General features: G+C 72.5%; 51 protein-coding genes and 2 pseudogenes (2 of these 53 only partly in view). 21 read left to right on the top strand and 32 right to left on the bottom strand.

The window, feature by feature from the left end:
* Positions 1-15, bottom strand: partial view of a transcriptional regulator gene (locus OHT52_RS17550; protein WP_328721157.1) — the 5' end (the start) only. Its footprint begins 1,368 nt before the window's first position; the window shows 15 of its 1,383 coding nt (coding positions 1-15); it begins with the start codon at positions 13-15; its stop codon lies beyond the left edge, outside the window.
* A 329-nt stretch (positions 16-344) separates the two neighbouring features.
* Between OHT52_RS17550 and OHT52_RS17545 the strand changes: the two genes are divergently transcribed.
* From OHT52_RS17545 to OHT52_RS17535, 3 genes are read left to right on the top strand one after another with little or no spacing between them, the layout of a single operon-like run.
* Complete coding sequence (locus tag OHT52_RS17545; protein WP_328721156.1) at positions 345-1,031, top strand: bifunctional DNA primase/polymerase; 687 nt, start codon at positions 345-347, stop codon at positions 1,029-1,031.
* A gap of 38 nt (positions 1,032-1,069) precedes the next feature.
* A complete protein-coding gene (locus tag OHT52_RS17540) occupies positions 1,070-1,897 on the top strand; it encodes an ABC transporter ATP-binding protein (RefSeq protein WP_328721155.1) in 828 nt (275 codons plus the stop codon).
* Positions 1,894-3,546, top strand: coding sequence for a transporter (locus OHT52_RS17535; RefSeq protein ID WP_328721154.1), 1,653 nt, complete (start codon positions 1,894-1,896; stop codon positions 3,544-3,546). The genes OHT52_RS17540 and OHT52_RS17535 overlap by 4 nt, the downstream gene beginning before the upstream one ends.
* A 159-nt stretch (positions 3,547-3,705) precedes the next feature.
* Here OHT52_RS17535 and OHT52_RS17530 read toward each other — a convergent pair whose 3' ends face one another.
* Together OHT52_RS17530 and OHT52_RS17525 are read right to left on the bottom strand one after the other, a co-directional pair.
* A complete protein-coding gene (locus OHT52_RS17530) occupies positions 3,706-4,590 on the bottom strand; it encodes an alpha/beta fold hydrolase (protein ID WP_328723784.1) in 885 nt (294 codons plus the stop codon).
* Between the two features lie 882 nt (positions 4,591-5,472).
* Positions 5,473-6,165 (bottom strand): metal-dependent transcriptional regulator, encoded by a 693-nt coding sequence (locus tag OHT52_RS17525; RefSeq protein WP_328721153.1) that lies wholly within the window; start codon positions 6,163-6,165, stop codon positions 5,473-5,475.
* A gap of 214 nt (positions 6,166-6,379) precedes the next feature.
* On the opposite strand from OHT52_RS17525, the gene OHT52_RS17520 reads away from it, so the two are divergent.
* The gene (locus OHT52_RS17520) at positions 6,380-7,135 is read left to right on the top strand and encodes a sugar isomerase domain-containing protein (RefSeq protein ID WP_328721152.1); all 756 of its coding nucleotides are present in this window, start codon (positions 6,380-6,382) and stop codon (positions 7,133-7,135) included.
* Between the two features lie 34 nt (positions 7,136-7,169).
* Here the strand turns inward: OHT52_RS17520 and OHT52_RS17515 are convergent, their stop codons facing one another.
* Both OHT52_RS17515 and pdxH read right to left on the bottom strand, forming a co-directional pair.
* Positions 7,170-8,555, bottom strand: coding sequence for a PAS domain S-box protein (locus tag OHT52_RS17515; protein ID WP_443046602.1), 1,386 nt, complete (start codon positions 8,553-8,555; stop codon positions 7,170-7,172).
* Positions 8,556-9,000: 445 nt separating this feature from the next.
* Complete coding sequence (gene pdxH / locus OHT52_RS17510; protein WP_328723783.1) at positions 9,001-9,642, bottom strand: pyridoxamine 5'-phosphate oxidase; 642 nt, start codon at positions 9,640-9,642, stop codon at positions 9,001-9,003.
* A 383-nt stretch (positions 9,643-10,025) separates the two neighbouring features.
* On the opposite strand from pdxH, the gene OHT52_RS17505 reads away from it, so the two are divergent.
* Complete coding sequence (locus OHT52_RS17505) at positions 10,026-11,135, top strand: citrate synthase 2 (protein WP_328721150.1); 1,110 nt, start codon at positions 10,026-10,028, stop codon at positions 11,133-11,135.
* Positions 11,136-11,169: 34 nt separating this feature from the next.
* Here the strand turns inward: OHT52_RS17505 and OHT52_RS17500 are convergent, their stop codons facing one another.
* From OHT52_RS17500 to OHT52_RS17430, 15 genes are all read right to left on the bottom strand, one after another.
* Positions 11,170-11,913 (bottom strand): ATP-binding cassette domain-containing protein, encoded by a 744-nt coding sequence (locus OHT52_RS17500; protein WP_328721149.1) that lies wholly within the window; start codon positions 11,911-11,913, stop codon positions 11,170-11,172.
* Positions 11,910-12,488, bottom strand: a complete 579-nt coding sequence (locus OHT52_RS17495; RefSeq protein ID WP_328721148.1) for a hypothetical protein — start codon at positions 12,486-12,488, stop codon at positions 11,910-11,912. Before OHT52_RS17495 ends, OHT52_RS17500 begins: the two co-directional genes overlap by 4 nt.
* Positions 12,485-13,612 carry a hypothetical protein gene (locus OHT52_RS17490; RefSeq protein WP_328721147.1) on the bottom strand — a complete coding sequence of 376 codons (1,128 nt, stop codon included), beginning with the start codon at positions 13,610-13,612 and terminating at the stop codon, positions 12,485-12,487. The genes OHT52_RS17495 and OHT52_RS17490 overlap by 4 nt, the downstream gene beginning before the upstream one ends.
* 215 nt (positions 13,613-13,827) lie before the next feature.
* The gene (locus tag OHT52_RS17485; protein WP_328721146.1) at positions 13,828-14,070 is read right to left on the bottom strand and encodes a hypothetical protein; all 243 of its coding nucleotides are present in this window, start codon (positions 14,068-14,070) and stop codon (positions 13,828-13,830) included.
* A gap of 435 nt (positions 14,071-14,505) precedes the next feature.
* On the bottom strand, positions 14,506-15,117 hold the full coding sequence (locus OHT52_RS17480; RefSeq protein ID WP_328721145.1) for a TetR/AcrR family transcriptional regulator: 612 nt from the start codon (positions 15,115-15,117) through the stop codon (positions 14,506-14,508).
* Positions 15,105-15,881, bottom strand: coding sequence for an enoyl-CoA hydratase family protein (locus tag OHT52_RS17475; protein ID WP_328721144.1), 777 nt, complete (start codon positions 15,879-15,881; stop codon positions 15,105-15,107). Before OHT52_RS17475 ends, OHT52_RS17480 begins: the two co-directional genes overlap by 13 nt.
* Positions 15,878-17,506, bottom strand: coding sequence for an AMP-binding protein (locus OHT52_RS17470; RefSeq protein ID WP_328721143.1), 1,629 nt, complete (start codon positions 17,504-17,506; stop codon positions 15,878-15,880). Before OHT52_RS17470 ends, OHT52_RS17475 begins: the two co-directional genes overlap by 4 nt.
* Before the next feature lie 126 nt (positions 17,507-17,632).
* On the bottom strand, positions 17,633-18,793 hold the full coding sequence (locus OHT52_RS17465) for an acyl-CoA dehydrogenase family protein (protein ID WP_328721142.1): 1,161 nt from the start codon (positions 18,791-18,793) through the stop codon (positions 17,633-17,635).
* Positions 18,790-20,808, bottom strand: coding sequence for an ATP-binding protein (locus OHT52_RS17460; RefSeq protein WP_328723782.1), 2,019 nt, complete (start codon positions 20,806-20,808; stop codon positions 18,790-18,792). The genes OHT52_RS17465 and OHT52_RS17460 overlap by 4 nt, the downstream gene beginning before the upstream one ends.
* A 117-nt stretch (positions 20,809-20,925) precedes the next feature.
* The gene (locus tag OHT52_RS17455) at positions 20,926-22,524 is read right to left on the bottom strand and encodes an acyl-CoA carboxylase subunit beta (RefSeq protein WP_328721141.1); all 1,599 of its coding nucleotides are present in this window, start codon (positions 22,522-22,524) and stop codon (positions 20,926-20,928) included.
* A gap of 36 nt (positions 22,525-22,560) precedes the next feature.
* Positions 22,561-24,252 (bottom strand): acyclic terpene utilization AtuA family protein, encoded by a 1,692-nt coding sequence (locus OHT52_RS17450; protein ID WP_328723781.1) that lies wholly within the window; start codon positions 24,250-24,252, stop codon positions 22,561-22,563.
* A gap of 221 nt (positions 24,253-24,473) precedes the next feature.
* Positions 24,474-25,352 (bottom strand): TIGR03084 family metal-binding protein, encoded by an 879-nt coding sequence (locus OHT52_RS17445; protein WP_328721140.1) that lies wholly within the window; start codon positions 25,350-25,352, stop codon positions 24,474-24,476.
* 205 nt (positions 25,353-25,557) lie between these two features.
* Complete coding sequence (locus tag OHT52_RS17440; RefSeq protein WP_328721139.1) at positions 25,558-26,388, bottom strand: tetratricopeptide repeat protein; 831 nt, start codon at positions 26,386-26,388, stop codon at positions 25,558-25,560.
* Between the two features lie 64 nt (positions 26,389-26,452).
* Positions 26,453-26,626 (bottom strand): DUF6924 domain-containing protein, encoded by a 174-nt coding sequence (locus tag OHT52_RS17435; protein WP_328721138.1) that lies wholly within the window; start codon positions 26,624-26,626, stop codon positions 26,453-26,455.
* Positions 26,627-26,855: 229 nt separating this feature from the next.
* Positions 26,856-27,857: an EamA family transporter gene (locus tag OHT52_RS17430; RefSeq protein WP_328721137.1), complete on the bottom strand. Its 1,002-nt coding sequence runs from the start codon at positions 27,855-27,857 to the stop codon at positions 26,856-26,858.
* Between the two features lie 227 nt (positions 27,858-28,084).
* Here OHT52_RS17430 and OHT52_RS17425 point away from each other — a divergent pair, with 227 nt between their 5' ends.
* Both OHT52_RS17425 and OHT52_RS17420 read left to right on the top strand, forming a co-directional pair.
* Complete coding sequence (locus tag OHT52_RS17425; protein ID WP_443046601.1) at positions 28,085-29,044, top strand: LysR family transcriptional regulator; 960 nt, start codon at positions 28,085-28,087, stop codon at positions 29,042-29,044.
* Between the two features lie 94 nt (positions 29,045-29,138).
* A complete protein-coding gene (locus OHT52_RS17420; protein ID WP_328721136.1) occupies positions 29,139-30,281 on the top strand; it encodes a serine hydrolase domain-containing protein in 1,143 nt (380 codons plus the stop codon).
* A gap of 39 nt (positions 30,282-30,320) precedes the next feature.
* Here OHT52_RS17420 and OHT52_RS17415 read toward each other — a convergent pair whose 3' ends face one another.
* The 3 genes from OHT52_RS17415 to OHT52_RS17405 all read right to left on the bottom strand — a co-directional run bounded on the left by OHT52_RS17415 (position 30,321) and on the right by OHT52_RS17405 (position 35,875).
* Entirely contained in the window at positions 30,321-31,124 is an 804-nt protein-coding gene (locus tag OHT52_RS17415) for a phosphatidate cytidylyltransferase (protein WP_328721135.1), read from the bottom strand.
* Complete coding sequence (locus OHT52_RS17410; protein ID WP_328721134.1) at positions 31,121-32,893, bottom strand: histidinol-phosphate aminotransferase family protein; 1,773 nt, start codon at positions 32,891-32,893, stop codon at positions 31,121-31,123. The genes OHT52_RS17415 and OHT52_RS17410 overlap by 4 nt, the downstream gene beginning before the upstream one ends.
* A gap of 117 nt (positions 32,894-33,010) precedes the next feature.
* Positions 33,011-35,875 carry an FAD-binding and (Fe-S)-binding domain-containing protein gene (locus OHT52_RS17405; protein ID WP_328723779.1) on the bottom strand — a complete coding sequence of 955 codons (2,865 nt, stop codon included), beginning with the start codon at positions 35,873-35,875 and terminating at the stop codon, positions 33,011-33,013.
* Positions 35,876-36,210: 335 nt separating this feature from the next.
* Between OHT52_RS17405 and OHT52_RS17400 the strand changes: the two genes are divergently transcribed.
* The 7 genes from OHT52_RS17400 to serC all read left to right on the top strand — a co-directional run bounded on the left by OHT52_RS17400 (position 36,211) and on the right by serC (position 43,040).
* A complete protein-coding gene (locus OHT52_RS17400) occupies positions 36,211-37,863 on the top strand; it encodes a sensor histidine kinase (protein WP_328721133.1) in 1,653 nt (550 codons plus the stop codon).
* Complete coding sequence (locus OHT52_RS17395) at positions 37,860-38,306, top strand: roadblock/LC7 domain-containing protein (protein WP_328721132.1); 447 nt, start codon at positions 37,860-37,862, stop codon at positions 38,304-38,306. The genes OHT52_RS17400 and OHT52_RS17395 overlap by 4 nt, the downstream gene beginning before the upstream one ends.
* Positions 38,306-38,677 carry a DUF742 domain-containing protein gene (locus OHT52_RS17390; RefSeq protein ID WP_328721131.1) on the top strand — a complete coding sequence of 124 codons (372 nt, stop codon included), beginning with the start codon at positions 38,306-38,308 and terminating at the stop codon, positions 38,675-38,677. Before OHT52_RS17395 ends, OHT52_RS17390 begins: the two co-directional genes overlap by 1 nt.
* Positions 38,658-39,314 carry a GTP-binding protein gene (locus OHT52_RS17385; RefSeq protein WP_328721130.1) on the top strand — a complete coding sequence of 219 codons (657 nt, stop codon included), beginning with the start codon at positions 38,658-38,660 and terminating at the stop codon, positions 39,312-39,314. The genes OHT52_RS17390 and OHT52_RS17385 overlap by 20 nt, the downstream gene beginning before the upstream one ends.
* Complete coding sequence (locus OHT52_RS17380) at positions 39,311-40,570, top strand: cytochrome P450 (RefSeq protein ID WP_328721129.1); 1,260 nt, start codon at positions 39,311-39,313, stop codon at positions 40,568-40,570. The genes OHT52_RS17385 and OHT52_RS17380 overlap by 4 nt, the downstream gene beginning before the upstream one ends.
* A gap of 56 nt (positions 40,571-40,626) precedes the next feature.
* Positions 40,627-41,814 (top strand): cytochrome P450 family protein, encoded by a 1,188-nt coding sequence (locus OHT52_RS17375; RefSeq protein WP_328723778.1) that lies wholly within the window; start codon positions 40,627-40,629, stop codon positions 41,812-41,814.
* Positions 41,815-41,921: 107 nt separating this feature from the next.
* Entirely contained in the window at positions 41,922-43,040 is a 1,119-nt protein-coding gene (gene serC / locus OHT52_RS17370; protein WP_328721128.1) for a phosphoserine transaminase, read from the top strand.
* Between the two features lie 76 nt (positions 43,041-43,116).
* Here the strand turns inward: serC and OHT52_RS17365 are convergent, their stop codons facing one another.
* The 3 genes and pseudogenes from OHT52_RS17365 to OHT52_RS17355 form a co-directional block, all read right to left on the bottom strand.
* Positions 43,117-43,905, bottom strand: coding sequence for a class I SAM-dependent methyltransferase (locus OHT52_RS17365; protein ID WP_328723777.1), 789 nt, complete (start codon positions 43,903-43,905; stop codon positions 43,117-43,119).
* A gap of 117 nt (positions 43,906-44,022) precedes the next feature.
* Positions 44,023-44,436, bottom strand: a pseudogene (locus OHT52_RS17360) (cysteine hydrolase family protein); the annotation flags it as partial.
* A gap of 99 nt (positions 44,437-44,535) precedes the next feature.
* Positions 44,536-45,960, bottom strand: a complete 1,425-nt coding sequence (locus OHT52_RS17355) for an MFS transporter (protein WP_328721127.1) — start codon at positions 45,958-45,960, stop codon at positions 44,536-44,538.
* A 163-nt stretch (positions 45,961-46,123) separates the two neighbouring features.
* Here OHT52_RS17355 and OHT52_RS17350 point away from each other — a divergent pair, with 163 nt between their 5' ends.
* The gene (locus OHT52_RS17350; protein ID WP_328721126.1) at positions 46,124-46,462 is read left to right on the top strand and encodes an ArsR/SmtB family transcription factor; all 339 of its coding nucleotides are present in this window, start codon (positions 46,124-46,126) and stop codon (positions 46,460-46,462) included.
* Positions 46,463-46,691: 229 nt separating this feature from the next.
* Here OHT52_RS17350 and OHT52_RS17345 read toward each other — a convergent pair whose 3' ends face one another.
* Complete coding sequence (locus OHT52_RS17345) at positions 46,692-47,582, bottom strand: septum formation family protein (protein WP_328721125.1); 891 nt, start codon at positions 47,580-47,582, stop codon at positions 46,692-46,694.
* A gap of 124 nt (positions 47,583-47,706) precedes the next feature.
* Positions 47,707-48,738 (bottom strand): WD40 repeat domain-containing protein, encoded by a 1,032-nt coding sequence (locus OHT52_RS17340; protein ID WP_328721124.1) that lies wholly within the window; start codon positions 48,736-48,738, stop codon positions 47,707-47,709.
* A 108-nt stretch (positions 48,739-48,846) separates the two neighbouring features.
* On the opposite strand from OHT52_RS17340, the gene OHT52_RS17335 reads away from it, so the two are divergent.
* Together OHT52_RS17335 and OHT52_RS17330 are read left to right on the top strand one after the other, a co-directional pair.
* Positions 48,847-49,575, top strand: a complete 729-nt coding sequence (locus OHT52_RS17335; protein WP_328721123.1) for a GDSL-type esterase/lipase family protein — start codon at positions 48,847-48,849, stop codon at positions 49,573-49,575.
* Between the two features lie 153 nt (positions 49,576-49,728).
* A complete protein-coding gene (locus OHT52_RS17330) occupies positions 49,729-50,535 on the top strand; it encodes a hypothetical protein (protein WP_328721122.1) in 807 nt (268 codons plus the stop codon).
* 108 nt (positions 50,536-50,643) lie between these two features.
* Here the strand turns inward: OHT52_RS17330 and OHT52_RS17325 are convergent, their stop codons facing one another.
* The 3 genes from OHT52_RS17325 to OHT52_RS17315 all read right to left on the bottom strand — a co-directional run bounded on the left by OHT52_RS17325 (position 50,644) and on the right by OHT52_RS17315 (position 53,831).
* Entirely contained in the window at positions 50,644-51,285 is a 642-nt protein-coding gene (locus OHT52_RS17325; RefSeq protein WP_328721121.1) for a TetR/AcrR family transcriptional regulator, read from the bottom strand.
* A 393-nt stretch (positions 51,286-51,678) separates the two neighbouring features.
* On the bottom strand, positions 51,679-52,347 hold the full coding sequence (locus OHT52_RS17320; protein ID WP_328721120.1) for a hypothetical protein: 669 nt from the start codon (positions 52,345-52,347) through the stop codon (positions 51,679-51,681).
* 1,229 nt (positions 52,348-53,576) lie between these two features.
* On the bottom strand, positions 53,577-53,831 hold the full coding sequence (locus tag OHT52_RS17315; RefSeq protein WP_328721119.1) for a hypothetical protein: 255 nt from the start codon (positions 53,829-53,831) through the stop codon (positions 53,577-53,579).
* 268 nt (positions 53,832-54,099) lie between these two features.
* On the opposite strand from OHT52_RS17315, the gene OHT52_RS17310 reads away from it, so the two are divergent.
* Together OHT52_RS17310 and OHT52_RS17305 are read left to right on the top strand one after the other, a co-directional pair.
* Positions 54,100-54,426, top strand: coding sequence for an immunity 53 family protein (locus tag OHT52_RS17310; RefSeq protein WP_328721118.1), 327 nt, complete (start codon positions 54,100-54,102; stop codon positions 54,424-54,426).
* Positions 54,427-54,487: 61 nt separating this feature from the next.
* A complete protein-coding gene (locus OHT52_RS17305; protein ID WP_328721117.1) occupies positions 54,488-55,168 on the top strand; it encodes a class I SAM-dependent methyltransferase in 681 nt (226 codons plus the stop codon).
* A 70-nt stretch (positions 55,169-55,238) separates the two neighbouring features.
* On the opposite strand, the gene OHT52_RS17300 is transcribed toward OHT52_RS17305, so the two are convergent.
* Positions 55,239-55,976, bottom strand: coding sequence for a hypothetical protein (locus OHT52_RS17300; RefSeq protein ID WP_328721116.1), 738 nt, complete (start codon positions 55,974-55,976; stop codon positions 55,239-55,241).
* A gap of 87 nt (positions 55,977-56,063) precedes the next feature.
* Between OHT52_RS17300 and OHT52_RS17295 the strand changes: the two are divergent.
* Both OHT52_RS17295 and OHT52_RS17290 read left to right on the top strand, forming a co-directional pair.
* Positions 56,064-56,273: pseudogene (locus tag OHT52_RS17295) on the top strand (SAM-dependent methyltransferase); the annotation flags it as partial.
* Positions 56,274-56,313: 40 nt separating this feature from the next.
* A protein-coding gene (locus OHT52_RS17290; protein ID WP_328721115.1) for an IS4 family transposase crosses the window boundary here: on the top strand, positions 56,314-56,785 show its start. The gene runs 767 nt beyond the window's last position; 472 of the gene's 1,239 nt are visible here — the first part of the coding sequence; its start codon is at positions 56,314-56,316; the stop codon falls past the right edge of the window.

Raw genomic sequence — 56,785 nt, 5'->3', positions numbered from 1 at the left:
TGGTCTGGCTGCCATGTACGTCCCCCTGGAGAGCGCGGTGGTAGGTGGTGGCATCACTGCCCGTCGTCGGCGCAAGCAATGCGCCCATTCCTCTGTATTCGGCACGACCAGCACGAGAGCTGCTGTTTTTCGGCCACTTCACGCAAAAGACCCGTGCGTCCCGCTCCGCCGCCCCGGAACAGCCCGGAGACCGGGCCGACGCACGGCCCTGGCGTTCCCTACCCGCACATGGGCACCCGGCCCCGCACGCGCCCCCGCCCGTGCACCCGTGCGCCCCACATGCGGTGCCTGTGCACCGGCACGGCTGCGGGGCGCGGCCGTAACCACCGGTGGCGCGGGGAGTTGTGCTGGACGTGGAAAAGCCGATCACAGTCACGGGAAGCGTCCCGCTCCCCCCGCAGCGCGGCGAGCAACTGCTCGACGCCGCAGTCCGCTACACGGAGGAACGCCACTGGGACGTCTTCCCGGGCAGCTGGCTGGAGGCGGTGGACGGGCGCGAGCAGTGCTGCTGCGGGGACGCGCACTGCGCGCTGCCCGGCGCGCACGCCCTGCGGCCCGACTGGGCGGGAGCGGCGACCGGCAGCGGGGCGGCGGCCCGCCGGATGTGGTCCAAGCACCCGTCCTCCGCCATCCTGTTGCCGACCGGCCGGAGCTTCGACGTGATCGACGTACCGGAGTCGGCGGGCTTCCTGGCGCTCGCGCGGATGGAGCGGATGGAGCTGACGCTCGGCCCGGCCACCTGCACCCCCGACCGCCGCATGCTCTTCTTCGTCTCCCCCGGTGCCGCCGCCAAGGTCCCCGACCTCGTCATGCACCTCGGCTGGAACGCCGCGTCGATCGACCTCGTCGCCCGGGGCGAGGGCCACTACATCGCGGCCCCGCCGACCCGGATCGGCGGCCGGGGCGCGGTCCAGTGGGCCCGTCGCCCCACCGCCGCGAACCGCTGGCTGCCCGAAGCCGAGGAACTCGTCAGCCCGTTGTCGTACGCCTGTGCGCGCGAAGCGGCGGACGCGCGGACGCGCCTTTCGTAAAGTGGTCCCCACCTGTGGGGATATTGAAAGGTCGTGCCATGCCTGACCGGACCGAAGCCGAGAACGCCCCGTCCCCCGGGGCAGCCGATCAGGTGGGACCCGTGCCCGCCGTGCGGGTGCGGGGACTGTGGAAGAGGTTCGGCCCGCAGACGGCCGTCTCCGGGATCGATCTGGACCTGCCGGCGGGCCGGTTCATCGGGCTGGTCGGGCCGAACGGCGCGGGCAAGACGACCACGCTCTCCATGGTGACGGGGCTGCTCCGGCCCGACATGGGCAAGGTCGAGATCGGCGGCCACGACGTGTGGACCGATCCGGTCGCGGTGAAGTCGCGGATCGGGGTGCTGCCCGAGGGGCTGCGGCTCTTCGAGCGGCTCTCCGGTCAGGAACTCCTCGCCTACAACGGCAGGTTGCGCGGGATCTCCGGCGCCGAGACCGACAAGCGGGCCTCCCAGCTGCTGGACGTGCTCGATCTGGGCGACGCGCGGCACAAGCTGGTGGTCGACTACTCGACCGGCATGCGGAAGAAGATCGGCCTGGCGGCGGCCCTGCTGCACAATCCCGAAGTGCTGTTCCTGGACGAGCCGTTCGAAGGGGTCGACCCGGTCTCCGCGCAGGTCATCCGAGGGGTGCTGGAGCGCTACACGCGGTCCGGGGCGACCGTCGTCTTCTCCAGCCATGTGATGGAGCTGGTCGAATCGCTCTGCGACTGGGTGGCGGTGATGGCGGGGGGCCGGATCAAGGCGCAGGGCCGGCTCGCCGAGGTGCGGGGCGAAGCCCCCTCGCTCCAGCAGGCGTTCCTCGACCTGGTGGGCGCGCGTGCGGTGGACGGCGCGGACGGCCTCGACTGGCTGGGCGGCGGCCGATGAGTGTCCTCGACGTCTCCTCCGGCCCCGCCCCGGTCGCCCCGGTCGCCGGGAGCGAGGGGCTGGTCGCCCTCTTCGTACGGCTCAAGCTGGCGCTGCTCCGCAACGGGCTGCGGCAGTCGGCCGGGCGGCAGGCCGCGTTCGTGGTGTCCCTGGTCGTGGTGGTCCTGATCGCGGTCGGGCAGTTGCTCGGGCTGGTGCTGCTGCGCGGCGAGGGGCGGGACGCGGCCACCGTGACGGTGCTGGCCACCGGGGTGCTCGCCCTGGGGTGGGCGGTGCTGCCGCTGTTCTTCCCGAGCGGGGACGAGACGCTCGACCCGAGCCGGCTGGTGATGCTGCCGCTCCGGCCGCGTCCGCTGGTGCGGGCCCTGCTGGTCGCCTCACTCGTCGGCATCGGGCCGCTGTTCGCGCTCTGCCTGCTGGTGGGCTCGGTGCTCGCGGTGGCGCACGGGTCGGGGGCGGCGGTCGTCGGGGTGGTCGCCGTACCGCTGGCGCTGCTGATCTGCGTGGCGCTGGCCCGGTCCGTCGCAACGGCGAACATCAGGCTGCTGACCTCGCGCAAGGGCCGCGATCTCGCGGTGCTGAGCGGGCTGGTGATCGCGGTGGGCATGCAGTTCGTGAACTTCGGCGCCCAGCGCATCGGCGCGGCGGGCGGGCTCTCCGCCCTGGAACCGGCCGCCGGTGTGGTGCGGTGGCTGCCCGCCGCCTCGGCGATCGGCGCGGTGGACTCCGCGTCCGGCGGGGCGTACGGCGAGGCGGTGGCGCAGCTTCTCGTCTCGGCGGTGGCCCTGGCCGCTCTGCTGTGGTGGTGGCGGCGCGGGCTGGTGACGCTGATGACGGCCCCGGACGGCTCGACGATCGCCGCCGCCGGACCGTCGCGCGCGAAGGACCCCGCCGCCCGGCGTCCGAGGCCGGGCCGTCTGCTGCCCGAGGGCCGCACCCGTACGGTGATGGGCCGGAGCCTGCGGTACGTCCTGCGGGACCCGAAGACGAAGGCGGCCTGGATCACCTCGCTCGCGGTCGGGCTGATCGTGCCCCTCTTCAACGCCCTGCAGGGCGCGGGCACGGTCTGGTTCGCCTGCTTCGCGCCGATGCTCCTCGGGATGCAGATGTTCAACCAGTTCGGCCAGGACACCTCCGCCTTCTGGATGGTGGCGCAGACCATCTCGACGCCCCGGGACGCGTACGAGGAGCTCCGGGCGCGCGCCCTGGCACTGGCGGCCATCGCCGTGCCGTACACGGTGCTGGTCGCCGTGGCGCTCTCCGTCATGCTTGACGCCTGGGGGTCGCTGGCCGGGGTGGTCGGAGTCCTGCTCGCCCTGCTCGGCGCGATGCTCGGTCTGGGCGCGCCCGCGTCGGCGTTCCTCCCGTACTCGGTCCCGCAGGAGGGCGGCTTCAAGAACGCGGTGCCGGGTCAGGGCGGACTGGCCGTGCTGTCCTCCCTGGTGGGCCTGTTCGGCTCCGTGGTGGTGGCCGCGCCGGTGATCGCCGTGACGGTGGCGCTGACCGTGACGGATTCCCGGTCGGTGTGGCTGATGGCGCCCGCGGGCGCGGTGTACGGCGTGCTCGTCGCCTGGGCGGGTCTGCGGCTCGCGGCGGCGCGCACGGCGGCCCGGCTGCCGGAGATCCTGGCGGCGGTCAGCAAGGGGTGAGCCGGGCGCGGGCGGCCGGGCGCGGGCCTGCGGGCCGCGCGTCGAGCCGGGCGCGGGGGTGGCACGGCCCCCGCCCGGAGACCGGCCGCCCCCGCCCGGAGACCGGCCGCCCCCGTCGGGGCCGGCCGGTCGTCGCGGGCATCGTCGGGAGAGGGATCGTCAGGAGACCACCGGCTCCGGGGCGGGCCCGGCCGGCTGGTCCAGGAAGGGTTCGACGGCCGCGCGCCAGGCGTCCGGGCGGTCGTAGTGGGCGAGGTGGCCGGCGTCGGGGATTTCGGCGTACTGTCCGAGCGGCAGCACCCGGACCATCTCCTGGGCCTCGGCGCGGCCCAGTTGGCCGTCTATCCCGCGCAGGACCAGCGTCGGGCAGCGGACTTGCGCCAGCTCCTCCCAGTGCGCGTCCAGCACCCAGGTCGCCCGGGACTCCAGCATCTGGCGGCGGGAGAAGACCGGCCGCCAGCCGTCGTCGCCCTCCGCCATCACCTCGGCGAAGAACTCGCCGCGCGCGGGGTTGGGGCGCTCCACCCACGGGTCGTCCTCGCCGAACCACTTCCGTACGTCGGCGAGGGTTGCGAAGGGCAGCGGCCAGGAGTCGAACCAGCCGCTCCACTCGCGCTGGGTGGCGGCGCCGGGCGCGGAGGCCCGCATGTCGCAGACGACCAGGGCGCGCACCAGGTCGGGGCGCTTGGCGGCGAACTGCCAGGCGGTGAGGGCCCCCATGGCGTGCCCGACGAGGGTCACCGGGCCCAGGCCGAGCTGTTCGACCGCGCTCTCGACGTCGTCCACGTACGCGTCGCGGGTGTACGGGCCGTCCGCGGGCTTCTCACTGCGGCCGTGGCCGCGCTGGTCGAGCCCGACCACGCGGTACCGCTCCGAGAGCCAGCGGGCCTGGGCGGCCCAGTGGGTGGCGCGGCCCATCAGTCCGTGCAGCAGTAAGACCCCCGGCGCACTCGCTTCGTCCGCGCGCCCCTTGGGCGGATCGGTGAACTCCCAGGCCGCGAGCCGGACTCCGTCCGAGCCCGTCACATCGATGCGCCGCACCATATGTCCTGGCATCCCCTTCTGGTTCTCGATCACGGGTGGCCTCGCCGCTCACACTATCGAACCTTTATTCGAAAACAGCAGGACTGGCGTTCAACACCGCTCGTTCGGGTGACTACGTTCCATGATTGGCCGCCGCCGACCTGGGGAGATGTTCAGCGGGGAGCGGGCCGCTCGGGGATGACGGTCCGCAGGAACGACCCTGGGAGCTCGGGGCTCCGGGTCGGCACCGGGGAGGACGGACCCCGGCGCCCGTGGGCGCCGGGGTCTTCGGTCTTCCTCGCGCCGCCGCCACCGCGACCGCGGCGGGGGGCAGGGGCGCACGCGTCGGCGCAGGCCCCCGGAGCGGGACCGGCTCGCGGGGCGGCCGGGTGCCGGCGGCCGGACGCCTCCGGGAGCCCGGCGTGCGAGCCGCCGCCCGGACCGCGGCCGGCACAGGCGTACGTGGGCGCACAGGGGGCGCGTACCGCTGCACACGCTGGTACGACGGGCGCATTCCCTGCTCCCTCCCCTGCCGCGCGGCCCACTCGGCCGGCGACCTCAGGTCATATGCCTGGCTTCAGCCTGGCACGCGCGGCGCCCGGCCGCTGCGATTCCGTACGGAAAAGAGAAAGCGGACGTCACGGTTCGGTAGCCGTGACGCCCGCCTGTCGGGTCCCCTGCGACGGGTCGCGGGGTGTGGGGCGTGTTGCGCTCCTGGTCAGGGCCCGCCCGGTGCCGCGAGGCACCTCCCCGGCGCCCGCTCTCCGCCGTCCCGGCGCGTCCCCGGTGCCCGGAGTGCGGGACCGTCGCGCGTGCCCCCGCGTGCCCCCGCCGTGCGCGGGGCCGCTCCGGCGGATGCCCCCGCGTTCGAAAACGGGGCGCCGGGGCGCGCGGGGCGGTGGCTCAGCGCTTGGCGACGAAGACGTGCGAGGCGACCTCGCTGTCCAGCTCCGCGGCCTCCCCGCCCGAGCCGACCAGGACGCCGCCGGCCGCCGCCGTCACGCTGACGACGGCTCCCGGCTGGACCCCGGCGCGCCGGAGCGTGTACATCAGCTGGGCGTCGGTCTGGATGGGCTCGCCGATCCGGCGCACCACGACGGTCTTGCCGTCGCTGCCCGGGTCCAGCTCGGCCAGGCTGACCATGCCCTGTTCCAGGAACGGATCGGCCTCGGCGTGCTCGCCCAGCTCCTCCAGGCCCGGGATCGGGTTGCCGTACGGGGACTCCGTGGGGTGGCGCAGCAGCTCCAGCACCCGCCGCTCCACGGCCTCGCTCATCACGTGCTCCCAGCGGCAGGCCTCGGCGTGCACCTGCTCCCACTCCAGGCCGATGACGTCGACGAGCAGGCACTCGGCGAGGCGGTGCTTGCGCATGACCCGGGTCGCCAGGCGGCGTCCCTCCTCGGTCAGCTCAAGGTGGCGGTCACCGGCGACCTGGACCAGCCCGTCGCGTTCCATCCGGGCCACCGTCTGACTGACCGTGGGACCGGACTGGTCCAGCCGCTCAGCGATACGGGCGCGCATCGGGACCACGCCTTCCTCTTCGAGTTCGAGGATGGTGCGGAGGTACATCTCCGTGGTGTCGATCAGTCCGGACATTCGTGCCCCTCATAACTGTGACGGTGAAACGTCATGCTGCCGTGTTGCCGCCGTGCTGTGGCCCTCGTCCAATTCTGACGCATCGCGCGGACAACCGTGCCGGGCCGTCCCGGCCCCGGCCCGAGGCCGGGCGCCGCACGGCCGGGCCGCTATTGACAGTGCGGTGGTCCGGACCGCACCGTGATCGCGGTATCCCCGACGGAAGGGCTCCCCGATGAGCGAGAGCAAGCTGGCCGGCCAGTTCTTCGACGCGGCCATCGGGCTGCTGGCCCGGGTCCGCGACGAGGAGGCCGCCTCCGTCGCGGCGGCCGGCGCGGCCGTGGCCGACACCGTCGCCGCGGGCGGCCGGCTCTTCGCCTTCGGCGCCGGACACTCCTCGCTCGCCGCCCAGGACGTGGTGTACCGGGCGGGCGGCCCCGCCCTGATGAACCTGCTCGCCGTGCCGGGCACGGTCGGGGTCGACGTGATGCCCGCGACCCTCGGCTCGGCGCTGGAGCGGGTGGAGGGGCTCGCCACCACGGTGCTCGCGGCCAGCCCGGCCACCGCGGGTGACCTGCTGGTGATCATCTCGCTCTCCGGCCGCAACACACTGCCCGTGGAGATGGCCCGCGAAGCCCGGGCGCGCGGCCTCACCGTGATCGGGGTGACCTCGGTGGCGTACGCCGCCGCCACCTCGTCCCGGGCCGCTTCGGGCGGCTTCCTGCTCGACCACTGCGACATCGTCCTCGACAGCAAGATCGCGGTGGGCGACGCGGAGCTGACCACCGACGGGGTCGGAGCCCCCTTCGCCCCGGCCTCGACCGTCGTGACCAGCGCGCTGATGCAGGCGACGATGGCCGCGGCCGCCGAGGAACTGGCCGCACGCGGCATCGAGCCGCCGCTGTTGCGCTCGGGGAACGTCGACGGCGGCCACGAGTGGAACCGGCGCGTGTTCGAGGACAACCGGGACCGGATCTTCTACCAGCACTGACGCGCCCGGCGCCCGCGCGCGTCCGTCGCCCTGATCAGCCGCCCGTACGGCCGTCGAGCAGCAGGGCCAGGTCCACCGCGGAGGCCACCCGGACCGCCGCGCTCTCCGCGTGGGCCGCGTCCTCCCGCTCGAAGGCGGGACGGTCGGCGGTACGCAGGAAGGTCACCACCCCGAGGGTCCGGCCCCGGCTGCGGAGCGCCACGCACAGGGCGTGCGCGACCTGCCGGGGCCACTGGCGTTCGGCCGCCCAGGATGTTCCCGCGCCGCCCGCGCTCACCCGGACCGGGGCGATCCGGTCCAGCGTCTGGAAGGCCGGGTGGCCGGGGCCGTAGCGGGCCGGGAAGGAACCGCCCGCCACCAGCAGGCACGGGCCGGGGGCGTCCGTCGGGGTGGCCGCCGTGGGAATCAGCGCTTCCCCCGCCACCAGGTCGAGCAACGCGTGATCGGCGAAGCCGGCCAGCGAGAAGTCGAGGGTGGTCGTCGCCGCCTCCCACGGGTCCTCGCACTCGGCCGCGGCCCTGGCGGCGCGGTGCAGTTGGGCGGAGCGGAACCGCAGCCGGGCCGCGGCCTGCTCGGCGGCGCGCGCCTCGGTGACGTCCTGGAACAGCCAGGCGACCCCGAGCGGTACCGCCTCTTCGGTGAGGGGCGAGGAGAGCCGCAGGAAGCCGCTGCGCCAGCAGCGGCGCCGCCCGCCCTCACGGCTGCGCAGGGTCACCCAGAGTTCGGCGGGGGCGGGCGGCGCCCCGGCGGCGAGCACGTGGTGAAAAGCGCCTTCGAGGTCCTCGACCCCTTGGAGGACGACCTCTCCGAGGGGGCGCCCGAGCAGGGAGGTCCGGCCGCCGCCGAGCGCCCGCGCCGCGTGCGCGTTGACGACGGTGGGCCGCAGATCGGCGTCGACCAGGACCACGCCCCAGGGCCCGTCCTGGAAGAGCGCCTCGCTCAGCGCGATGGAGCGTTCCAGGTCGATCTGGGCGTGCGCCTCGCTGAACGCGCAGTACACCCCGGCCGGCCCGCCGTCCTCGCCGCGCATCCCGGCGGCCTGCATGCGCACGAGGACCCGGCCGCCGTCCTTGCGGACCAGGGCGAACTCGTGGACCTGGCGGCCCGGGGAGTCCTGGATCGCCATCAGCCGCCGGCGCACCTCGTCGGCGTCGGGTCCGCGCACCGCCCAGCCCGCGAAGCCGTCCCGGCCGACCACTTCGGCGGCGGACCAGCCGAGGACGCGTTCGGCCTGGCGGTTCCAGTGGGTGACGGCGCCGGCGGCGTCGAGGGCGAAGAGGGCGGTGTCCATGCCGTCGAGGAGCGCGGCGAGGAGTTCGGCGCCGGGTCCGGCATCGGTGACGGCGGCGTCCGGTACACCCGTGACCCCGGTGGCCCCCGCGGCGTCCGACGCGGACGCGTCCGCCGTGCCACTGCCCATGGAAGGACTCATTCCGTACCCCCGCAGAACGTGCCGTCCCCGCCGTACGCACCGCGGCCCTGGCGGTGCGCGTGTCCGTGCGCGTGTCCGCATGCGTTTCCGCATGTCAGAAACCCATTGAACTCGACTGTGACCCGGCGCACACCCGCTTCCGATAAATAGGTTGTGCGGCCCTGACGAGGTTCCTAGGCTTGTGGCACACGCTGAAAGGAGGTGATCCGAAAGTGCAGTCCATTCGGATTCGTGAGGTGGCTGCGGGCTGACAGCCCGTCGTCGCACATCGTGCACCTCGGCAGGCTGCCTGCCGAAACCCAAGCAGTCACCGACCCGCAGGCTCGCCGGTAGATCCGGCCGGCTCCTCCTCACGGAGGGACCCGAGCCTGCGGGTTCTGCTCGTCCCGGACCTTTCGCGTCCCGGACCTTTCGCGTCCCGGACCTTTCGGATTCAGGGGCAGAGGCGCTCCACGTGCCAGCCGGGCCCGCGCTCCGGCGTCACGGGACGTACGTACCGCAGCCGGTCGTGCAGCCGGTTCTCGTGGCCCTGCCAGAACTCCACCGTCTCGGGCGTCACCCGGAAACCGCCCCAGTGCGGCGGGACGGGCACCTTCTCGCCCTCCGGGTAGCGGGCGGCGAGTTCCTCGTACCGCTCGGTGAGTTCGCGGCGGGAGCCGATGACCGTGGACTGCGCGCTCGCCCACGCGCCGAGCTGGGAGCCGTGCGGCCGGGTACGGAAGTACGCCACCGTCTCCTCGCGGCTCACCTGCTCCGCGGTGCCGGTGACGATGACCTGGCGGGCGAGCGGGTGCCAGGGGAAGAGCAGTGAGACGTGCGGGTTGGCGGCCAGCTCCCGGCCCTTGCGGGACTCGTAGTTGGTGTAGAAGACGAAGCCGCGCGCGTCGAACCCCTTGAGCAGCACCGTGCGGGAGGACGGGCGGCCGTCCGGCGAGGCGGTGGAGACCACCATGGCGTTCGGCTCGTGCAGGGCGCCGTGGGCGGCGACCTGCCGGAACCAGCGGGCGAACTGGTCCATGGGCTCGGGGGCCAGATCCTGCTCGGCGAACGCCTCGGAACGGTACTGCTCGCGCATCGCCGCCGGATCGATGGTGCAATCGGAAGCGGGGGACACGGCCGGACGGGAAGCGGACGGAGGTGTCGGGTCAGCTGTGGGCACGGGCCCATCCTGCCGCAGCGGGCGGCAGGCCGGTGCGGCGGGCGAGAAGGACCAGGACCGGGACTCCGCCGTTTCACGACACGGGACGCCGCCGTTCCACGACCCGGGATGCCGCCCACCTCACGACACGAGGGGGCCGCCGTTCCACGACACGAGGGTGCTGTGCGGGACATCACCCTTCCTTGCCCCGGCGGAAGCCGCCACTATCGGGGGTCAGGTCCCCACGGAGGCCGTCTCGGACCTGCGGCCCCGGGGGCCTTCACCGACCGAGCTCGCAGCCGCACAGAGGGAGCCGCCTGATGTCCGCATTCGTACCCGGGCTTGAGGGAGTCGTCGCGTTTGAAACGGAGATCGCCGAACCGGACAGGGAAGGCGGTGCGCTCCGTTATCGCGGGATCGACATCGAGGACCTCGTCGGCAAAGTGTCCTTCGGCAACGTCTGGGGACTGCTGGTGGACGGGGCGTTCAACCCCGGTCTGCCGGCCGCCGAGCCGTTTCCCATTCCGGTCCACTCCGGTGACATCCGGGTGGACGTGCAGTCGGCGCTGGCGATGCTCGCCCCGGTCTGGGGCCTGAAGCCGCTGCTCGACATCGACGAGGCGACGGCCCGCGACGACCTCGCGCGGGCGGCCGTGATGGCCCTGTCGTACGTGGCGCAGTCGGCGCGCGGGCAGGGGCTCGCGATGGTTCCGCAGAGCGAGATCGACAAGGCGGACTCGGTGGTCGAGCGGTTCATGATCCGCTGGCGCGGCGAGCCGGACCCCCGGCACGTCAAGGCCGTCGACGCCTACTGGACCTCCGCCGCCGAACACGGCATGAACGCCTCCACCTTCACCGCCCGGGTCATCGCCTCGACCGGCGCGGACGTGGCCGCGGCGCTCTCGGGCGCGGTGGGAGCGATGTCGGGTCCGCTGCACGGCGGCGCCCCCTCCCGGGTGCTCGGCATGATCGAGGAGATCGAGCGGACCGGGGACGCCACCGCGTACGTGAAGCAGGCGCTGGACAAGGGCGAGCGGCTGATGGGCTTCGGCCACCGCGTCTACCGCGCCGAGGACCCGCGCGCCCGGGTGCTGCGGCGCACCGCCCGCGAGCTCGCCGCGCCGCGCTTCGAGGTGGCGGAGGCTCTGGAGAAGGCGGCGCTGGAGGAGCTGCACGCGCGGCGCCCGGACCGGGTGCTGGCGACGAACGTCGAGTTCTGGGCGGCGATCGTGCTGGACTTCGCGGAGATCCCGGCGCACATGTTCACCTCGATGTTCACCTGCGCCCGCACGGCCGGCTGGTCGGCGCACATCCTGGAGCAGAAGCGCACGGGCCGGCTGGTGCGGCCCTCGGCCGAGTACGTGGGCCCGGCGGCGCGGGACCCGCGCGAGATCGACGGGTACGACTCGATCACGCCGATCACGGGCTGAGTTCCGGGCCCCGCGCTCCGGGGCACCGCACCGTTCAGGCCCTGGCCCCGCTGTCGCGCAACAGGGCCGTGTAGGCGCCTTCCGCCACACGGCCCGCGACGGTGCCGGGCGGCGTGAGCGCCAGGAACGAGGCGGTGTCGCCGTGGTGGATGATCCTGCCGTCGTAGACCACGGTCACGTGGTCGGCTTCCTCGGCGAGGTCGGCGACGTCATGGGTCGAGAGCAGTACCCGGATGTCGCCGGTGAGCCCCGCCAGCATGTCCCGGAACACCCGCCGCTGGTACGGGTCGAGGCCCGCGGTCGGTTCGTCGAGCAACAGCACACGGGCGCCGTGCACCAGCGCTCCGGCCACCCCGACGCGCCGCAGCTGGCCTCCGGAGAGGCGGTCGCTGCGCTCGTTCATCCGGTCGGCGAGGTCGACCTGCACGAGCGCCTGCCGGGCCCGTTTCCAGGCGTCCCGGCGGCTCATGCCCTTGAGCCAGCCGATGTACGCGACGTACTCGCGTGCCGTGAGGCCGGGCATCGGGGTGATGTCCTGCGGCATCCACGCCACGTCCTGCCGGTACTGCCGGGTGCCCGCGGCCATCCCGTCGAGGTGGACGCTGCCGCGCTGCGGGCGCGTCACCGAGGCCGCGAGCCTCAACAGGGTCGATTTCCCGGCACCGTTGGGGCCCAGCAGGATGGAGAGCCCGTCGGGAAGGGCGTAGTCGAAGTCCTTCAGTACGGGCTGACGGCCGCGCCGGTAACGGTAGGTGCAGCGGCTGAGTTCGAGGGTCACGAGGCCTTCCTCGGGGCGAGAATCAGAGCGGTCAGGCCGGCGGCGAACACCAGCAGGGAGACGACTGCCGCCGGGACGTCGTGGGCGGACTCCGGTACGACGGTCCACCCCCGCGGCTGGTTGCCGCGGAAGCCGATACCGACGACGAGTACGAGCCAGGCCACGGGGACCAGAACGGCGGAGGCGCCGAACACCGCACGTCCCAGCAGCATGAGCCCGGCCAGGAAGAGCACGTCGCGGCCCGCCACCGCGGCCTCCTGCGTCCCGCCGACCGCGGCGACCAGCAGGCCGCAGCAGAGCGCCGCCGCACAGACGGTGGCCGCGAGCGCGGCGTCGTACCGGCCCACCGGCCGCACCCCGGAGTCCTCCGGGGCCGGAAGGCGTGATTCCAGCGCGTGCATGAGGCAGGCGACGAGCGGCACGGGCACGAAGAGGGTCAGTGCGACCCGGGGCGAACCGATGAGGGAAGGCAGGACGACCTGGGTGTTCTGCACGGCGAGCAGCGGGAGGAGGAAGGCCGCCAGGGCCAGCGGGACCATGATCCTTGCCCGCCGGGCACCGATCCACCACCTCATGACGTACTCCCCGCGCAGGAGTCGAGGCTCTTCCGTATCCAGTCCCGCTGCGCGGCCGGCGACGTGGCGAGGACGGCACGGACCTCTTCGCCGGCCTGGCTCTCGATCCGCAGGCTCTCGGGGGTGACGCCCTCCCGCGCGCGGTGTTCCTTGTACATGTCGACCTGGCCGGTGCGGGTGGCACCCCACAGCCATACGGCATGGGCCCGGACTGCGGGCACGGTCGCGCAGCGGAACTTCAGCGCCCGGACCATGACCTGGTAGCCCGCCTCGTGCGGCCGGTCGGCCGCCATGAGGCTCAGCCTCCACACCCGGTCACCGGAGCCGGCCCGGGCCGGTCCGTCGAGCACGTCTTCGATCTGCTCGGGGGCGGTACCCGGGACACCGGCCTCGCGCAGGACGGCCAGCGTCCGGGCGGCCTCGTGCTGGGTGCGGGCGAGGTTCCCGGTGGCCACGCGCGGCACGCACACCCGGGGGTTCACACCCGTGCAGTCCACAGGTGCCTGACCGGTGGCCATGGGCGGGGTGTGCGGCCAGTCCCGGGCGAGGTGCTGGGCTCCCAGGACGCCGGCCGCGGCGACGCCGAGCGCGAGGACCGCGCGCAGCACCCGGGGGCCGAACGGCAGCCACAGCAGCATCAGCCCCGCGGCGACGCTCCCGGCCAGCAGGACGGGCGCCGCGACGGACACGAAGCGGGGCATCTCGCCGAAGCCGACATCGGCGAACTGTCCGGAGACATGACGGATCCAGTAGGGCTGGGTGGCCCGGGTGAAGGCGACCGCCACCCAGTCCACGACCGCGACGACCGGAGTGGCGATCAGACGCGGCAGGACGGACCCGATGGCGAAACCGACGACGGCGTGGGCGACGACGATCAGCATTCCCATGACAGGCAGCCGCAGGGAACCGAGGCTCGGGGCGGTGCCGGCGCGCACGAGGGAGACGGCAGGGGGAAGCAGCAGGACGAGCCAGGAGAGAAGAACCACCGGAAACAGCACGTTCGCCGCGACCCGGTAACGGCTTCGGGAGGGCAGCGATTCCCAGATGTGCGCCTTGCGCAGGCGTCCGCTTTCCCACACACCGAGAGCGGCGGAAGCCGCATAGGCGAGTGCGTAAAGAACCATCAGCGGAGCTGAAACTATGGCCGGAGCCCAATGGTGATGACTACTCGGCGGCGCGGTTTCCCCCGTCAAATAATAAAGGGCGGCCATCAACAGGACGACAGGGCCTGCCCAGCGCACACTGCTGCTTCTCAGTGCCGTGGTGAATTTCATCGCGACTCACAGGGGGTAAGGACGCGCCTCGGGGCCGCAGCAGCGGCCCCGAGGCAGAAATCCGGTCAACCGTCGGCCTTGGTGGTGTCAACGCTGACGCTGTTCACGGTGAACTGCGGGCCGAAGGCCGACCCACCGATCTTCATGATCTGGAGGTATACGTTCTTCATCACACCCGAACCCACCTCGCTCCACTCGCCGTTGCTCGTACTGCCACTGAAGCAGGCGGTGAACGTCTTGTTGTCGTAGGAGTCGTCCGGCTTCAGGCTGATGTCACGCCACATCTGCACATGGGTGCTCCTGGTCACGCCGGTCTCGGTGTGACAGCCACCGAAGGAGCCGGGACAAGAGCGATGACCGCGGCGATACCAGCAGCAGTGACCACACACGCAGAATTCTTCATCGGCGCATTTCCCACCCCCGTGCATGCGAGGGCGCCCCCCTCACAACGAACAGACGGTAACACCTGATGAAATCGCAGGACAACGATTTCCCTCCGACGGGGCAGGAATCGCGAGCCCGCACGTGACGCACACACATGGATATCCACCAAGTGCCCGGATGTGAGATATTTTGGTTCGCCGCCCATGCCCGAGATATCGCACATTCCCGGTACGCATTTTCTTCAGGACCGCCCGGGGAACGAGGCCCCTGTGGGCGGCCCCGGCCGGGTGTCCCGCGCCGGGCCGTCGCACCGTCCGGGCGTCATCGTCCGGAAATCGCCGTCGCGTGCCCGCCGGCGTTCAGTCCAGCGCGCGGTCCACCAGCTCCGCCCACTGGGCCACGACCCTCCGCCGGCGGACGGTGTCGTCGGTGAGGACGTTGGCGAGGCCGAGGCCACGGGCCATGTCCAGGAGCCCCTGGACCGTCTCGCGCACCCCGGGGCGGGTCTCGTCGGCGCCCAGCAGTCCGACGGCGATCCGGTGGGTCTCCCGGCCGACGCGCGCCTCCAGTTCGGTGACCCGGGGGCGCAGTTGGGGTTCGTTGGAGGCGGCCACCCACAGCTGGAGCGCGGCGCGGAAGAGCGGCCCGGTGTACAGGTCCACGAGCGCGGCGACCACCTCCGCGCGGCCCTGGACCGGGAGCGCCCGCAGCGCGGCGGACCGCTCCTCGGCGACGTACTCGACCGCCCCGGTGAACAGGTCCTCGCGGGTGGGGAAGTGGTGCTGGGCCGCACCCCGGGAGACCCCGGCCCGCTCGGCGACGACGGAGACCGTGGACCCCACCCAGCCGTGGGCGGCGAGGCAGGCCACCGCGGCCTCCAGAAGCCGCTGCCGGGTGGCCCTGCTGCGGTCCTGCTTGGGCGACTTGGCGTTGCCGGGAAAGGCGTTGTTCGGGGGCGTCACCACACCCATGCGGGGTCCCGTCGTTCGAGGAAGGCCGTCATCCCCTCCCGTGCGTCGTCGGAGGCGAAGAGCGCGGTGGAGAGGGCGACGAGGTCTTCGGCGTGTTGGTCGAAACTCTCCAGCACGGTAGCGGTGACCAGCTGCTTCGACGCCATCAGCCCCTGCGCGGACGCCCTGCGCAGTCCGTCGAGTACGGGTTCGAGCGCCTTGTCCACCTCGTCGGCGCCCTCGCCCGGGGCGGCGGTCCCCGCCGGGTCGCCCGCGGCGAGGGTGACCAGGGAGATACGGGCCGCCTCGGCCGCGTCGAACCGCTCCCCGGTGAGGAAGTAGCGGGCCGCCGCGGAGCGTTCGAGCCGGGGCAGCAGGGTCAGCGAGATCACCGCCGGGGCGAGGCCGAGCCGCGACTCGGTGAGCGCGAAGCTCGCCCCGGGCCCCGCGACCGCGATGTCGCAGGCCCCGAGCAGTCCGAGCCCTCCGGCCCGGACATGGCCGGTGACCCGGCCCACCACGGGCTTGGGCAACGCGACGATCTTCCGCAGCAGCGCGACGAACTCCCCCGGATCGGCGGGCGACTTCAGGTCGGCCCCGGCGCAGAAGGTGGTGCCGGTGTGGGTCAGGACGACCGCGCGTACGGCGCTGTCGTCCGCGCAGGCGTCCAGCGCTTCGGCCAGCTCGCCGACCAGCTCGGCGGAGAGGGCGTTGCGGCGGGCGGGGGCGTCCAGGGTGAGGGTGGTGATGCCCCGGTCGTGGACGGGTGCGGCCAGGCTGCTCATGCGGGGCTCCCTTCGGTGGCGGCCCCGGTTCCGGTCCCGGGGCCGGTGGCGCGTTCCCGGTCGCGGAGTTCGCGGCGCAGGATCTTGCCCGAGGTGGCGCGGGGCACCGCGTCGATGAACTCCACCCGCCGCACCTTCTTGTACGGGGCGACGCGCTCGGCGACGTACCCGATCACGTCCTCCGGGGTGAGCTTTTGCGCTTCCGGGGCCGGTGAGCGGACCAGGAACGCCTTGGGGATCTCGTTGCCCGCCTCGTCGTGGACGCCGATGACGGCGGCGTCGGCGAGGAGTTCGTGGCCGAGCAGCAGGGCCTCCAGTTCGGCGGGGGCGACCTGGTAGCCCTTGTACTTGATCAGCTCCTTGACCCGGTCGACGACGTACAGCCAGCCGTCCTCGTCGACCCTGCCGACGTCCCCGGTGTGCACCCAGCCGTCCTCGTCGATCATGGCGGCGGTGGCGTCGGGGCGACCGAGGTAGCCCTTCATCACCTGGGGGCCCCGGATCAGGATCTCGCCCTCGGCGCCGGGCTCCGCGTCCGTGCCGGGGTCGGTGAGCCGGACGATCCGCATCTCGGTGCCGGGGATCAGCTTGCCGACCGTGCCGTCCGGCGGGTTCTCCTCGGAGAGCGGCACGACGTGGGTGCCCGGGGACAGCTCGGTCATGCCGTACGCCTGGCGGACCGGCGGCAGCCCGAGCCGCTCCGAGCAGGCACGGGCGAGGTCGGCGTCGAGCGGGGCGGCGGCCGAGACGATGTAGCGGAGCGAGGAGAGGTCGTAGCGGGCGACGGCCGGGTGCTTGGCGAGGGCCAGCACGATGGGCGGGGCCACGTACAGCCCGGCGATCCGGTGCTTCTCGATGGTGGCGAGGAACTGGTCGAGGTCGAAGCGGGGCAGCACCACCACGGTGGCCCCGTGCCGGAGCGGCCCGTTCATCAGGGCGGTGAGCCCGTAGATGTGGAAGAAGGGCAGCACGGCCAGGACGGGCTCGTCCCGGGCCAGGGGGACGAACGGCTGGAGCTGCTCCAGATTGGTCGCGATGGAGCGGTGGGTGAGCATCACGCCTTTGGGCGCCCCGGTGGTGCCGGAGGAGTAGGGCAGGACGGCGACGTCCTCGTCCGGGTCGATCTCCACCTGCGGCTCGGGGGCGGTGGAGCCGAGCATGTCGAGCACCGAGGTGTACCCCTCGGCGGCGTCGCAGACGAAGATCTGCCGTATACCGCCCGCGAGTTCGGCGGCCCGCCGCGCGGTGTCCAGGAGCGGGGAGACGGTGACGATCCAGCGCGCGGAGGCGTCGGTGAGCTGCTTGGCGAACTCCTCGGCGGTGGCCAGCGGGTGGACCGTGGTGACGGCGGCGCCGGCCCGCGTCGCCCCGTAGAAGACGGGCGGGTAGGCGATGGTGTTGGGGCTGTGCAGGGCGAGTACGTCCCCCTTGCGCAGCCCGGCTTCGGCGAGTGCGGCGGCGATCCGGCGGTGGAAGTGGTCGAGTTGGGAGTAGCTGAGGGCCATCCCGTTGGTGCCGTCGATCAGGGCGACGGTGTCCCCGAACTCGGCGGCCCGGCCGAGGACCGCTTCGTGGATGGGAGTGCTGAGGATGGATACGTCTGCGTACTCACTGCGGAACACCATGTCGGTCCCCTGTCGACGCGTGGGCGGCGGGTGCGGAGGCTGTGCGGCGGCGCACCGGGCCCCGGGTGGGCGGGTGCGCCGCGTGGTGCGTACGGGGGTGCGGAGTACCGAGGAACGGGCGCTGCGTCAGTACGACTTGGGCAGGCCGAGCGACTGGTGGGAGACATAGTTCAGGATCATCTCGCGGCTGACCGGGGCGATCCGGGCGACGCGGGCCGCGGTGATGAGCGAGGCGAGTCCGTACTCCCGGGTGAGGCCGTTGCCGCCGAGGGTGTGCACCGCCTGGTCGACGGCCTTCACGCAGGCCTCGCCCGCCGCGTACTTGGCCATGTTGGCGGCCTCGCCCGCGCCGATGTCGTCGCCCGCGTCGTAGAGGGCCGCGGCCTTCTGCATCATCAGCCGAGCCAGCTCGAGTTCTACGTGGGCGACGGCCAACGGGTGGGCGATGGCCTGGTGGGCGCCGATCGGGGCCTTCCACACCTGTCGGGTCTTGGCGTACTTCACGGCCTGGCCGAGGGCGTAGCGGCCCATGCCGATACCGAAGGCGGCGGTCATGATGCGTTCGGGGTTGAGCCCGGCGAAGAGCTGGAGCAGCCCGGCGTCCTCGTCGCCGACGAGTGCCTCGGCGGGCAGCCGCACGTCGTCGAGGACCAGCTCGAACTGCTTCTCCGGGGCGTGGAGCTCCATGTCGATCTGCGAGCGTCCGAACCCGGGGGCGTCGCGCGGGACGATGAAGAGGCAGGGCTTGAGCGTGCCGGTGCGGGCGTCCTCGGTCCGGCCCACGATGAGGGTGGCGTCGGCGATGTCGACACCGGAGACGAAGACCTTCCGGCCGGTGAGCAGCCAGTCGTCGCCGTCGCGGCGGGCGGTGGTGGTGATCCGGTGCGAGTTGGAGCCGGCGTCCGGTTCGGTGATCCCGAAGGCCATGGTGAGGCTGCCGTCGGCGAGTCCGGGGAGCCACTGGCGCTTCTGCGCCTCGGTGCCGAAGCGGGAGATCACCGTGCCGCAGATCGCCGGGGAGACCACCATCATCAGCAGCGGCGCCCCAGCCGCGCCCAACTCCTCCAGAACGATGGAGAGTTCGGCCATACCGGCACCTCCCCCGCCGTACTCCTGCGGGAGGTTCACGCCGAGGTAGCCGAACTTGGCCGCCTCGGCCCAGAGTTCGTCGGTGTGCCGGCCCTCCGCGATGACGGAGGACATGTACGCGCGCCCGTAGCGCTTGCCGAGGGCGGCGACGGCGGCGCGGAGCGCCTGGTGCTCAGCGGATTCGAGGACGGTGCTCATGGCTGCGGTTCCTCCTGGGGCGTGTCCTGGGCGGGTGGTGCTTCTTGTGCGTGGGGTGTGTCCTGCGGTGCCTCCTGGACGACGGCGAGCAGGGCGCCCACCTCCACCTGGAGCCCCGGCGCGGCGTGGAGCGCGGTGACGGTGCCGGCGGCGGGGGCGAGGATGCGGTGTTCCATCTTCATCGCCTCCAGCCAGATCAGCGGCTGCCCGGCCTCGACGGCCGCCCCGGGCGCCAGCCCTTCCGCGAGGCGGACGACCGTGCCCGGCATCGGGGCGAGCAGGGAGCCGGGTTCGCTGCGGGTGGCGGGGTCGGTGAAGCGGGGCAGGGCGGTGAAGGTGTGGGAGCCGTCCGCCGTGTCCACGTACACCCGGTCGCCGTGCGCGGTGACGGCGAACCGGCGGACCACACCGTCGAGTTCGAGGGTCACCCGGTCGGGGCGGACCTCCACCACGCGGATGCCGGGGGCGTCGTGCGGGACGGGCCCGGTGCGGGTGGCCCGGTAGGCGACCTCGTACTCCCCGGCGTCGGGCTCGGCGCGGTAGCGCTTGGTCTGCGACTGGGAGGGGAGGTTGCGCCAGGCGCCGAAGCGGGCGGGCACGGCGGCGGACTCCCCGGCCCCGCCCGCCGTACGGGCCGCCGCGTCGGCGAGGGCGGCGGCCAGGGCCGCGCGGCGGACGGCCTCCTCGTCGGGGGCCGGGGCGAGGGTGGGGAGGTGGCGCTCGTAGAACCCGGTGTCGAGGCGGGCGGCGAGGAAGTCGGGGTGACGCAGGGAGCGGACCAGCAGGTCCCGGTTGGTGACCGGGCCGTGGACGCGGGCGCGTTCCAGGACGCGGGCGAGGAGGCGTACCGCCTCGGTGCGGGTGGCGGCGTGGGCGACGACCTTGGCGAGCATCGGGTCGTAGTGCACCCCGATGGTGTCGCCGCCGGTGTACCCGGTGTCCAGGCGCACCCCGGGTTCCCCGGGCAGGTCGAGCGCGTGGAGGAGTCCGGTCTGCGGACGCCAGTCGTGGGCGGGGTCCTCGGCGTAGAGCCGGGCCTCCACGGCGTGACCCTCGGGGGCGGGCGGGGCGGCGGCGGGCAGTGGCTCGCCTTCGGCGGTGCGGAGCTGGAGGGCGACCAGGTCGAGCCCGAACACGACTTCCGTGACCGGGTGTTCGACCTGGAGACGGGTGTTCATCTCCAGGAAGTACGGCCGCCCTTCGGCGGAGACGAGGAACTCCACGGTCCCGGCGCCCCGGTAGCCGACGGCCCGTGCGGCGGCCACGGCCGCCTCGTGCAGCCGGGTCCGCAGCTCCTCGCCGAGGCCGGGGGCGGGGGCCTCCTCGACGACCTTCTGGTGGCGGCGCTGGAGGGAGCAGTCGCGGGTGCCGAGCGCCCAGACGGTGCCGTGGTCGTCGGCCATCACCTGGACCTCGACGTGCCGGCCGCGTTCCACGTACGGCTCGGCGAACACCTCGCCGTCCCCGAACGCGGACTCCGCCTCGGCCCTGGCTGCCGTCAACTCGGCCGGCAGCGCTTCGAGTTCCCGTACGATCCGCATCCCGCGCCCGCCGCCACCGGCTGCCGCCTTGAGCAGCAGCGGCAAGTCGGCCCCGGTCGCGGTGGCGGGGTCCACGGGGGCGAGCAGTGGCACCTCGGCGGCGGCCATCAGCTCCTTGGCGCGGGTCTTCGACGCCATCTGCTCGATCGCCTTGACCGGTGGGCCGACCCAGAGCAGTCCGGCGTCCTGCACGGCGGCGGCGAAGGAGGCGTTCTCGGAGAGGAAGCCGTACCCGGGGTGCACGGCGTCGGCCCCCGCCGCGAGCGCCGCGGCGACGACCAGGTCGCCCCGGAGATAGGTGTCGGCGGGGGTCGCCCCCGGCAGCCGCACGGCGAGGTCGGCCTCGCGGACGTGCAGGGCTGCGGCGTCCGCGTCGGAGTACACGGCGACGGTGGTGATGCCGAGCGCGCGACAGGTGCGGAAGATCCGGCAGGCGATCTCGCCCCGGTTGGCGACGAGCAGCGAAGTGATCACGTCAGTCCTCACGGTGTTCTCGGTGCGCTCTCTGCTCTCGGCGCCCTCTTTTGCCACGGCTCCCACGGCTCCCACGGCTCCCCGGGCGCCCACGGTCCTCACGGCTCCCACCCGCCCTCACATCCGGAAGATGCCGAAGCCGCCGCGGGCGCCTTCGACGGGGGCCGTGTGGATCGCGGAGAGGCACATCCCGAGGACGGTCCTGGTATCGCGGGGGTCGATGACCCCGTCGTCGTAGAGCCGCCCGGAGAGGAACACCGGCAGCGACTCGGCCTCGATCTGCTGCTCCACCAGGGCGCGGAGACCGGCGTCGGCCTCGTCGTCGTAGGGCCGGCCCTTCGCGGCGGCGGAGGCGCGGGCCACGATGGAGAGCACCCCGGCGAGCTGCTGCGGGCCCATCACGGCGGACTTGCTGCTGGGCCAGGCGAAGAGGAAGCGGGGGTCGTAGGCGCGTCCGCACATGCCGTAGTGGCCGGCCCCGTAGGAGGCGCCCATCAGTACGGACAGGTGCGGGACCTTGGAGTTGGAGACCGCGTTGATCATCATCGCGCCGTGCTTGATGATGCCGCCCTGTTCGTACTCCTTGCCGACCATGTAGCCGGTGGTGTTGTGCAGGAAGACCAGCGGGATGTCGCGCTGGTTGGCGAGCTGGATGAACTGTGCGGCCTTCTGCGACTCCTCGCTGAAGAGCACGCCCTGCGCGTTGGCGAGGATGCCGACCGGATAGCCGTGCAGCCGCGCCCAGCCGGTGACCAGGCTGGTGCCGTAGAGCGGCTTGAAGGCGTCGAAGTCGGAGCCGTCGACCAGCCGGGCGATGACCTCGCGCGGGTCGAAGGGCACCTTGAGGTCGCCCGGCACGATGCCGAGCAGCTCCTCCTCGTCGTACTTCGGCGGTTCGGCGGGTCCCGGATCGGCGTGCGCCTTGCGCCAGTTGAGCCGGGCGACGATCCGGCGGGCCTGTCGCAGCGCGTCGTGCTCGTCCACCGCGAAGTGGTCGGCGAGCCCGGAGGTGCGCGCGTGCATCCCGGCGCCGCCGAGGGACTCGTCGTCGCTCTCCTCGCCGGTGGCCATCTTCACCAGGGGCGGACCACCGAGAAAGACCTTGGACCTGTCCTTGATCATGACGGTGTGGTCGGACATCCCGGGGACGTACGCGCCTCCGGCGGTGGAGTTGCCGAACACCACGGCCACGGTGGGGATTCCGGCGGCGGAGAGCCGGGTGAGATCGCGGAAGAGCGCCCCGCCGGGGATGAAGATCTCCTTCTGCGAGGGCAGGTCGGCGCCCCCGGACTCCACCAGGCTGATGCAGGGCAGCCGGTTGGCGAAGGCGATCTCGTTGGCCCGCAGCGCCTTCTTCAGCGTCCACGGGTTGGAGGCGCCACCGCGTACGGTCGGGTCGTTGGCGGTGATCAGGCACTCGACGCCCTCGACCACTCCGATCCCGGTGACCAGCGAGGCGCCCACCGTGTAGTCGCTGCCCCAGCCGGCCAGCGGCGACAGCTCCAGGAACGGGGTGTCCGGGTCGATCAGCAGCTCGATCCGCTCCCGCGCGGGGAGCTTCCCGCGCGAACGGTGCCGGGCCACGTACTTCTCGCCGCCCCCGGCCAGCGCCTTCGCGTGCTCGGCGCCAAGATCGTCGAGTTTGGCGAGGAGGGCGGCGCGGTTGGCGGCGTATTCGGGTCCGGCGGTGTCGAGCCCGGTGGGCAGGACGGTCATGCGGTGCCTCCGGTACGGGGAGTGGGCTGAGAGACTTCAGGCCAGGGCGGTCGGGTCGAGCAGGGAGACGGGTACGGCCAGGTGGCGCGAGCGGAGCCACTCCCCCAGCGCCTTGGCCTGCGGGTCGAACCGGGCCTGTGCGGCGACTCCCTCGCCCAGCAGCCCCCGGACGACGAAGTTCACCGCCCGCAGCTGCGGGAGCACCTGCCGATCGACCTCCAAGCCGGCTGTCTCCGGCAGGAGTTCACGAAGCCGCTCGGTGGTCAGCTCGTGCGCCAGCCACCGCCAGGCGCGGTCGTCGCGCACCCACACCCCGACGTTCGCGTCACCGCCCTTGTCGCCGCTGCGCGCCCCGGCGAGCAGCCCGAGCGGCACGCTCCGGGTCACCTCCGGCTCCGGCGCGGGCGGCAGCGGGACCTCCACCGGTACGAGGTCGAGCACCCGGGTCACCGGCGGTGCGGGCACCACCTGCCGTGTCCCGTCCGGCAGTACGGCGGTGTGCGCGACCTCCGAGGCCGGTACGTGGGCCGCCTTGAAGACCCCGTACGGGGCGCCCTTCCCGGGCGGGGCGGTGACGTGGAAGCCGGGGTAGCTGCCGAGGGCGAGCTCGACGGCGGCCCCGGAGACCGCCCTGCCCACCGCCTCCGGGTCCTGGTCGCGCACCACGAGCCGGAGCAGTGCGCTCGCGGTCTCCTCGGTGGGCGCGTCGGGGTGGTCGGTGCGGGCCAGCTCCCAGCGGATCTCGGCGGGCGCCTTCCCGGAGCGGTCGAGCGCGTCGGCGAACTGGTCCTGCACGAGGCGGGACTTGGCCTCGATGTCCAGTCCGGTGAGGACGAAGACGACCTCGTTGCGCCAGCCGCCGAGCCGGTTGAGCCCGACCTTCAGCGTGGGCGGCGGCGCCTCGCCCCGTACCCCGCTGATCCCGACCCGGTCCTGCCCCTCCTGGACGAGCCGCACGGTGTCGAGTCGGGCGGTCACGTCGGGCCCGGCGTACCGGGCGCCCCCGGTTTCGTAGAGCAACTGCGCGGTGACGGTGGAGAGATCGACCACCCCGCCGGTGCCGGGGTGCTTGGTGATGACGGACGAGCCGTCGGCGTGGATCTCGGCGAGCGGGAAGCCGGGGCGGCGCACGTCGTGGTCGCCGAAGAAGGCGTAGTTGCCGCCGGTGGCCTGTGTACCGCACTCCAGGACGTGCCCGGCGACGACGGCCCCGGCGAGGGCGTCCAGGTCGTCGGGACCCCAGCCGAAGTGGGCGGCGGCGGGGCCGGTGACCAGGGCGGCATCGGTGACCCGGCCGGTGACGACGACGTCCGCGCCCGCCCGCAGGCAGGCGGTGATCCCGGCGCCGCCGAGGTACGCGTTGGCGGTGAGGAACCCCTCGGGGACGGGCCGGCTGTCGCCCTCGACGTGGGCGACCCGCACCGGAATCCCGAGCTTGTCTGCCAACTCCCGTACCGCGTCCGCCAGTCCGGCCGGGTTGAGGCCGCCCGCGTTGGCGACGATCTTCACCCCACGTTCCGCGGCCAGCCCGAGGCTCTCTTCGAGCTGCCGCAGGAAGGTGGAGGCGTAACCGCGCGAGGGGTCCTTGAGCCGGCCGCGGCCGAGGATGAGCATGGTGAGCTCGGCGAGGTAGTCGCCGGTCAGGACGTCGAGCGGGCCGCCGGTCAGCATCTCGCGCATCGCGTCGAACCGGTCGCCGTAGAACCCGGAGGCGTTGCCGATCCGCAAGGGGGTGGGCGCGGGCGGATCGAGCGGGTGCGGGCGGGCGGGCTCGGGCTCGGTGACGGAGACGGGGATCGAGACGGGTGGGGCGGGGACGGCGGAGGCCGGGGTCGGGGCCTGGTCCGGGGCCGCGAGAGGGCCGGGCGGCGCGGCGGGGGTAACGGACACGGGCCGCGTGGGCGGGGTGGGCCGCGTGGATTCGGGCTGCGCGGGCGTGGGCGGGGTGGTCATATGGCGTCACTCCCAGGGGCGCTCGAAGGATCGGTACCGCCCTCTCTCCTGCCCCCGCCCGCGCCCTTGCCTCCGCCCGCGCCCTTGTCTCCGCGCGGGGCGCGCCCCGCCCCCGGCAGCCCGGCGAAGGCCTGCGCGATGTCCAGCCAGCCGTCCGCCTCGGTGCCGACCGCCCGGAGCGCGAGGTCGTCGCGGTGGGCCCGCCGGGTCACCAGCAGGCAGAAGTCCAGCAGCGGCCCGGTGACCCGCTGGGCCGCGCCTTCGGGCCCGAACGCGACCGACCCGCCGTCCGGCGCTTCGAGATCCACCCGGAACTCCTCCCCCGGTGGCGTGAGGCCCCGCACGAAGTACGCGTACTCCCGGGCCCGTACGCCGATCCTGGCGACATGCCGCAACCGGTCGGTCGGCACCCGTACGACCCCGAGCGCGTCGGCCACGTCCTGACCGTGGGCCCAGGTCTCCATGAGCCGCGCGGTCGCCATCGAGGCGGGGCTCATCGGCGGCCCGTACCAGGGGATACGGGTCCCGGGAACGGCCTCCCGCAACAGGTCCTGGAGCCGCTCCCGCCCGGCCCGCCACCGCCGCAGCAGCTCCTTCGGCGAGGTGCCCGCGACGGCCGCCCCTGCGGCCTCGTCGACGAAGGTCTCGGGTGCGGCGAGCGCGGCCTCCACCTCCGCCTCGAACGCGTCGGGGTCCGTCGCGGCGGTCGCCGCGACCCCGTCCGTCCAGGTCAGGTGGGCGATCTGGTGGGCGATCGTCCAGCCGGGCGCGGGGGTCGCCGCCGCCCACTCCTCTTTGCTCAACTCGGCTACCAGAGCGTCGAGTTCTTCGCTCTCGTCCCGCAGATCGTCGATCACGGCGATGGCATCGGACACGTGCGCTCCCCTCGGGGCATGGCGTGGTGCCCCGGAGCATTCCAGCGGCCGGAGAAACAAGCAAGCGTGCTTGCATGATTTTCTGCGGGGGGTACCCCCATCCGCCCTCGCCGGCACGGCGCACGAGACGGCCACTCGGTGCGGCCCCGCCCCGGACGGCCTGTCCAGGGCGCGCCCGAGACCGGTCCGAGGGGGCGCGCTCCGCTTACGGCCGGGCGCCGTCCATGCGATCGAGCAGCGTGCGGGCCTCGACCGTGCGGCGATGGTCCGGGCCGAAGGAGGCCAGGCAGGCATCGTGAGCGGCTACAGCCAGGCCGTTGGCCTCGCGGACTCGACCCAAGCCCAACAGGGCATTCGCGAGGGCGAGTTCGACGGCCCCCCGCTCCGAGTTCCGCTCGCGCTCGGGCAGGGCTCGGTCCTGACGGTCTGCGCGCCGCGCCTCGGCGAGGGCTTCTTCGTAGCGGGCTTGGCCGTTGAGACTGCGAGCAAGACCGAGTCGCAGGACGAGTGACATCGGTTCACCTGCGGGGCAAGCGGCCAGGGCCTCGCGGGCGAGCGCCTCGGCCTCCTGGTGGCGCTCCTGCGCGTTGAGGGCGAAAATCAGTCCGTTGCGGGCGGCCGCTGCCAGGCGAGTCATGTCCGGACCGGTTCCACCGGCCGCGAACGCGGTGACGGCCGCACACTCCGCCTCGCACTCGGCGTACTCTCCGAGCGAGGGCAGATGCTGGGCGCGGTCCGAGCGCAGCTTCCAGGTCAGGTAGTGATCGGCGCCGAATATCGCGCTGAAGCGGGCCAGCGCGTCGTCGTAGGTGACGAGTGCCTCGGCGTTGCGACCTTGGGCGCCCGTCGCGAGTGCGGCGATGAGCAACGCCCCCGCCGCATAGCCGTCGTCGCGTGGCCGCGATCGGGCCACGGCACGGGCCTCGGCCTCCGACTCGGCGTAACGCCCCTTCTGGTAGAGGGCTTTGGCCTCGGCCATGGGGGTTTCCGCCATAGTTTCGTCATCGCCTCGGCGCCGCGACCGGAAGAGTTTCATGGCCGAGAGCATACGGACGGGCCATCTACGTTCAGCCATGTGGGAGTGCGGTCACAAGGGGTGCTCAGAGCGTCCGGAGAACGCCCTCCGGGTCCTCGGTCGAAGCCTCGGCGAGTTCCTCGAAGCCGAGGTCGCCGACGGCCAGGCTCACCTGGATGGTGTGGACTTCGCCGGGCACGGTACGGAACTCACGGGCCGGCGGGTTGTCGATCAGTTCCCCGTAGGCCGTGTCCGACAATTCCCGCCGGGCGGGCGGAGCACGGGGTCGAACCCGTCGGGCGGATCCCGTCCGATCGTCTCGAACACGGACTCGTCCCGCTCTCGGTATCCCATGCCGTCCCCCTCGCTCCCGACCATCGGCGCGGGGATCGTCACATGTACGCGCCACCGAGGAAAGCGCGAGGGCGCCCCAGGGGGTCTGACCGCACCCCGGGACGCCCGGCCCGTTCCGCTCCTCGCCGAGGGGCCTACGCCTCCCGCCGCTTCTTCTTCCGCCCCCCGCCGGCCTGCCCCCGTACCGCCCCGACGCTCGCGCCGATGACCAGTGCGATGGCGAGGGCGTCCGTGGTGGAGAGGGCCTGGTCCAGGATGAGGAAGCCCGCCAGCGAGGCGATGGCCGGTTCGAGGCTCATCATGACGGCGAAGGTGGAGGCGGGCAGGCGACGGAGCGCCATCATCTCCAGGGTGTACGGGAGTACGGAGCTGAGCAGGGCGACCGCGGCGCCGAGCAGGACGGTGGTCGGGACGGCCAGCTTCGTGCCGGACTCCGCGATGCCGAGGGGGAGCGAGAGGACGGCGGCTACGGCCATGGCGAGGGCGAGGCCGTCCGCCTTCGGGAAGCGGCGTCCGGTGCGGGAGCTGAACACGATGTACAGCGCCCACATCACGCCGGCCGCGACCGCGAGTCCGGCGCCCAGCAGGTCGAGCCGGCCGAACCCGCCCGCGCCGCCGAGCAGCCCCACTCCGACGAGGGCGAGCCCCGCCCACAGGAAGTTGATCAGGCGGCGGGAGGCGATGACGGAGAGGGCGAGCGGGCCGAGCACCTCCAGGGTGACCGCGATGCCGAGCGGGATGCGGTCGAGCGCCTGGTAGAAGAGGTTGTTCATCGCGCCCATCGCCACACCGAACGCGACGACGGTGCCCCAGTCGGCGCGGGTGTAGCCGCGCACCTTCGGGCGGCAGACGGCGAGCAGCACCACGGCGGCGACCAGCAGCCGCAGCGTCACCACGCCGAACGCACCGGCCCTCGGCATCAGCAGCGCGGCGACGGCCGAACCGAACTGGACCGAGACCACACCGCCGACCACGAGGGCGACCGGTACGAGTGCGGCGCCGCGTCCGGCCGGCAGCCCGGTGCCGGAGCCGTGCGCACCGCCGGTGGGAGCCTCGGGGGCTCCGTCGATGGCGGTCACCGCCTCGGGGACGGTGACGGCTGCGGCCGGCTCTACGGCGCTGCGCTGGTCGTTCACTGGATGCCTTTCGGAATCGGCGAGTACGGGGGTGGGGCGGCCGTGGCCGGATCGGCGGCCCGGTCAGCGGCCCGACCGGTGTGGTCGGCGCCCCCATCACCCCAGTACAACATATTGAACCGCGTAGAACATCAATCCAGACTTTACGCGGAAGCCCACCCGCCCACCGTAGGCAGCCGCGCGCCGCGCGTGAAATGCCTTGCGCGCTCCGGTTATGCTCCGCACGCATGAGCACCGGAGAGCACGGACACGGGCACGGAGACGGCCCGCGACCCGCCGGCGGTACCGGCGGCGGCGCCACCAGGCACGCGATCGAGCTGCGGCACCTGCGGGCCTTCCTCGCCATCGCCGACGAGCGCAACGTCACCCGGGCCGCCGCCCGCCTCGGCCTCACCCAGCCCGCCGTCTCCCGCACCCTCGCCGCGTTGGAGGCCCATCTCGGCACCCGGCTCGTCGACCGTTCCACCCATCACCTGGCCCTCACCCCGGAGGGCGTCGCCTTCCGGGACCGGGCGGCGCTCGCGGTCAGCGCCTTCGACGACGCGACGGACCCCGGGCGCCCGCAGCGGCGCCCCCTGCGGCTCGGGCACGCCTGGTCGGCGTTCGGCCCGTACACGACTCCGCTGCTGCGCACCTGGCAGGCGCGGTACCCGCAGACCCCGCTGGAGCTGCTCCGCATCGACGACCGTACGGCCGGGCTCGCCCGGGGTGAGGTGGACGCGGCGCTGCTGCGCGGCCCGGTGGAGGCGCCGGGGCTGGTCACCGAGGTGCTGTTCACCGAGCCAAGGGTCGCGGCGGTCACGGCGGACGGTCCCCATGCCGGTCGTGCCACGCTGACGCTCGCCGACCTGGCGGACGGGCCGGTGGTCCTGAACCCGGTTTCCGGCTCCACCACACTGGGCCTCTGGCCCCCGGACGCACGCCCCACCGCCACGGTCACCGTCGCCAACACCGACGACTGGCTCACCGCCATCGCCGCAGGACGCGGCTCGGGCGTCTCGGCCGCGTCCACCGCCGACATGCACCCGCACTCCGGAGTCGTCTACGTCCGGCTCGCGGACGCCCCGCCGCTGCCCGTCCTGCTCGCCCGCCGCGACGGCCCCGGACACCCCGCGCTGCCCCGACTCGGCGCGCTCGCCAGGGAGATCATCGGACGGGGCGCCGCAGCCGAGAAGCGCGAACCCTGAGGGAATACCCGCGCCCTGAAGGGGGGTTGGCAGGACCTGAAAGCGTCCCGCCCCGAAAGGGCCGGTATCCGTTCCGACGTCAGGGGACCGCCGCATGACGTACGACATCACCGTGCACGGCACCGTCACACCCGGCTTCGAGGGTGTGCGCGACGCCTTCGCGACGGTCCTCGCCGAGGACACCACCGAACCAGGCTCCCAGCTCTCGGTACGCCTGCACGGCCGGACGGTGGTGGACCTGTGGGCGGGCGAGGGCATCGAGGCGACCTCGCTGCTCCCCGTCTTCTCCTCCACCAAGGGGGCCGCGCACCTGGTCGTGGCGCTGCTGGTGCAGGACGGCACGCTCGATCTGGACCGCGCGGTGGCTTCGTACTGGCCGGAGTTCGCGGCCTCCGGCACGGAAACGCTGACCCTTCGCGAGCTGCTCGCGCACCGCAGTGGGCTGGTCGGCGCCGACCCCCGGTTCACCGACGAGGAGTTGGCCGACGACCGGCTGGTCGCCGAACGGCTCGTGCGGCAGAAGCCGCTCTGGGAGCCGGGTACGGCCTACGGCTACCACGCCGTGGTGATCGGCGCGTTGACCGGCGAGGTGGTGCGGCGGGCCACCGGCCGGTCGATCCAGGAGCTGTACGAGGAGCGTGTCCGGACCCCGTACGGACTGGATCTCTACCTCGGCCTGCCCGAGGCGCTCGAACCCCGTTTCGTGCCCGTACGGCCGATGGCGCCGACCCCGGAGCAGGCAAGGACCCTGACCGCCTTCCCGCCGGACCCCGAGGGCGTGTTCGCCGCCGCGTTCAACCTGCCGACGGACCTGGCCGTGTGGGCCAACATCCCGGTGGTGCGCGCCCGGGGATCGGCCTCGGCCGGGGGTGTGGGCTCCGCGCGCGGGCTCGCCGGGATGTACGCGGCGGCCGTCTCCGGGACGGACGGCGCGGCCCCGCTGCTGACACCGGCCACCGCGGCCGGGTTCGCGCGCCTCTCCTGGCCCGGCACCGACCTGGTGACCGGCGCGGAGGACGTCTTCGGCCTGGGCTTCCGCCGTTCGTCGGGGCAGTACCCCGCCTTGAGCGAGGGGTCGTTCGGGCACTCCGGCGCGGCCGGTTCGCAGGCGTTCGCCGACCCGGAGCAGGGCATCGCCTACGGCTACACCCGCCGCCGGTACGCCTACCCGGGCGGCGAGGCGCCGGAGAACACGCCCCTGGTGGACGCGGTGGTGCGGGCCGTACGGGGCGCCTGACCGGGACGGCCCCGGGAGCGGCGCGATCACCCTCCGGGCTCAGCTCAGGACGAGCAGGACGGCCAGCGCGAAGAGCAGCGAGTCGATCCGGTCCAGCAACCCCCCGGACCCGGCGAGCCACCGCCCGGCGTCCTTGACCCGAGCCCCTCTCTTGACCATCGATTCGAGCAGGTCGCCCGCCGGGCCGCCGACCGCCGCCGCGACCGCCATCGGCAGGCTCAGCGCGGACAGCACGGCGAGTACGGCGAGGCCGGTGGCGGCGCCCGCCAGGGTGCCGCTCCACCGCTTGGCCGGTGACAGCGGCGACAGCTTGGGCCCGCCCAGCGCCCGACCCGCGAAGTACGCCACGATGTCGGCGACCGATACCGCCATGAAGAGCGCGAGCGCACGCGCGCCGAGCGGTACCAGAGCGGCCAGGACACCGAGCCAGGCCAGACCGAGCAGGCCGGCTCCGAGCCGACGCGGACCGTGGTCCGCGTCGCCCGCCAGGAGCGGCACCGATGCCAGCGCGAGCGCCCCGACCGCCAGCGCGCGCGGTTCCTGCCCCGGGGCCAGCAGACCGGTCAGCACCACGCCCGTCACCGACGCCGCGAGGACCACCCTGTCCACCCGGGGCATCCGCAGCAGCCCGCCGTACTCCACCACCGCGATCACGCCGACCAGGACCGCCAACGTCGCGATGCCCAAAGGGCCCCACCAGAACGCCCCGGTGACCAGGGGCACTCCGACCGCCCAGGCGCACCACCTGGTCATCAGTTCCCGCCGCCGGGAGACGGCCGCCGCGACACCCCCGGCCACGAGCGCCCCACCGAGGCAGGGCGCCAGCGAAGCAACCGTGATCATCGGGCGGGTACGGAAACGGGGATGCCTCCGGCCGCCGGAGAGGACGGGGCCGGGCCCGGCCGCAGCGCGTCCAGAGCGTCCCGCACCGCCGCCACGATGCGCGCGTTCTCGGCCGTGCCCTTGACCGCGACGCGCACCGTGCGCCCCCGGTACTCGGGCGACATGGGTGAGAGGTCGCGGAGGTAGACGTCGCTCCGACGGCATTCCCGCACCAGTAGCGCGGCGCTCGGCCCCTCGGAGGGCAGTGTCAGGGTGAGCCAGTTGGCCACGGACTCCTCCACGGCCCCGTCGAGCGCGGCGAGGTCGGCGGCCAGTCGCTGCCGCAGTTCGTGGGTGCGGAGCCAGCGGGACGCGTAGTACGCCGGGTCTCCCAGCGCCGCCACCGCGGCGAGCTGGGCGGGAAGGCTCACCGACCACGGCGGTGTGCGGCGACGCAGCTCCGACGCGGTGGTCGCCTCGGCCACCAGGTACGCGGCCCGCATGCCGGACAGCGCGTACATCTTGGAGAGGGAGCTGCAGACCACCACGCGCGGGTCGGCCGCGGCGAGGCCGGCGAGCGATTCGCCCATGCCGACGTAGCCCAGGTACGCCTCGTCGATCCACCAGCGGGTACCGGCCGGCGCGGCGGCGATCAGGGAGCGCAGTGCGTCCGCGGGTGCGTGGCGCCCGGTCGGGTTGTTCGGGTTGACCACCACGACGAGGTCGTACCGCCCGTCCTCGACGGCGGCGGCCAGCTCGGCCGTGTCCACGCGCCAGCCGTCCTCGCGACGCAGCTGGAAGCGGTCCACCCGACAGCCGATCACCCGCTCCGTGACGTGGGCGTATTCGCCGTAACCGGGGTCCAGGAGAAGCACCCTGCTTTGCGGGGTCAGCCAGTGGGTGAAGGCCCTGAAGATGAGATCGGACGAACCGGCGCCGGGTACGAGCGTCTCGACGGGCAGCGCGCGCGCCGTGGCGATCTTGGCCAGCATCCCTTCCGCGCCGGTCGGAGGTGAGGTCCGGGCGGCCCACTCCGGATCGTCCGCGAGTGCGGCCCGTACTCCGGGGGCGGGCGCGAACCAGGCGTCCAGCACGTCCGCCGCGACCACCTGGTGCCGGCGCCCCAGGCCGGCGAAGTCCGTGCCCAATGCGGTGAACGAGACACCGCCGTGCTCGCAGCCGTCCGGCCGGGGAGCGAACGGAACGTCGAGCCGCCAGTCCACCTGGGTCCGCAGCCGCTCCACCGCCGCGCGGCGGCGGTCCATCGTGACCTTCGTCAGCTCGGCCACGCTGCCGGTCAGCACCTCGAAGGTCACCGCCCCGCAGCGGACGGTGTGCCCGAGGGGCCGCAGACCGGCGGCCCGGTACATGGGCAGCAGTTCGGTGCGCCCCATCGCCACGATCCGGCGACCGCCGCGGGAGGCGATCCAGCGCAGCGCCGCGTACATCAGGAGCGGTGCCGCTGCGGAGGACCGCCAGCGGGGCTCGACGGTCAGGATGCGCACCTCGAAGAGGTCCTCCTCGGCCAGGAGCGGCAGTTCCTCGCGGGACAGGTACCTGTCCAGCCCGTACCGCTGCGACCAGGGCGGGGTCAGGCTGACGAACCCCGCACGGTCCTCCCCCCGCGCGGCGACCAGGTAGACGTTGTCGCCGTCGAGGCCGTCCCGGAGCCGCCCGGCGGAGTTCGGCGCGTGCTGACCGAGCTCCTGCGCGTACACCCGGTGGCGCAGCTCGTGGATCCAGTCGAGATCCTCGGGGGTGGCGACGCGGAGTTGCAGGTCGGGTCTCATCGATTCCTCTTTCGGCGCGGGAGACTGCATCGTGCGCACTCCGCGCCCGCCGCGTCAGGGATGAGCGACCCGTGCGGCCTGGGTACACGTACTCAGGTGCACCGGCCCCCGGTGTGATCATCCGCGGTGAAGCTTCCTCGGGCCCTCCTCCTCCAGCCCCTCCGCCAGCACCTCCGCCAGATGCCTGGCCCGTACGCCCGCGAGCTGCTCCAACTGGGTGCGGCAGGAGAACCCGTCGGCCAGGATCTCCGCCCCGGGGGCGGCCGACCGTACGGCGGGGAGCAGTCGCTCCTGCGCACAGGCCACCGAGACGCCCCAGTGCCCCTTCTCGAAGCCGAAGTTGCCCGCGAGCCCGCAGCACCCACCGACCAGCTCGCCTTCCAGCCCGGCCCGTTCGCGCAGTCGGCGGTCGGCGGCGTCGCCGAGGACGGCGTGCTGGTGGCAGTGGGTCTGGCCGGTCGCCCCGCGGTCGAGGCGGGGCGGGTCCCATTCGGGGGCGTACTCCTCCAGGTACTCGGCCAAGGTACGGACCGACGCTGCGAGTTCGGCCGCTCGCGGGTCGTCCGGGAGGAGTTCGGGGAGGTCGGTGCGGAGCGTGGCGGCGCAGCTCGGTTCGAGGACCACGAGAGGGCGGCCGAGCGGCTCGCCGAGTGAGGTGCCGAGCCGGTCCAGGGTGCGCCGCATGACGGTACGGGCGCGGTCGAGGCGCCCGGTGGAGACGTAGGTCAGTCCGCAGCAGAGCCCGGGGCCCGGGTGGCGTACGGTCCGCCCGGCGGACTCCAGCACGCGGACGGCGGCGCGCCCGACCTGCGGGGAGAGGTACGTGGTGAAGGTGTCGGGCCAGAGCAGGACCTCGTCGCCCGAGCCCGCACCGGACCCGCCGTCGGCGGACCCCGGCCACCGGGTGAACGGCTCCCGTGCCAGTACCGGGATCGGGCGTTCCGGGGCGATGCCGGCCAGTCGTTTGGCGAGCGCGGTGAGCGGGCGTACCCGGGCCAGGGCGTTGAGCACCGGGGCGAAGGGGGCGGCGAGGCGGAGCCAGCGGGGCAGCGAGCCCATGGCGTAGTGCGCGGCGGGGCGGAGCCGGCCCCGGTAGTGGTGGTGCAGGAACTCCGCTTTGTAGGTGGCCATGTCGACGCCGACCGGGCAGTCGCTGCGGCAGCCCTTGCAGGAGAGGCAGAGGTCGAGCGCGTCGCGGACCTCCGTCGAGCGCCAGCCGTCGGTGACGATCTCGCCCGCGAGCATCTCGTGCAGCAGCCGGGCCCGGCCGCGTGTGGAGTGCCGCTCCTCGCCGGTGGCGCGGAAGGAGGGGCACATGACGCCCGCGCCGGGTGCCGCCGTCGTGCGGCACTTGGCGACGCCCACGCAGCGGCTGACCGCCGCCGTGAAGTCGCCGCCGTCCTCGGGGTATCCGAAGGCGACGTCGACCGGGCGGCGGGGCAGGACGTCGAAGCGGAGGTTGCTGTCGAGCGGGTCGGGGCGGACCAGCATGCCGGGGTTCATCCCGCCGTACGGGTCCCAGAGGTCCTTGAACTCGCCGAAGAGAGCGACGAGTTCGGCACCGTACATGAGCGGGAGCAGTTCGGCGCGGGCCTGTCCGTCGCCGTGTTCGCCGCTGAGCGAGCCGCCGTGGGCGGCGACGAGGCGGGCCTGGTCCTCGGAGAAGCGGCGGAAGCGGGCGATGCCGTCGGGGGTGCGGAGGTCGAAGTCGACGCGGACGTGGATGCAGCCGTCGCCGAAGTGGCCGTACGGGGTTCCGCGCAGCCCGTGCTCGGCGAGCAGGGCGCGGAACGCGCGCAGGTACGGGCCGAGCCGGGCGGGCGGTACGGCGCAGTCCTCCCAGCCGGGCCACGCCTCGGTGCCGTCGGGCATCCGGGTGGCGGTTCCGGCGGCGTCCTCGCGGACGCGCCACAGGGCGCGTTGTCCGGCGGGGTCGGTGACGACGGCCGCGTCGAGCGCGTCGGCGGCGCGGACGATCCGGGTCGCGCGGTCCCGGGCTTCGGCGGGGGTGGCTCCGCCGGTCTCCACGAAGAGCCAGGCCCCGCCGCGGGGCAGTCCGACCGTTTCGCGCACCAGGTCGGCGGCCATGCCTTCGACGGTGAGCGGGCCGTGGGTGAGGAGTCCGGCGGCGGCTTCGGCGGCGGCCGCCTCGTCCGCGTAGCCGAGGACGGCGAGGGCGCGGGCCGGGGGCGACTCGACCAGCCGGACGGTGGCCTCGGTGACGACGCCGAGGGTGCCCTCGCTGCCGCAGAAGGCGCGGGCGAGGTCGGGGCCGCCGGGGTGTTCGGGGAGCAGGGCGTCGAGCGCGTACCCGGAGATGCGGCGCGGGAGGTCGGGGAAGCCGGTACGGAGCGGGGCGAGGTGGCGGTCGACGAACTCCTTCAGCCCGGCGGGGGCGTTGGAAGGCCCGGTTCCCCACCCCCGGCCGAGGCGCAGGGTGTCGCCGCCGTAGCGGGCGACGGTGAGGGCGTGGACGTTGTCGGCGGTGGTGCCCCAGGCGACGGAGTGCGCGCCGCAGGAGTTGTTGCCGATCATGCCGCCGAGGGTGCAGCGGCCGTGGGTGGACGGGTCGGGCCCGAAGGTCAGTCCGTGCGGCGCGGCGGCGGCCCGCAGGTCGTCCAGGACGACGCCGGGCTGGACGACGGCGGTACGGGCCTCCGGGTCCAGCTCCACGACGGCGTCCAGGTGCCGGGTGAGGTCGAGGACGATGCCCGTACCGGTGGCCTGGCCCGCGATGGAGGTGCCGCCGCCGCGCGGCACGACGGGCACCCCGTGGGCGCGGCAGACGGCGAGTGCGGTGGTGACGTCGTCGGCGTCGCGCGGGGCGACGACCCCGAGGGGGACCCGCCGGTAGTTGGAGGCGTCCATGGTGGTGAGCGCCCGGGCGGTCGCGTCGAAGGAGGTCTCCCCCCTGACCTCGGAGCGGAGGTCCCGGGCCAGGTCCCGGGCCAGGGCGTCGCTGAGGGCGTGCGGTTCGGCCATGGTCACCAGCATGCCGGGCGAGGGCGTGCACTCTTCGGACAACACCACCCGCACGGTCACATACACAACACAGAACGAACAGAGAACGCCATCGTCACTTCCCAAAAGGACCCTCAATTCTCCTATAGTGAGCACGACTTGCGCTGGAACAATCAGCTCCAGTTGTTACGGCCCACTCACTCTCCGCGACGAAAGCCGTGTCCCGACCGCCCCCACTCGCAGCGTCCGCCGCGCCGCCCGACCGGTCGGCGTCCCGACCAGCTTCGCCCGCCCGGCCGGCGAGCGTCGCCCCGACCGGTCGGCGCCGCCCGTGCCGTCCGCCCCAAGGACTCCGATTGCGCCCCTCAACCCGGTCGACCGCGCTCACCGCGCTGGTGTCGGCAGTCGTCTCAGGCTCGTTGTGCGTATGGGCCACCGCCGTTGCCCCCGTCTCGGTGCGGACCCCTCTGGCCTGGGGGGCGGGTGCGGCGGCCGTTGCGCTGACCGTGGCCGTGACCGTCGCCGCCCACGCCCTGGGCACCGCACGGGCACTGCGCGAGGCCCGGGCGGCCGACAGCCGGAGGTTCACCGACGACACCACCCGCCTGGTGTCGTCCGCCTCCGCCGACGCGCAGCGCTTCACCGCGGAGGCCGCCCGGATCAAGGCCACCTCCCGCGCCGAGGCCACCCGCGCCGCCTCCGAGGCGGCCACCGCGCTCGCCCGGGCCACCGCCGAGGCGGCTGCGGCCAAGGAGCGGCTGGCCGCCGAGACCGACCGGCGCGCGGCCGAGAACGAGGCCGACCGGGAACGCTTCGCGGGCGAGAAGGCCGCCCTGACGGCCCGTCTCGCCCAGGCCGAGCGGGAGCGGTCCGCCGCCCTCTCGACGGGCGCCAACGCGGCGAGCCGGATGCAGGCGCTCGCCACCAGCATGCTGGCCGACCTGCGGGAGATGGAGAACCGGCACTCCGACGAGAACGTCCTCGGCGACCTTCTCCACCTGGACCACCGGACCGCCCAGGCGGGCCGGCTCGCCGACTCCGTCGCCGTGCTGACCGGTGCGCGCTCCGGGCGCCGGTGGGCGCGGCCGATCGTGATGGAGTCCATCCTGCGTGGCGCGATGGGCCGTATCAGCGGCTACCGGCGCATCCGGCTGCACTCGACCAGCGACGTGGCCATCGCCGGGCACGCGGCCGAGGGCGTCATGCACGCGCTCGCGGAACTCCTCGACAACGCTGCCAACTTCTCGCCGCCCACCGCGGAAGTGCACGTGTACGTCGAAGAGGTACCGGCCGGTGTGGTGATCACCGTGGAGGACAGCGGGCTCGTCATGAGCGACGTACAGCTCCGCCGTGCCGAACAGGCCGTCTCCCCGGACGACCGGAGCTTCACCGCACTCTCCGGTACCCGCCTCGGCCTCGCCGTCGTCGGCCGCCTCGCCCGCAAGCACGGCCTGCGGGTGTCCTTCCGGCCTTCCGCGCGCGGCGGGACCGGCGCCCTGCTGATGCTGCCCCAGGAACTCATCTCCCGTACCCCGCAGGGGGCCGCGACCCCGTCGCTCCCGGCGGTGGTACCGAAGCCCCGTACGCCCGAACCGGAGCCCGCCCACTCCGCGGCGGCCTCCCACGAGGGCGACGCCCGGCCGGGCGTGGACACCGCGGAGGCCGGTCCCACGACCGTCGCCGGCACGGCGGCCGGAACCCCTGAGCCCGAGCCCGCCACGCCCTCACCTGCCACCGGGTCCGAAGCCGCCGCCGCCCCCGGTCCGGCCGCCGAGTCCGAGGCCGAATCGACCGGCTCCTTCCCGAAGTTCGGCGAGAGCGGGCTGCCCCGGCGCCGCCGCGGGCGCACCTTCGCCGCAGCCGAGTCCCGGGCGGCGGCCACCGCCCCCGTCGACTCCGCCACCCCCCGGGAGCGGGCCGACGTCGCCAAGAGGCAGGCCGAGCGCTTCTCCACCTTCAGCCAGGCAGTACGGGCCAACGTAACCCTCCCGGAAGGCAACACCCGATGACCGCGACCACCGACGAGAAGCTGAACTGGCTGCTGGAGGGGCTGCTCGAACGCACTCCAGGCGCCCGGCACGCGCTCGTGCTCTCCCGGGACGGCCTGAAGCTGTGCCGCACCCCCGAGCTCTCCGTGGACCAGGCCGACCAGCTCGCCGCGATCTCCGCGGGCATCCAGAGCCTCTCGCACGGCGCGTCCGTCGAGTTCGGTGACGGCACCGGCGGCGTACGGTCCGCGATGGCGGAGTTCTACGGCGGGGTGCTGTTCATCGTGGAGGCCGGTACGGGCGCCCATCTGGCGGTCGTCGCCGCCGAGGACTCCGACGTGGGCCTCGTCGGCCACAACATGAGCGAGCTGGTCGAGCAGCTCGGCGAGCACCTCGTCGCCCCGCCCCGCGAGTCCGCCGCCTCGCCCGACGGGTCGGACGCCGGCACCGGAACCGCCGGCTGATGCCCCCGGTGCCGCGCCCCCGCCCCGGTCGTGACGACTCCCCCGACCGGCTCTACACCCTCACCGGTGGCCGCAGCCGGACGGACTCCGACACCTTCGACCTGGTGACGCTCGTCGTCTCCGAGTGCGAGCCGGCCCCCGGCATGCAGTCGGAGCACGTCGCGATCCTGCGGATGTGCGAGCGCCCCACCGCCGTGGTGGAGATCGCCGCGACCCTGAAACTGCCGGTCGGCATCATCCGCATCATGCTCGGCGACATGCTCGACACCGGCCGGATCAGCGCACGCCACCCCCGTACCGCCCGTGTCGCGGACCGGCTCCCCGACCCCGACATCCTGGAACAGGTGCTCGTTGGACTCCGCAACCTCTGACCGCGCCGCCCTTCGGGCGACGGCCGACAACGGACTGAAGATCGTCGTCGTCGGCGGATTCGGCGTGGGCAAGACGACCATGGTCCGTTCCGTGAGCGAGATACGTCCGCTCAACACGGAGGAGACGATGACGCGCGCGGGCGAGGCCGTCGATCACCTCGACGGTGTGCAGTCGAAGGCGTCCACCACGGTGGCCTTCGACTTCGGCCGCATCACGCTGGACGAACGCTCGGTGCTGTACCTCTTCGGGGCGCCCGGCCAGGAGCGCTTCTGGTTCCTGTGGGACCGGCTCTTCTCCGGCACGCTGGGGGCCGTCGTGCTGGTCGACACCCGTCGGCTCGCGGACTCCTGGTACGCCATCGACCGCCTGGAGCACCACGGCACGCCGTTCATCGTGGCGTGCAACGACTTCGGTGGTCCGCTCCACACCGAGCAGCAGATCCGTGACGCCCTCGACCTGTCGGAGGACGTGCCGCTGGTGGAGTGCGACGCCCGCGACCGGTCGTCCAGCAAGTACGTCCTGATCACGCTGGTCGAGCACCTCCACGCGCTGTCCGCCGCCCGCGCCCGGACTCCGGAAGGGGCGCTCGCGGGCGCCCCCGAGGCGGCCGGCAGAACCTCGGAGACCCCCTCGTGAACGCGTGTCCCGTCGACCACGGCCAGGGCGCGGCCAAGGACCCCGGTCCCGTACCGCTGTCCGGGCCCCGGTTCGCCACCGAACCGCACCAGCTGTACCGGGAGGTCCGCCGGGACCACGGGCCGGTGGCGCCGATCGTGCTGCCCGGGGACGTACCGGCCTGGCTCGTCCTCGGCTACCGCGAACTTCACCAGGTCACCACCGACCCGGCGCTGTTCACCCGGGACTCGCAGATCTGGAACCAGTGGCCGGGCATCCCCGCCGACTGGCCCCTGCACCCGATGATCAGCAAGGACCAGCCGTCGATCCTGTACACCGTCGGCGAGCGGCACAGCCGCCGTTCGCAGGTGATCAGTTCGGCACTTGAGGGCGCCGATCCCTTCGAACTCCGCAAGTACACCGAGGCGTTCGCGGACGAGCTGATCGACGGCTTCTGCTCCGCGGGCAGTTGTGACCTGATCGCGGAGTACGCGATGCTGCTGCCCGTCCGGGTCCTCGCCAAGCTGTTCGGCTTCCCGGACGAGGCGGGCCCCGCCCTCGTCAAGGCGATGAACGACATGATCAACGGCGGTCCGGACGCTCTCGCCGGGCAGCGCCACATCGCCGGTTCCGTCATCGGTCTGGTGGCCGAGCGGTCCGCCGAACCCGAGGACGACGTACCGTCGCGGATGCTCGCCGACGCCGGCGAGTTCACCGACGACGAGGTCTCCCGGGACCTCATGGTCATGATGGCCGCCGCGCACCAGCCGACCGCCGACTGGATCGGCAACTCGCTGCGGCTGATGCTCACCGACGACCGGTTCGCCGCCTCGCTCTCCGGCGGCCGGCACAGCGTCGCCGAGGCGATGAACGAGGTGCTGTGGGAGGACACCCCCACGCAGAACGTGGCCGGCCGCTGGGCGAGCCGCGACACCCACCTCGGCGGCAAGCACATCCAAGCCGGTGACCTGCTGATCCTCGGGGTCGCCGCCGCCAACGCCGACCCCCAGGTCCGTACCGACGGCTCCGCCCTCACCGGCGGCAACAACGCCTTCCTCTCCTTCGGCCACGGCGAGCACCGCTGCCCGTTCCCCGCCCAGGAGACCGCCGAGATCATCGCCCGTACCGGGATCGAGGCGATCCTCGACCGGCTTCCCGACGTCGATCTCTCGGTCCGGGCGGAGGACCTGACCCGGCGCCCGTCCCCGTGGCTGCGCGGGTTGACGGAGCTGCCCGTCCGCTTCACTCCCACTCCCGCCCTTGGAGGCACGCGGTGACCGTGACGACCACCGACCCGACCGGCGCCCGCGACGACGAGCGCGTCGTCCTCGACATGTTCGTCGGCGATCTCAGGGGCGAGAGCGCCCGGCTGCACGCGGCCGGTCCGCTCGTTCCGGTGGAGCTGCCCGGAGGGGTCCACATCTACGCCGTCACCCACCACGCCGAGGCGAAGGCGGCCCTCACGGACCCGCGCCTGGTGAAGGACATCGACGTCTGGAACGCCTGGCAGCGGGGCGAGATCGCCGCCGACTGGCCGCTGATCGGCCTGGTCAACCCCGGGAAGACCATGCTGACGTCGGACGGCGCCGAGCACCGCCGACTGCGCGGTCTGGTCGCGCAGGCGCTGACCGTGCGCCGGGTGGAGCGGCTCCGCGAGGGCATCCAGGCCCGTACCGACGAGCTGCTGGACCGGCTCGCCGGGCACCCGGCGGGCGCGAGCGTCGACCTGAAGGCCGAGTTCGCCTACCCGCTGCCGATGAACGTCATCAGCGAGCTGATGGGCATCGGCACCGAGGACCTGCCCCGGATGAAGGAGCTCTTCGACAAGTTCTTCTCCAACCTGACGCCGCCGGCCGAGGTCCCGCAGGTGATGGGGGACATCCACAGCCTGTTCACGCGCATCCTGGACGAGAAGAAGGAGTCCCCGGCCGACGACCTGACCGGTGCGCTGCTGAACGCCTCCGAGGACGGCGACCGCCTCACCGACGACGAGATCCTCAACACCCTGAAGCTGATCATCGCCGCCGGTCACGAGACCACCATCAGCCTCATCGTCAACACCGTCGTCGCCCTCCAGACCCACCCCGAGCAGCGCGCGCTGGTGCTCTCCGGCGGGGCGACCTGGGAGGGCGCGATCGAGGAGACGCTGCGCTGGTCCTCGCCGACCTCGCACGTCCTGATCCGCTTCGCCACCGAGGACATCACCATCGGCGACCGGGTGCTGCCGAAGGGCGAGGGTCTGATGGTCTCGTTCGCCGCGCTCAGCCTGGACGAGAAGCAGTGGGGCCCGGACGCGGCGGAGTTCGACCTCACCCGCTCCCCCAACCGCCACCTCTCCTTCGGCCACGGTCCGCACATCTGCCCGGGTGCCGCGCTCTCCCGGCTGGAGGCGGCCGTCGCGCTCCCCGCGCTCTACGCCCGCTTCCCGGATCTGGAGCTCGCGGTCCCCGCCACCGAGCTGCGGAACAAGCCGATCGTGACCCAGAACGACCTCTTCGCACTCCCGGTCACCCTGGGCTGACGTCCCGCCTACCGCACCGGCCTCCGTGTTGTCCACGGGTCGGAGCGCCCGTCTCACCGGACGGACAGGGTCTTTCGCCCCGTCGCCGAGGGACTACGCTCCGACTCGTGGCCGACATTCAGATTCCCGCTGACATCAAGCCCGCCGACGGACGTTTCGGCGCCGGGCCCTCCAAGGTGCGGACGGAGGCGCTCGACGCGCTGGCCGCCACCGGAACCTCTCTCCTCGGTACGTCCCATCGCCAGGCCCCGGTCAAGAACCTGGTCGGCGAGGTGCGCGAGGGCGTGCGCAGCCTCTTCTCCCTCCCCGAGGGTTACGAGGTCGTCCTCGGCAACGGCGGGTCCACCGCGTTCTGGGACGTCGCGACGCACGGTCTCATCGAGACGAAGTCCCAGCACCTGAACTTCGGTGAGTTCTCCTCGAAGTTCGCCAAGGCCGCGAAGCTCGCGCCCTGGCTGGCGGACCCGTCCGTGATCTCCTCCGAGCCCGGCACCCACCCGGAGCCGCAGGCCGAGGAGGGCGTCGACGTCTACGCCTTCACCCACAACGAGACCTCCACGGGTGTCGCGGCGCCGATCAAGCGCGTCGCCGGTGCCGACGAGGGCGCGCTCGTCCTGGTCGACGCCACCTCGGGCGCCGGCGGTCTGCCGGTCGACATCACCGAGACGGACGTCTACTACTTCGCCCCGCAGAAGTCCTTCGCCTCCGACGGCGGCCTGTGGATCGCGGCGTTCTCCCCGGCGGCCCTGGAGCGCGCGGCGCGCGTCCACGCCTCCGGCCGCCACGTCCCCGAGTTCTTCTCGCTGCCCACGGCGATCGACAACTCGACGAAGAACCAGACGTACAACACCCCGGCCCTCTCCACCCTCTTCCTGCTCAACGAGCAGCTGAAGTGGCTGAACGGCCAGGGCGGCCTGGACTTCGCGACCGGCCGCACCCGCGCCTCCTCCCAGAACCTCTACGGCTGGGCCGAGGACTCGAAGCACGCGACCCCGTTCGTCACCGACCCGGCGAAGCGCTCGCAGGTCATCGGCACGATCGACTTCTCGGACGACATCGACGCCGCCGCGGTCGCCAAGGTGCTCCGCGCCAACGGCATCGTGGACACCGAGCCCTACCGCAAGCTGGGCCGCAACCAGCTGCGCGTGGCGATGTTCCCGGCGATCGACCCGGCCGACGTCCAGGCTCTGACCGCCTGCATCGACTACGTGATCGAGAAGCTGTAACCGCTGCGGCACCCCGGCTCACCGCCTGGACGACGGCCCCGTACACCTCGGTGTGCGGGGCCGTCGCCGTACCGCCTCACCCTCGCGGGTGATCTTGCGGCTTCGTCGTGGCGGGTACCCGCACGGCCGAGTCGGCACGACCGGCCGGCTGACCGCCCCGCTCAGCCACGGGCTTGCGCGCCAGCACGAACCCCTGCGGGGTCGGCTCCGGGAACGCGCCGTCGGTGTCGGCCTCGCGCACGGTACGTACCCGGGGCTCGAAGCCCGCCGCGCCGAGCAGGGCGGCGACGGCCTCGGGGCGGCGGCGGTGGAAGTCGAGTCGGATCGGGCGTCCCCAGGCGTCGGTGCGGTGGCGGGTCTCGTCGCCGGCCTGGAAGCCGAGTTGTACGTGCGCTCCCGGGGCCAGCACCCGGTGGAATTCGGCGAAGACCGCGGGGAGCAGGGCGTCCGTGATGTGGATGACCGAGTACCAGGCGAGCAGCCCGCCGAGCGACCCGTCCGGCAGGTCGAGGGCGAGCATCGAGCCCTCCTCGAACCGGATGCCGGGGTGTTCGGCGCGTGCCACCGCGAGCATCCCGGGCGACAGGTCGATCCCGAACACGTCGGCGCCGAGCCCGTGCAGGTGGCCGGTGACCCTGCCCGTACCGCATCCCACGTCGGCGAGCGGCCGGCCGCCGCCGGTCTCCCGTACCAGCTCCACGAACCCGGCGAGCAGAGCGCGTTCGAGCGGTTTGGCGTCCAGTTCGGCGCGGAACCGGGCGGAGTACTCGGCGGCCACGACGTCGTACGAGGCCCGGGTGGCGCGTACGAAGTCGGGTTCGGGGGCCTCGGGCTCGGGCCGTACGGGTCCCGTCCGCTCGAACACCACCTCCGAGGCGTCCAGTACCCGGCTGCTGCGTCCGGGGTGGCGGAGGTTACGGAAGATCGCGTTGTGGTGGCGCACCGCCTGGTCCGGGGCCGCGTACGCACCGTCGTCGGCGCCCCGCACGGAGGTGGTGTGCCCGTCGGCCACCAGGACCAGGTCGTAGCCGTGGCTCAGCGCGGAGCGTGCGGTGGTGTCCACGCAGATCTCGGTGGCGAAGCCGGTGACGACCACCTCGGTGACGCCGTGCGCCTTCAGCAGGGCGTCGAGACCGGTGGAGAGGAAGCTGTCCGGGGCGGTCTTGCGGAGGACGGCCTCCTCGGCGCCGGGCGCGAGTTCGGGGACGGGCCGTCGGTCCTCGGGGTCCGTGCCCGGCTCTCCCCCCTCGTCCAGCACGGTGACGATCAGGGAGCCCGCTTCGAGGGCGCGTCGGCGAAGCCCGGCGATGGTGGCGACGGTCTCGGAGGCCCGGTGGGCGACGGCCGTCGCGCCGTTCTGCATGTCGATGACGAGGAGTGCGGAGGAGGTCGGCATGGGAGGAGATCGTAGGGGGAGCCGGGCGGGGATGCGGGCGGGGCGGAGTCGCGCAGGCTTGCCCCGGGCGACCCGGGTCGTCCGGCCATGCGCCCCGGGTCAGGCTTTCGCCGTCACGGCTTCCGGACGTTCGGGGCGGACGATCAGTCCCCAGGCGCTGACCGCGGCGGCGAGGTAGGCGAGGCCGACCAGCAGGAAGCACACGGCGGGCCCGCTGTCCCAGTCGTCGACCGTGCCGAGCACCACGCTCATGACGGCGATGCCGACCAGGGTCCCGATCTGCCGGTTGGCGTTGAGGACGGACCCGGCGACGTTGGCGTTCTCGGGACCGGCGGAGTCCACGAGGGCCGCGGTCATTCCCGGGGAGATGACGCCCGCGCCGATGTTGGCGACGCCGACGGCCACGGCCACCGTCCAGTACGGCGTGGACGAGTCGACGGTGGTCATGGTCAGCGACGCGATGCCGGCGACGAGGAGGAAGAGCGTCAGCAGCGTCCCGTTGGAGAACCGCGCGGAGATACGGGCGTAGACGAGGTTGGCCAGGGGGAACCAGACGGTCATGGGCAGGAGTTCCAGCCCGGCTCGGAGCGCACCGGCCCCCCGGGCGTGCTGGAGGTAGAGCGCGAGCATGAACATGCTGCCGTAGAGCGCGAAGTTGAAGAGGAAACCCACCAGGTTCGCACCGGTGAAACTCGGTCTGCGGAACAGTCCCCACGGCATGACGAGGTTGTCGGCGCGTAGCTCGCGCGCCACCAGCGCACCGCCGGCGACCACGAGCACGGCGTACGGGACCAGCAGCGCTCCGGCGTCCCAGCCGAGCCGTGGCCCCTCGATGAGCGCGTAGCTCAGGGCGGCGAGCGCGGCGATCCACAGGAGGTGACCGGGCACGGCGAGCCTGACGCGGTGGATCGCGGCTTCGGCGATGCACCGCCTGGTCAACAGGATGCCGACGATGCCGATGGGCAGGTTGAGGAAGAAGATGCTCTGCCATCCGAACGCGCTGACCAGCAGACCGCCGACGCTCGGGCCGAGGCCGGCCGAGGTGGCCACGATCGCCGACCACAGACCCAGCATGCGGGTCCGTTCGCGCCTCTCGGGGAACGACAGCACCAGCAGGGAGAGCGAGCTCGGCATGAAGAGGGCCGCCCCCACACCCTGGACGAGTCGTGCGCCGACCAGGACGGCGGCGTTCGGGGCGAGGGCGCAGCCGAGCGAGGCGACGAAGAAGACCGCCATGCCCCACAGGTAGACGTTCTTCGCGCCGAGACGGTTCGCGAGACCGCCGCCCAGCAGCAGGAACGAGCTGAAGACCAGGACATAGCCGTCCACGATCCAGGTGAGCTCGGACAGCGAGGCGTGCAGGTCCTCCTGGATCGCCGCACCCGCGACGTTGACGACGGTCACGTCCAGCGCGGCCATGATGAAGCCGGTGGCCAGGGCGGTCAGCCGCAGGCCCGGTGACGCCCCGCGCGGGGGCGGTGCGACCTCGGTGAGCGGTAACGCGATGGGGGGTGTCCTGGGCATCGTGCTCTCCTCCGGCTGAGTCGGTAGGCCGGGGGGGCGCTCCGGCCGTTCCTCCGGTCATTGAAGAGAGTATGTCGACGACTGTCAAACTTCACGCCCATCAACCTTCCCGGCGGTTGCGTAGGATGGGCCACCGCGTTCGAACGCAGGGAGGCTGGGCAACGTGACCACGCAGACGGACGGACGCATCACCGATCACGTCGCCGCCGAGGACATGACCCTCCAGGACGTGCTGGACGCGTTGGTCGACCCGGTACGGCGCAGCATCGTCCGTCAACTCGCCGAATCCGAGCGGAACATGGCGTGCGGGACCTTCGACATCGACGTCACGAGGTCCACCAGCAGCCACCACTTCAAGGTGCTGCGGCGCGCGGGGCTCATCCGGCAGTACTACGAGGGCACGACGAAGCGGAACACCCTGCGCCGCGCGGACCTGGACCGCGCTTTCCCCGGCCTCCTCGACGCGGTCATCGAGGCGTCACGCCACGAGACGGCGCGCTGAGCCCTCCCCACCGGGCCGCCGGGGCACCCAGCCGGCCGACGGGATCGTCCGCACGGCCGCCCGGTGCGTGGTGTTGCCGGCCCACCCGCGCGCCGGACGAGCAGCCGACGAACCCGGGCACAGGCACGCGGACACCCGGGCACAGGCACGCGGAAGGGGCGCCCCGCCGGTGGGTACCGGCGGGACGCCCCGTCCCAAGCTGCCCGCGCCTCCGGCCGGAGACGGCTCGTCAGCCCGCCCAGACCTCGGCTTCGTCGGCCGGGACGGCGGTGGAGAGGCCCAACTCCTTGCGGGCGGCGACCGACTTGCTCGGGTCGATGCCCGTGAAGGCGGCGTCGTAGGCGATGTAGAAGGAGTCGACGTCGGCGGCGTTCGCGGCCTTCTTCCACGCCTCGTTCGCCTTGGTGAGCTGCTCGCGCAGCTTGACGGTCTCCGGCTGGTCGATGCCCTGGAGCGCGGCGACGTGGGTGTCGAGCGCCGCGTTCACGGCGGTGGCCTGAGCCTTGTAGCCGTCGAGGTCGTCCTCGACGGCGTCCGCCTCGGGCTGGTTCGCCCAGAGCGCCTCGTAGAGGGCGCCCGATCCCTTGAGGTAGGCGAGCTGGTCGGCGTTCATGGGCTTGCTCTTCAGCGAGCCGGTGATCTTGCCGGAGTCCTTGGTGTACGTGCAGGTGATGAGGCGGTCACCGGTCGACCAGGACTCTTTGGTCGGCTGGTAGTACGAGCCGGAGACGCCGGCCGGGACGGCCCAGGTGTCCGGGGCGAACTTCAGCTCCTCGGCCGGGCAGCGGGTGTCCGCGGCTTCGACGATCGCGTCGTCGCCGGGGTAGGTGCCGTCACCCTCTTCGATCTTGAATTCCCCGTAGACCTGGCCGTCGTGCGCCTCGGTGCACGGCACGACCTCGATCGCGAACTCCTCGCCCGTCTCCCCCTCGGCGAGGGGCTTCGAGTTCGGGTTGTAGCAGTCGCCCTGCTTGAGGTCGAAGACCGACTTCTGGCGAGCGGCCTTCTTTATGCCCTCCTTGGCGCTCTCGGCGACGGAGCAGCCGGACGCGCCGATGGCGAGAAGTGCGACAGCCACGCATATACCGCGCGTGGAACGGGACTTGACACCGAAAGACATAGCGTGTGAATCCTCAAGCGGAAGTAAAGGGAGCGAACTGATGTGCGCATCGTATGGCATGGCTGTGACAACGCTGTGCATCCTGCGTTTACGCTCGTCGATCCCGGGTACGAGTTTCCGCCCGTCAGGCGCCCGCACGCCGCCGCTTCGCCCGGATCACGACCCACACCGCGCCGATCACGATCAGCCCGCCGAGCAGCGACGTGCCCTTCCCGGTCGCGCTCCCGCCGTCTCCACCGCCCTCAAAACCGTCGCCGGCCCCCTTCCCTCCGGCCTCCGACGAGGCGGACCCGCCGTCCGACGCGCTCGGTTCGGGCGTGGACTGGGCCGCGTTGGTGCCCTTCACCTCCAGCCGACGCACCTGGCTCCCCGGGCCCTCGGCGCCGAGCATCAGCGCCGTGCCGTCCGCCGTGTACGTGACCGACTCGGCCTGCATCATGAACGGGGCGCCCAAGCCGCGTTCGTCGCCGAGCTTCCCGTCGTCGAAGGTGTACGCGTCGGCGCCGAGGTAGCCGCGCAGCACCAGCCGCGTACCGTCCGGGGAGAACGTCCCGTCGGTCACCCACGGCACCTCGGCGACGCGCTTGAAGACGTTGTTCCCGCTGGTGGAGAGGTGTTCGGGGCCTTCGTAGAGGCCGCCGCCCGCCTGGTTCTTGGAGGCGATCCAGACCCGGCCGGTCTTCGGGTGGACCATCAGCGCCTCGGCGTCCCGGGCCCCGTCCGCGTACGTCACGTCGAACTGGGTGGCGCGCACCGTGACGTCCTTGAGCTCCTTCGGCTCGGGAAGCCGGTAGATCCAGACGTGGTCCCAGGTGCCGTTGAGGTTGTCGCCGATGTCGCCGACGTAGAGGTTGCCGTCCGGGCCGAGGGAGATCGCCTCGACGTCGCGGGGCTCGCCCACGCCGGTCATGGTGACGGTGGCGACGGTCTCGCCGGTGCGGGAGTCGACGGCGTAGAGGTAGGGGCCGTCCTCGCTGTCGTTGTGGGTCCAGTAGACGCCGGGGTGGATGCGGCTCGCGGCGAGGCCGCTGGACTCGGTGATCCGAGGGTCCTTGATGGTGAAGGTCTGGTCGGCGCCTGTGTCCGCCAGCGCCGGAACGGCCCCCGCGAGCAGCAGCAGGGCGGCGGTACCGAGGGCGGTGAGAGAGGCACGCATGGCGCAAGTGTCCATCATCACGGTGCGGCCCGAAGGCGGGATCGGGGATGATGACGCCATGCGTTCCCTGTCTGCCGCCGCCGAATCCACGCCCTGCGGTGGTGCGGCATGACCGTTCGCGCGGACGCCGTGCGCTTCCTGTTCGTCGGCGACTCGATGACCGTGGGCCGGGCGGGCGACTTCACCTGGCGCCACCGGATGTGGCAGCACCTCGAAGCGACCCTCGGCGAGGGTGGTTACGCCATCGTCGGCCCGCGCACCGGCCTGTACGACGCCGAGGCGGACGCCCCGGTCTCCACCGCGTACGCCGACCCGTCGTTCCCCGCACCGGCCCGGCGCCACCTGGCCGGCTGGGGCGAGGGCTGGCTGCACATGGCGCCGCTGATCGAGGACGCGGTGGCCAGGTCCGGTGCGGACGTGCTGCTCGTCTCGCTCGGCCTGATCGACCTCGGCTTCTACACCGACAGCGACCAGACGGCGGCGAACGCCCGCGCCTTCATCGCCGCCGCCCGCGCCGCGAACCCGCACGTCAGGCTCGTGCTCCTGCCGGTCATCCCGAACGTCCGGGCCGAGTCCGACGCACCCTTCGCCGACTCCTGCGCGCGCTTCAACGCGCTGCTCGCCCAAGCCGTCGCGGACCTGGACACCCCTGTGTCCCCGCTCCTGCTGGCCGCACACCCGTCCGGCTACGACATCCACACCGATACGTACGACGGCACGCACCCGGGCCCGAGCGGCGAGCACAAGCTGGCCGCCACCTTCGCGGAGACGATGCACCGGGCGTGGTCACTGGGCGGCCCGTACGCGCCCGAGTTGGTGCCGGAGCTCGCCCTCTGAAGCCGGGCATGCACACTTCCTTCACCCCACCTCCGGAACATGTGCGTGCCACTGATAATCTGCGGCCTCCCGCCTGCCGGTGACACGTCCCGGCAGGCGGGACCTGGATTCCCGTACGTCCCGTACGTGACGAAGAGGTGTTCATTGAAGGCAATGCGCAGGTCCGGCACGATCGTCGCGGTCGCGGGCACGCTCGCGCTCTCCGCACTCGCCGTCGCCCCGGCCGCCCAGGCGGCGTCCACCGGCATCACGGTGACCAACGTCGTCGTCAACGGTGGCAAGCCGATCGTGGTGGGTACGTCCGACACCAAGGAACCGGCCGTCAGCTTCCGCGTCACGGTGCCCGCCGGGTACTCGGTCGACGACTTCCAGTACACCGCGGAACCGATTCTCTACCATGGCTCCACCCCGGCCAAGGCCGTCGCGGCCGGTGACGTCCTCATCATGGGCGCGTACCAGTGCAACAGGGTGAGCACCCGGATCGCCGACTGCAAGGGCAACTTCTGGATCAAGCCCAAGCAGCTCAACTCCAGTGCGGACGCGGGCACATGGAAGATCGGCACCTTCGCTCAGCTCTTCCGCACCAACGGAAGCCTCCTCGCGGAGGAGTACAAGACCGGGACGGGCACCGCCGCCGTACGCCGCTGGGCGAGTCTCACCGTGAACGCGGGCCCGGAACCGGTCGTCAAGGGCAAGACCCTCACGGTCACCGGCACGCTCACCCGCGCCGACTGGGCGACCCACAAGTACGTCGGGTACGGCAGCCAGACCGCCTCGCTCCAGTTCCGCAAGGCGACCAGCTCGACGTACTCCACGGTGAAGACGGTCAAGGCGAGCTCGACCGGCGCACTGAAGACGACCGTGACCGCCTCGGTGGACGGCTACTGGCGGTGGACCTTCGGCGGTACGCCCACCACGGGCACCGCCACGGCCACCGGTGACTACGTCGACGTGCGCTGAGAACCCGGCCCGGGCCTTCCGGGTGGGCCCGGAACGACTTCGGCCGGGACGTGGGGCGCCTCCCACGTCCCGGCCGAAGTCATCAACCGGCCTGGAAGAACAGGCCTTTCAGCCTGAACGCTGCGTCCCCAGCATCGACAGCGCCAGCTCCCACAGCTCACGCGAGACCTCTTCGGGCCGGGCCCGCCGGGATCGCCGGGTGTGGTGGGCCATCAGTTCGTGGACCGTACCGACCATGACGAGGACGTCCGCCTTGTGGTCGCCCTCTTCCGCCTCGCCCCGCATGACCGCGCGCTGGGTCTCGCCGGTCAGCCAGTGCGCCCACACGTCACGCCACCGCTTGCAGTGCGCGTCCACCGCGTGGCTCACGCCCAGCACTTCGACGAAGGTCACCCGGGCTTCGCGGGGGTCCTCCGTCACCGCCTTCACGTAGGCGTCGAAGAGGACCCTCGTGCGCTCGGCCATCGAGCACTCGTCCATGCCCTCGGCCATCATGGCGTTCTCGGCGGCGCGCAGGCCCTTGGTCGTCACCCAGTCGTGCAGGGCGATCAACAGGCCTTCCAGCGAGCCGTATTCCTCGTAGAGCATCGACACCGGCACGCCGGCTTTCTGGCAGACCTCTTCGTCGGTGGTCTGCTTGTAGCCGTACGTGCCGAACATCGCGCGTGCCGCGTCGAGTAGTTGGACGCGCTCCCGTGTGCGAATCCTGTCCACGGACTCGGTCCCCAGAGTCCCCCAGCTGTCCGTCACCGGTCCTCCTTAGGCAGAAACGCGGGAGAGGGTCAGGTCGCCTCTGCATCGAACCGCCCGAGTCATTCTGCTCGCACATCACTCTCGATGCGCGAAACGCCACACTCTGCCACCCATGCAGCTATCGAACGCGGAAGCGTTGACGTGCGAAATACCGTACGAAAGACCACCTCCCACCCACCCTCGTCCGAGGGGTAATTCGAAGACCTGCACGGAAATTCCGCCCAACCCACTCGGACGAGTGACACCTTCCCGCTGGCGCACACGGCGCGGTCGGGCGCGTCGCCCGGCGCCGCGCGCCTTCCGCCGCTGCCTGCCGAGTGCAACTCCGCGTGACGGAACGGGCAACGGCCCACAGCCACGCCGACCCGACCGCGTCACAGCACGAGCCCGTCACAGACCGAGCGCGGTGTAGGCGGCGGCCTCCTCGGTCGAGTCGGTGTCCGCGCCCGGCGCGAGGGCCGCACCGATGTGGACGTCGCGCCAACCGCCCTTGCCGTTCCCGGCCAGGCCCTCCTCCCCCCGGGCCCGGGCCGCCGCCTCCCGGCTGGCCGCCCACGCCGCCCACGCTTCCGCCGACTGGCACGCACCGCACTTGGTCTGACCACCCACCGCCCGGAACACATGCTCGTCGCCCGGCCCTTCGCAGATCACCAGCGGCACCGGAGGCTCGTAAGGCAACGCGTCAGAACGCTCGGCGAGGGGCTTCCCGTCCACACCCTGGGGACGTGATGCCGCCACGGACCCCGCACCCGGCGAACCACCCGGCCGCACCCCCGAGGCGGCAGCCGCCAAGACGTCGAAGTGGCCGCGTTCCGCCGGCATCTTGTGCTCCAGCCGGTACCGCAGGAAGCCCACCGGCGAGTACACCCCCTCCTCCGGGAGCCACGAGATCAGCGTCTGCCGCAGGTCCGCCGTCGACACACCCCGCCGCAACCACTCGGCGGCCAAGTCCACCAGCACCCGCGCCTCCCTCAGTCCCAGCGCCAGCTGCTTCGTGCCGCGCCGCAGCGACAACAGCACCCGCTCCGCCTCCACCGCCTCGAAACTCCGCTCCCCCACCGGCTCGTCCTCCGGCACGGCGACAGCCGCAGGAGCGGGTCGCTTCCGCCCCGCACGCGGAGCGGGCACCGGTACGGGTACGGGCTCAGGTACGACCGCTGGTACGGGCACGGGAACGGCCGCCGGAAGAGCCGCCGGAAGAGCCGCCGGAACGGGAACAGCCACGGGAACGCGTTCGGGTACGGCCGCCGGTACGGGTGCATACGCGGGCGCCTCCGCACCCGCCCCGGCCGAGGCCCCCACCGGCTCCGGCACGCACTCCGGAACCGTCTCCGGCGCCCACTCCAGCACCCGCCCGTCAGACTCCCGCGACTTCCGCGACTCCTCCGGCTCCCCTTCGTCCAGCCATTCAGGCGGCTCCGCCCAGAATCCCTCGCCGTCCTCAGCCGCGAATTGCGACACCTTCACGAACTCACGTGCGTGCCGCGCTCGTTCATTTTTCGATTCGCGATTCGAGCGGGTAGGTAGGGAGGATGAGTGCGCCGACAGTTCTACGTGAGGTGGGTAATCGCCGACCGACGGGGACCTTGGTTCACCGACCGCCCGACTGTGGTCACTCGGCGCGACCTGCACAGACGCATCCTCCGCACAGCGCCCGTGTTCCTCGGCCAACTCCTCTCCCCCGGGGCCCGGATACTCCCGGCAGCTCTGCCAGTACGCCTCCGCCTGCTGACGGGAACTCGGCGCGTTCGACAGGATCTGCGCCGTGGCCCACAGGCCGCCGGAACGCCGGTAGCGCCATTCGTGCAGATACCCCTCGCGCTTCAGGCACTTCTTGGCCTTCTTGTACGGCCCGTGCTCGATCCCCGCGTCCCTGGCGAAGTCCCACAGCGGCCCGAGCATCCTCGGCCGTTGCACCGACGGAAGGCTCTCCATGTACAACACGATGATCTTCGCGTCACTGTTCATCCGCCGCGAGCCGACCAGCCCGCCCGAACGCCGTCCGGCGCCGGACACCGGAGAGATAGCATGCCAAAGCATCCCTGTGGACCTTTCTCGTCCATGAGTGGTGAAGGCCCTCGGTGCGGTGTGACAGCACCTCCGGGGGCCGCTCCACGCACGGGAGAGTGCACGGAACGTGATGACGCGATCACCGTACATCACGCCGTGGGCACCCTTGTCACGATTTCGGCAACAACAACCCCTGGGCGTGACGGCGGACTTCGCGCCACCCCGTACGCCACCTCACGCCACCCTCGCCACACCGGTTGTCGCGTACCGCAGTTGCCTCAGGGGCAGCGGCTGGGCTGTCCACCGGCGCACTGTTCATCGGCGGGCTGTTCATCGGCGGGCTGTTCATCGGCGCACTGTCCACCGGCGGGCTCACCGGCCGGGTACGGCACGAACTGGCTCACCTGATGCGTGGTCGGGTGCTTCAGGCGCCCGCACAGCATGGAGATCTGGAACATCGCCCCGTCGACCCCTGCCTCACGCAGGCCACGGAGGAAATCCCTCAACTCCGCCTGTTCGGTGGTCTGCAGCACGATCTCCCACCGCCCCAGCTCCGGTGCGGTGCGAGCGGCGGCCCGCCGCCCCTCGGCCTCACGCCGCCGCTTCCTCTTCGCTTGCCCTGGCATGGGTCCAGTATCACCGGCCCGTCACACACGAACGGTCGCTCTTCCGGTTCGCCGGACGCGCGCGGAGCGCGACCCGCCGGGGCGGGCGCTGAACGTACGGTGGTGCACCGGGCGCGGCCAGTCGTCGGGCCTCCTCCCACCCACCGGGGCCCCTGCGTCACTACCATCGGGCGCCATGAGCGAATCCGAGCACGTCTTCGACTGGCTGCAGGGCTGGTACTCCGCCCAGTGCGACGAGGACGGGGAGCACGAGTGGGGCGTGAAGATCGACTCGCTCGACAATCCCGGCTGGTCCGTTCGCATCGACCTGGAGGAGTCCGACCTGGAAGGGGTCGACTTCCCTCGCCAGGACCTCAAGCGCAGCAAGCACGACTGGATCATGGCCCAGGTCTCTGACCTGGGCTTCGACATCTCGTGCGGACCTGGCAACCTCACCGAGGCACTCACCCTCTTCCGCAGGTGGGCGGTGGAGAACACCCCCGACGAGCCCGTACCCGCCTGATGCCTAAGGGGACTTCAGCGCCGAGCACGTAGCCACCCATGCCCTCACTGGAGCCGTCCGTATGCCTGGTCTCTCTCACCTCTCCGCCGTCCGCGAGTCGTACGACACCGTCGCCGCCGCCTACGTCGAAAAGGTGCCCTGCCCATCGGAGTTGGACCCGCTGTCCCGAGGGATGCTGAACGTCTTCGCCGAGGTCGTACGCACGGCCGGCCTCGGCCCTGTCGCCGACCTGGGATGCGGTCCCGGCAAAGTCACGGCCTACCTCGCCGAGCACCACGTGCCGGTCTTCGGCCTGGACCTGTCACCCGCCATGGTTCGGCTGGCCCGTAGCGCCCACCCCGAGCTGCGTTTCGGCGTCGGCTCGATGACCTCGCTCCCGGTCAGGCACGACGTGCTCGGCGGCATCCTCGCGTACTACTCCACCCACCACACCCCACCGGCACTGCTGCCGCTCGTCTTCGGCGAGTTCCGCCGAACCCTCGCGCCCGGCGGCTCGCTGATGCTGGCCGGCCACGTAGGGAACGGCCGGCACCTGCGTCCCAGCCACGCGTACGGCGGTCATCCGGTGTCCTACACGTCCTACCTCCTGCCGCCCGACCGGATCGCCGGACTCCTGAAACAGGCCGGGTTCGTCCTCACCGCACGTCTGGTGGAGGAACCGCGCGAAGGAGCCGAGAGGGCTTTCGCCACCTTCCTCGCCCACAAGCCCGAACGGCCGTCCGGAGCAGGCGGAGGGGCGTAACCACACGTCCCGGTAGGCCAGTTGCCCGTCCCGAGTCTCAGCTGCCAGCGCCCCGCCGCTCCGCTCCCCTTCAGCTGTGGCGCATCCAGATGTTGGGCTCCCGATACACGCCGCAGTCGGCGGACCTGTCGACCCGGAGCAGACTCAGCCCTCCCGGAATCACGTAATCGCCCGACTCGGGGAAGACCATCCCCGTCCAGCGCTCCCACTCGGCGACCGTTCCGGTCATCGTCTGCGAGGCGGGAGCCGCCGAGAGCAACTCGGCACCGAGTCGTTGATGGGTCCGTATCCATGGGTCGAGGGCCATCCCGTCCTCACGGCTCCACCGCATGAAGGTCTCGATGGGCGTCAACGGATACGCGGCCTTGGTGGTCGGGCGCACCGGCGCGACGACCTTGGACAGGCCGGCGCCCTCGCCGGTCCGCCGCAGAGCCCTGAGCATCTCCCCAGCAAGCCCACGCCCCTTGAGGGATGGGGTGACGACGGCTCCGCAGATGACCAGGGTGTCGGCTTCGACCCCCTGCTCACGGCCCTCGACCGCTCGGACGAGGGCCTGGGTGTACCCGGTGGGCAAAGTCCCGGTCAGGCCGTCCCAACGGATGGGAACCCCCCAGCCCGACGCGACCGGCACCTGATGCGCATCCACCAGCGTGAGGTCCAGCCCAGCGAACCACTCGCGGACCCTCCCTATGTACTCCTTCACCAGCCGGTCACCCACGATGAAAGCCGGAAAGCCCTCGCTGAAGAGTTCCTTCACCTGCTCGTCCGGCCAGGTGCGCGCGTCGGTCCGCTCGATCGTCCATGCCATTTCCCTGCTCATTCCTTACCGCTGAAAGCCGCAGCACGGTCGCGGACCGCAACGGCCGATCGCGTGACCTGCACGGCACCGGCTCAACTGTCCCGAGCGATGGTGGCCCGCATGCGGGCCAAACCCGGGGGCGACAGAATCGGTGTCTCGATCGGCGACTTCGCCACCACGGCGGTGGACACGAAGGCGGTCGGGCCCTTCTCCCTCGCCTTCCTGATCTACAACACGATCATGAATCTGACCAGCCAGGAAGCCCAGGTCGCGTGCTTCCGCAACGTCGCCGCGCACCTAGGCCCAATACCGGTGACTTTGGTGGTTTCTGGTCGTTGGGTGGGTTGTGCCAAGGCCGGGTCAGGTGAAGTCGTCAGGTGTTGATCGGTTTTCGGACCGGATCGCGTTGGGGGTGCTGACGCGGGCGTTTCCGCCGGAGCTGGTCGATGAGGTGGTCGCCGAGTGCGGCAGGGTGGAGCAGCGGACGCGTCTGCTGCCGGCGCGGGTGGTGGTCTATTTCGTTCTGGCGATGTGTCTGTTCTTCGGGCAGGGCTATGAAGAGGTGGCTCGGCTTCTGGTTCAGGGGCTGGAGCGGGAGGGCCGGTGGGCGGCGGTCTGGCGGGTGCCCACGACGGCGGCGATCGGTCGGGCCCGGTTGCGGCTGGGGCCGGAGCCGTTGCGGGTCCTGTTCGCCCGGGTGTGCCGGCCGGTGGCGGTCGCGCGGACGCAGGGTGCCTGGTACCGGCAGTGGCGGCTGGTCGCGGTGGACGGCACCGTTTTCGATGTTCCGGACACTGCGGCGAACGCCCAGTTCTTCG

The sequence above is a fragment of the Streptomyces sp. NBC_00247 genome, from assembly GCF_036188265.1.
Taxonomy (GTDB): Bacteria; Actinomycetota; Actinomycetes; order Streptomycetales; family Streptomycetaceae; genus Streptomyces.
The sequence above is the reverse complement of the archived record's forward strand: the minus strand, read 5'-3'. Positions and strand labels throughout refer to the sequence as shown.

Bases quoted from the DNA above. Each gene is read 5' to 3' on its own strand.
- OHT52_RS17540 (WP_328721155.1), top strand. From the start codon at position 1,070: ATGCCTGACCGGACCGAAGCCGAGAACGCCCCGTCCCCCGGGGCAGCC.
- OHT52_RS17535 (WP_328721154.1), top strand. From the start codon at position 1,894: ATGAGTGTCCTCGACGTCTCCTCCGGCCCCGCCCCGGTCGCCCCGGTC.
- OHT52_RS17530 (WP_328723784.1), bottom strand. From the start codon at position 4,590: ATGGTGCGGCGCATCGATGTGACGGGCTCGGACGGAGTCCGGCTCGCG.
- OHT52_RS17525 (WP_328721153.1), bottom strand. From the start codon at position 6,165: ATGTCCGGACTGATCGACACCACGGAGATGTACCTCCGCACCATCCTC.
- OHT52_RS17520 (WP_328721152.1), top strand. From the start codon at position 6,380: ATGAGCGAGAGCAAGCTGGCCGGCCAGTTCTTCGACGCGGCCATCGGG.
- OHT52_RS17515 (WP_443046602.1), bottom strand. From the start codon at position 8,555: ATGGGCAGTGGCACGGCGGACGCGTCCGCGTCGGACGCCGCGGGGGCC.
- pdxH (WP_328723783.1), bottom strand. From the start codon at position 9,642: ATGCGCGAGCAGTACCGTTCCGAGGCGTTCGCCGAGCAGGATCTGGCC.
- OHT52_RS17505 (WP_328721150.1), top strand. From the start codon at position 10,026: ATGTCCGCATTCGTACCCGGGCTTGAGGGAGTCGTCGCGTTTGAAACG.
- OHT52_RS17495 (WP_328721148.1), bottom strand. From the start codon at position 12,488: ATGAGGTGGTGGATCGGTGCCCGGCGGGCAAGGATCATGGTCCCGCTG.
- OHT52_RS17490 (WP_328721147.1), bottom strand. From the start codon at position 13,612: ATGGTTCTTTACGCACTCGCCTATGCGGCTTCCGCCGCTCTCGGTGTG.
- OHT52_RS17480 (WP_328721145.1), bottom strand. From the start codon at position 15,117: ATGGGTGTGGTGACGCCCCCGAACAACGCCTTTCCCGGCAACGCCAAG.
- OHT52_RS17475 (WP_328721144.1), bottom strand. From the start codon at position 15,881: ATGAGCAGCCTGGCCGCACCCGTCCACGACCGGGGCATCACCACCCTC.
- OHT52_RS17470 (WP_328721143.1), bottom strand. From the start codon at position 17,506: ATGGTGTTCCGCAGTGAGTACGCAGACGTATCCATCCTCAGCACTCCC.
- OHT52_RS17465 (WP_328721142.1), bottom strand. From the start codon at position 18,793: ATGAGCACCGTCCTCGAATCCGCTGAGCACCAGGCGCTCCGCGCCGCC.
- OHT52_RS17455 (WP_328721141.1), bottom strand. From the start codon at position 22,524: ATGACCGTCCTGCCCACCGGGCTCGACACCGCCGGACCCGAATACGCC.
- OHT52_RS17440 (WP_328721139.1), bottom strand. From the start codon at position 26,388: ATGAAACTCTTCCGGTCGCGGCGCCGAGGCGATGACGAAACTATGGCG.
- OHT52_RS17425 (WP_443046601.1), top strand. From the start codon at position 28,085: ATGAGCACCGGAGAGCACGGACACGGGCACGGAGACGGCCCGCGACCC.
- OHT52_RS17420 (WP_328721136.1), top strand. From the start codon at position 29,139: ATGACGTACGACATCACCGTGCACGGCACCGTCACACCCGGCTTCGAG.
- OHT52_RS17415 (WP_328721135.1), bottom strand. From the start codon at position 31,124: ATGATCACGGTTGCTTCGCTGGCGCCCTGCCTCGGTGGGGCGCTCGTG.
- OHT52_RS17410 (WP_328721134.1), bottom strand. From the start codon at position 32,893: ATGAGACCCGACCTGCAACTCCGCGTCGCCACCCCCGAGGATCTCGAC.
- OHT52_RS17405 (WP_328723779.1), bottom strand. From the start codon at position 35,875: ATGGCCGAACCGCACGCCCTCAGCGACGCCCTGGCCCGGGACCTGGCC.
- OHT52_RS17395 (WP_328721132.1), top strand. From the start codon at position 37,860: ATGACCGCGACCACCGACGAGAAGCTGAACTGGCTGCTGGAGGGGCTG.
- OHT52_RS17390 (WP_328721131.1), top strand. From the start codon at position 38,306: ATGCCCCCGGTGCCGCGCCCCCGCCCCGGTCGTGACGACTCCCCCGAC.
- OHT52_RS17375 (WP_328723778.1), top strand. From the start codon at position 40,627: ATGTTCGTCGGCGATCTCAGGGGCGAGAGCGCCCGGCTGCACGCGGCC.
- OHT52_RS17355 (WP_328721127.1), bottom strand. From the start codon at position 45,960: ATGCCCAGGACACCCCCCATCGCGTTACCGCTCACCGAGGTCGCACCG.
- OHT52_RS17345 (WP_328721125.1), bottom strand. From the start codon at position 47,582: ATGTCTTTCGGTGTCAAGTCCCGTTCCACGCGCGGTATATGCGTGGCT.
- OHT52_RS17340 (WP_328721124.1), bottom strand. From the start codon at position 48,738: ATGCGTGCCTCTCTCACCGCCCTCGGTACCGCCGCCCTGCTGCTGCTC.
- OHT52_RS17335 (WP_328721123.1), top strand. From the start codon at position 48,847: ATGACCGTTCGCGCGGACGCCGTGCGCTTCCTGTTCGTCGGCGACTCG.
- OHT52_RS17330 (WP_328721122.1), top strand. From the start codon at position 49,729: ATGCGCAGGTCCGGCACGATCGTCGCGGTCGCGGGCACGCTCGCGCTC.
- OHT52_RS17310 (WP_328721118.1), top strand. From the start codon at position 54,100: ATGAGCGAATCCGAGCACGTCTTCGACTGGCTGCAGGGCTGGTACTCC.
- OHT52_RS17305 (WP_328721117.1), top strand. From the start codon at position 54,488: ATGCCTGGTCTCTCTCACCTCTCCGCCGTCCGCGAGTCGTACGACACC.
- OHT52_RS17300 (WP_328721116.1), bottom strand. From the start codon at position 55,976: ATGGCATGGACGATCGAGCGGACCGACGCGCGCACCTGGCCGGACGAG.